Below are 56614 nucleotides of genomic sequence, written 5' to 3' on the forward strand. Positions count from 1 at the left end.
CACGATGATCTACGACAACATCACTGAAACCATTGGCAGCACGCCGATCATCAAGTTGCAAAAACTCGCACCATCACATGTGGAGCTTTACGTGAAGGCAGAGTTCTTTAATCCGGCGGCATCAGTGAAGGATCGTCTGGCCGTAAGCATCATTGACGAGGCGGAGAAGAGTGGTGCCTTGAAGCCTGGGCAAACGGTGATCGAAGCCACGAGCGGAAATACCGGCATCGGCCTCGCCATGGTTTGCGCCGCCCGGGGCTATCCGTTGGTTATCACAATGGCGGACAGTTTTTCAGTTGAGCGGCGGCGACTGATGCGCATGCTTGGAGCCAAGGTGGTTTTAACACCGCGTGCGCTCAAGGCGGTCGGAATGTACAACAAAGCCGTGGAACTGGCCGAGGCTAATGGTTGGTTTCTAGCCAGCCAGTTTGAGACGCAGGCCAATGCGCTAATCCACGAACGCACCACAGGGCCGGAGATCGTCGCTGACTTCAAGGGGCGCAAGCTGACCCATTTTGTGACCGGGTTCGGCACTGGAGGCACGCTGACCGGCGTGGCGAGGGTGCTCAGACGTGACCGCCCCGAAACCAAAATCGTGCTAACCGAGCCTGCCAATGCGGGGCTGGTCGCCAGTGGCATTGCTCAGGAACGCAACCCAAATGGCAGCCCGGCTTCAGGCCACAGCGCTTGGGAGCCGCACCCGTTCCAGGGGTGGTCGCCTGATTTCATCCCGGCGGTTCTTCAAGAATCTCTGGACAACAAGTACTTTGATGAACTGATGCCCGTTGCGGGTCCAGACGCGATCAAAACAGCGCAAGATCTGGCGCGTCAGGAAGGGATACTGACCGGCGTGTCTGGTGGCGGAACCGTTCTGGCTGCGCTGCAAGTCGCACAGGACGCGCCCGAAGGCTCTGTCCTACTGGCCATGATGCCAGACACAGCAGAGCGCTATATGACCACACCACTTTTCGAAAACATCGAGCCGGAGATGACCGAAGAAGAAATCGCGATCTCGCACTCGACACCCACAGCGCAGATGGGTGCGTAGTGTCAGGCGAAGAGACCCTTGATCCTGCTGACTGGGCGGCGCACCGCGCGGCGGCACATCGCGCGGTTGACGATGCGGTGGCCTATCTGAGCGAGGTGCGCGACGCGCCGGTCTGGCAACAGATGCCAGAGCAGGTGCAGTGTTTCTATGAATCTCCGTTACCCGAGAGTGGCACGCCGCTGGAAGAGGTGCTCGATCAGATCAAGGAGAATCTGATGCCTTATCCAATGGGCAACATCCATCCGCGGTTTTGGATGTGGTACATGGGATCGAGTAACTTCACCGGCGCTCTGGGTGATTTCCTGGCCGCTATTCTTGGCTCGAATCTGGGGGGGGGTAATCACGCCGCAGCCCAGATGGACCGGCAAGTGGTAGACTGGCTCAAGGAAATCGCAGGCTTCCCGAGCACCGCCAGCGGTACGCTGACCAGTGGCGGTTCAGTGGCCAACCTCATTGCGCTCACCGTTGCCCGCAATGAAGCCCTTGGGCAAGAAAGCATCCGGGAAGGAGGGTTGAGCGGCGCTCGTCTGGCCTTTTACGGCTCCGACCAGGTGCATGGCTGCCATCTGACGGCCATGGAACTTCTTGGTCTCGGACGCAGGGCGCTGCGGCGCATCCCGTCAACGCCTGACTATCGGTTGGATGTAGATCAGCTTCAGACGAAGATCGCAACTGATCGTTCCGAGGGCGTCCAGCCCGTGGCAATCATCGCCAATGCCGGAACGATAAATACCGGAGCCATAGATGATCTTCCTGCCTTGGCAGATCTAGCCGCACAAGAAAACCTGTGGTTCCACATTGACGGTTGCATCGGTGCCCTCGCTGCGATGGCGCCGAAACACGGACACCTACTGGCTGGAATGGAACGCGCGGATTCCGTTGCGCTTGATCCGCATAAATGGCTGCATGCTCCGTTTGAGGTCGGCTGCTGTTTAGTTAAAGAACGTGAACAACATCTGGACACGTTTGCCTTGTCTCAGGCCTATCTGGAAAGCGAAACCCGCGGCGTTGCGGCCGCCGATTGGCTGCACGACTTCGGCATCCAGACCTCGCGCGGCTTCCGGGCGCTGAAAGTCTGGATGAGCCTGAAGGAGCACGGTGCCGCGAAGTTTGCCCGCCTGATCGACCAGAACATCGACCAGGCGCATTATCTGGCAGATCTGATCCGCGCACGCACCGACATGGAACTTTTGGCTGAGCCGGTTCTGGACATCGTGTGCTTTCGTCTTTGTCCAAAGGGGCTTTCCGATACAGACTGCGAGTTTCTCAACCGGGAGGTTATGCTGAGATTGCAGGAAACCGGCATTGCGGCGCTCTCGGATACCCGCGTCTCTGGCACTTATGCCTTGCGATGCGCTATCGCCAATCACCGCAGCACGCAGAGCGACTTCGACATTTTGATCAAGGAGATGGTGTCCATAGCGCAAGAAAGTCTTAAGGATGGGTGAACCTCCGCCCTATTCCTTTGGGTCAGCGAGCCCACCTGAGATTCAGACATGCGAGCTTCAGAGCTGGGCTAGCCTATGACCTGCCACAAAAGTAGGCGACGCATGGTTTCGGACCTGTAGCGGCTTCCCCATCGTCCTAAGAATTTTGGTCTGCCGCCACCAAACTGTCGCTCGATCTGGTCGAGTAGATCGACCTGTTCTACAATCGAAGTCGTCGACATGGGTATCTTGGCAACGTAAGCCCGGCTGACTTCGCAGACCGGTCAGCTGGACCTTTTGAAACCGTCCACTGAAACGGGGCCAGCTTATATGGCCACAGTGCCATACCACCTCTGTTATTGTTCATGTTCCGCTGGGAAGCCAAGAACAATCAAGCAGAAGCGGTAGATACACTACCTCGAATATGCGTCGGTCTTGCGAGCTCACGCAGTCGCCGCTAGGAAAGCAGTATGAGTTCAACGAACGTTCAGCGCCGCTTAGCAGCCATCATGTCCACGGATGTATCCGGGTTCTCACGCATGATGAACGCCGACGAGACAGGGACCCTTGCCGCCGTCAACCAAATCCGCAAGAAAATCTTCGGCCCAACCGTAGCCGCTCACAAGGGACGCTTGGTTAAGCTGATGGGTGACGGTGCATTGGTAGAATTCGGCAGTGTGGTAGACGCCGTGGCTTGCGCCGTCGAGATACAGACCGCAATGTCTACCCGGAAGGAGGACCCGCAAGGCAAACCGCTCCTGCGACTTCGGATCGGCGTCAACCTTGGCGACATTATCATCGAGGGAAAAGATATCTTTGGCGATGGTGTGAACCTCGCTGCTCGCCTTCAGGAAATTGCTTCTCCAGGTGGGATAAGCCTTAGTGCAAGCACTCATGAACACGTTGCCAAGAGGATCGAAGCAAGTTTTGCCGATGATGGCGAACATCAATTAAAGAACATCCCCACGCCGGTGCGTGTGTTCCGTTGGTCTCCGGAGCTTGACAACAACACCCATAAAAGTTCTAGCAGCGTTCAGCTCCAGCGGCCGGAAAAGCCCTCAATCGCCGTCTTACCTTTCGACAATATGTCTGGTGACGCGGACCAAGACTACTTTGCGGATGGTGTCGTCGAGGCAATCACAGCCACCCTCTCGCGCATCCGGTCCTTCTTCGTGATCGCGCGGAATTCGTCCTTTGCCTACAAGGGTCGACACATGAATGTCCGGGATATCGGGCGCGAGTTGGGCGTGAAGTACGTACTTGAAGGATCGGTCCAACGTGCGGGGCAACGCGTTAGAATCACTGTGCAGCTGATCGAAACCGATGGAGGGGCACACCTGTGGGCAGACAAGTATGACGGGTCTCTCGACGACATCTTCGATCTCCAAGACAAGATAACGGAGAAAGTCGCTGGCGCCCTGCAGCCCTCAATTCAATTTGCGGAGATTGAACGTACACGGCGGAAGCCGCCTCATGATCTTGGCGCGTATGACTACACGATGCGCGCCATGCCCGATGCCTGGATGTTAGAGGAGCAATCAGCGGCAAGAGCGTTGGAGCTTCTAGACAAGGCTCTTGAGATCGATCCCGATTATCCAATGGCACTTGCTCTCGCCGCTTGGTGCTGGGCGCAACGCTCTGTGTACAATTGGGTCGCTGATATCAGCAAAGCGAAGGCCGAGGCGCTATCCCGCGCGGAACGGGCCGCCCAAATGTCTTCCGACGATCCATTGATACTGTCGGTACTAGGTACGGTTCACACATTTGCACGCAACTATGGTGCTGCGCGTGTCCTTCTCGAACGCGCGATCCAGCTCGATCCCAATTCCGCATGGGCATTGAGCCGTTTGGGCTGGCTCGAAACCTATGCAGACCGGCCAGAAATGGCCATGAAACACTTCGAACGGGCGATGCGCCTAAGCCCGTTAGACCCGATGAATTTCAACAATCTTGTAGGCATGGGCAGCGCTCATCAGGTTGCCGGTGACGACAATCAGGCGGCAGACCTATTTATTCGCGCTCTGCAAGAACGCCCGAATGCACATTGGGTTCACCGAAACCTCTGTGCCGCGCTGTTGGGAGCAGGACGCGAAGAAGAAGCGCGCACGTCTGCAGAGAAGTTATTGCGCGCCCATCCAGACATGACAGTGAAACGCTTCAAAGAAGCAATGGTCTTTTCTCCAGACGTACTTGAGCGGGTTGGCAAACAGATGGCGGTACTAGGGATTCCAGAATTCTGATACATGCAGATGCGTTTGATTGCATATTTCCGCCTTCCTCTCTTTCAATTTGCGCAGGAAAAAGGTCTGTGTACTACCGCAAGGTTCTCTGAGTAGGCACTCTCAGAGAAACTGGGATTGAGGCGGGAAGGGGCTGGTTTCCATACTACGGAAAACAGCTTTGTCGCGCACTCCCGACTTGGGCACGCGCCCGGCGCGCGATCAAATCGGTGGTAGAGCTCGCGCGATGTCTGACGCACCGTTAGCGATCAAGAACGACCGGTTTTGACACACTCACTCGAAGCAGTCTTTGGCGCAGCCGCAGCGAAAGCTCACTCCGTCCGCAGTTCGGAGATCTGAGCCCGGTTTTGCGGGAGGTGGCTATGCTCTCCTTGGCTGCAGAGGACATTTCCACCGTGCGCAAAGTTGTAGGCTGGCTGGAAGAGGCCGGTGATCCTGCGATGGGCTACTACGTTCATCGAGAAATGGCAGATCGAGGTGACTCTCATCAGGGCGACGAATTTTTGATTTCGGCGGCCCATCGCGGACATTTTCCCGCGCAACGCGTACTGTTGGATCGGAGGGCCAGAGAACGCGGGCTCTTTTCACCTTTTTTCTTTCTGGCGAGTAGGGTTGCTCACACCTGGCGGGTCTATCAGGTTGCCAGGCGAAACCCAAAGGACCTGCGTCTCAAATAGCGGCCATTGGGGTAGATGCAGCGGCCGCAAACCTTAGATCAAAACGCCATTTGGCCAAGAAATTGAAGGTCAGATTTTTCCGGTCACGTCGGCTTCTGCCCAGTTGTCAAAAGAAAACTCGGCTCTGGTGAGGAATGGCGCCAAGGCTGCAAGTTCTCTCAATTCCGCAAGAGATGAATATAATGGTGTTGACGGATCAATTCTCGCTTGAGCACGGCTTATGAAGAATTTCGCGTACTCTTCCACATAGACACGGTCCTTTGGCGGCATGTCCGCGAGATGGTTCGTCAGGAAATTGTCATAGTGATGAACCGCATCGGCAAACCTGTCCTGCCGATGCCGCGCCATTGCGCGAAACAGTTCTGCCTTGGCCGTGAAATACGGTTGTGCCTGGAAGCCATCGAGGCGGTCAAGAACGCCTTGGTAGTCACCTGCTTGCATTGACTTCGCTGCCTTATGAAAAATCCCAGCAGCTCTGATATCGCGGATGAGTTTCATAGGTCCGCCCCATCAATTGCGCCGCTGGCGTCTCCGAAAGGCATTATTCCCCAAGCTCCCTGATTTCCCGCTGAATCGACCATTCGATCAGCTCAGCCCAAAGCTTGTGCGCGAGGTCCGGGTCCAGCCCCTGTTCCGACGCGGTTGTGCTGACCTTGTCCAGCACCGCAGCAACCCGATCCGTTGTGCGTGCAGGCAATCCTTCAATCTTCTTTAGGTCCACTGCCCGGTCGATATAGTGGCTGCGCTTGACCAGCAGGCCTATCAGGTCCGTATCGATCGCGTCGATTTGGGCGCGGAGATCGGCCATGGTCTGGCAGGCATTGGGCGCGAGAAGGGTCGTCATGTTTTGATTTCCTTTGGTAGCTTTGAGTCTAGCCGAGAAGGTCGCGGAGGAGCCTGACAGCCCGCGCGGACCGCTCTTGGCAAAAGGTCTCCGATGGCTGAGGAAGGCGGCCTATGACGCGCCTGATCTGCTGATCGCCAATCAGCAGGTCCAGATAGAGCGCCACAGCCTCTCCGGTATGTTTGAAGTTGAGCACGCCCTCGTCCCGGGCGCGCAGCAACACCCGTTCGAGCAGTGGGAACACTGCCTCTCGCCCCGCCTTTGAAAGCGTCGCGCCGAGTTCGCCGCTGCTATCGGCTGCTGCGGCTCGATTGAGGGCAACAGCGCGATCACCTGTCAGCAAATCCAAAAGCTTCGGACCCAACGTTCCCAGAATTGAAAGCGCGTCATGGTCGGTTTGCAGTTCGGATTCCAGATGCGCTTTAACTTCTTCAGCGTTCCGTGTGACAAGGGCGCGGAACAACCCCTGTTTGTCTCCGTACCAGTTGTACAACGTCTCATTCGAGGCGCGTGCATGCTTGGCAATTCCCTGCATGGACGTACCTCCGTACCCTTTGGCCTCCAACACTTCGTATGCCGCCGTCTCGATCTGTTGCTGCCGCAGGGATCGTTTCTCTTCACGCAAAATTATTCTCCAGCCTGTTGACAGTAACCGTAACTGTAATTACGGATACATGCAACCGTAATCATAGTTACGCTTTGGAGAAGCAATGGAACAATCTAATCGTCATGTCATCGCCGCCCTGGCGACACTCATTCTTCTGCAGGGGATCATGCTTTCCGCCCTGTATGCCGGGATCAGACCTCACCCGCCCATCGCCACGCCCTTGTTCGGCATTGCTCCATTTCTAGGAGCTGCGATGTCTGTCGCTTTGGGGGCTATCATCGTGCAACCGCTGGACAGTCGGGCGGGACGCATTTTAAGCGCTCTCGCTGCAATCATGGCTTTGGTGTCCTTCGGGCCTCAAAAATATTTCGATGCGCAATTTAGTCTGATCTATCCGGCGGTTCTGCTTGGTCAATTCGCTGCGGTGGTCATCTTTGCCTCGGTCGTGTCAGCAGCGCGCCAACACCGGGAACTTGAGGCGGAGCAAGTCTAATGGCTCGGTTGCTTCTGCCAATGTCGATGCTTTCACTCCTAAGCATCGGGGCCATCTTTGGCTTTTTCTACGCTTGGGTATGTTCGACGATGTGGGGTTTGGACGCGACGGACCCGCGAACGGCAATCGCCGCGATGCAAGCGATGAACACCTCCGTCCGAAACGCGGTGTTTTTCCCGGCCTTCTTTCTGACTCCAATCATTTTGGCGGCAACGGCATTCATCGCGGCCCGGCAGAGCAGGAACAAATCAGCCGTGCACTTTGGACTCGCCGCCATTCTTTACATCGTCGGTGCCTTGCTCGTCACAGCAACGGTGAATGTCCCCATGAATGAAGCCCTGGCGGAGGTTGCCGTACCAACTGACATCGGATCAGCCCGTGAAATTTGGCAAGACTACTCAGCCTCCTGGCAGGTTTGGAACTTGCTTAGGACCATTTTGAGCGGGGTTTGCCTGATCCTGACCGGCCTAGCCATCTACTTTCTGAATTCGGAGTCCGCATGATGGAATTGTCTCTTTTGACATTCGCCCTTTTGGCGCTGGTTGTTGTTATGACGCCCGGCCCAACCGTTCTCCTCGCCCTGTCCAATGGATCACGATTCGGCATCGCTACGGCAGGGTACGGCATCGCAGGGGCCGCATTCTCTGATGCTGTTCTGATCACGGCTGCCGGTCTGGGGCTCGGAGCACTTCTGGCCGCATCAGTTTTTTGGTTCAGCGTCGTCAAATGGATCGGTGTCGGCTACCTCGTCTGGTTGGGCGTACAGATGATGCGATCTTCCGGCCAGTTGGAACCGGTCGCGAACCCATCCGAAGACAACAGATCGGGAACGCTTCACAACAGCGTTGCAGTCTTTAGGAAGAGCTTTCTCGTCGCTGTCACAAACCCCAAAGGCTACCTGTTCTTCACAGCTTTCCTTCCGCAGTTCCTCACACCGACTGAAGCGATGTTTCAGCAGTATGTAACGTTGGCTCTGATCTTTATCGCCGTCGATGTGATCGTCATGGCCGCCTATGCGGGCCTGGGCGCAAAAGCAGTTCAGTTTCTCAGCAATCGTGGGGCGCTCTGGATCGACAGAATTTGTGGTGGTCTTCTTGTCGCCTTGGGTCTCGCGTTGACCTTCTTGAAGCGCGCCGATGTGTAGTTCTCAACCGCACCAAACCAGAAGGCTGATAGCCGAGAAGACGATCGTTTTTGTCCAGCCCTGATCAACGAAGCGGACCTTGAGAGAAAGAAGTTCAAAGTTCGCTACGTCCCGCGGAGCAGAAGTTCGACGTGAGCCAAGTGAATGTCCGCATTGCAGAATCAAATAAGATCAAAACTCACAATTCAGAAATTCCTTTCGGTGCCTAAGGAAAGCCTCACAGAGAGATTTGGCTGGACTTTTTGGGCTCTTAGGCGCGGCATGACTGCCTTCAACCGTCTTGCCTTATGCCAGCATTGCGGATCTGAATGACTAAGCTTGTTGACTGCGATAAGGCGCGGACACCGGTATAGTTGGCATATATTCTGGTCCGAAAGATGTTAGTGAGGAACTGTCACACAAAGGAATGACATATGAGAGTATGCGGTTGCGAGTTATCGGCACAGGAGGTTCGGCTTGCCGTCGTCGACCTGGATGACGAGGGCAAGGTGGAGATGCTCCGACCTAAGACCACAAGGATTGAACTCGAGGATGATACATCCGAGGCAGATTTGCGTTCATTCATGGCCGCGCTTGATGAGTTTGCTCGCGAAAACGAGGTTGGAACATTTGCGATCAAAACGCGCGCAAAGAAAGGCCGTATGGCAGGCGGTGCGGTCTCTTTCAAAATCGAGACTCTGATCCAGCTTACAGAAGGATGTCACACTAGGTTCGTCAATCCGGTGGCTTTGTCCAATTTCGCCAAGAAGGAAGTGAAAGAATATCCCGAGAAGCTGCCTGTCTATTTAAAGAACGCCTTTCTTTCTGGTGCTTATACATTGGCCAAGGGCTGATGTCAGATCTGGGCTAGGCGTTCGGGGGTATTGCGGATTGTAATGCTGGCAATCGAAATCTGGAGATTATCACCCATGTGTCACCCAGACTTGATGAGAAACCTTACGCGATATCGCTTAGTGGATTGATTGGGAATGGATTTTATCGGCGACGCGTAACACGACAGATGTATATGAGATTTTCGTGTCGGCGTAATCACGACGCTTCAGGCATCGCAATTGGTACGTGAAGCACTTTCACAACAACCTGTTCGCCCAGCGCGACACGTTTGAGGGTGTATCTATCCGGCAAATTTTCCGGATGTACTCCGACCAATCGAATTCACACTGAAAAACGGCGGCAGCGACGGACAGAAACTTGCCTGCGCTGCGCTCAAACTTTCCCTTAAGCCGAAAGGAAAAACAATGAACAGACACCAAGAAAACCTGCTGGATGCGGGTGATGATTTAGAAACAGGATGGGCCTTATTGAAGGATACATTGTACAAGCAGTCACCGGCAGGTATCGACATCGAACGCCGGTTGCAGCGCTTGCGAGATGCACGAGATGATCGCCAACTTAAGCGTATGGCAGAAATGGATGCTGTACGGCTTTCGGCTGCACCTGACGAACAGCAAGAACAGCGCATTCGTGAAATTCGCCGAGACGCAGCGGAGGACAAGGACCTCTTCCGCGAACTAAGTGAGCCTCTAGAACGTGAAAAAGAACGCCTTTGTGCAAGTTTGAAAGCGAACTACTTCAACAGCCGCAGCAAGGGTTCAGAAAATGGTCCTGACTGAGTTTCTCTTCGCTGCGGCCTATTGTGCAATCGGTAGTATCCTCTGGCGAATGATCGTATTGCCCCGGCCATCTGTTCCGCACATCACTCGACTGGATGCGGTCACTCAAGTCGAATTGGAGGTGATGCGCTGGGAAGAACGAGAAACGACTGGGGAAATGCTGCTGGTAAAGGGCACATTCATTTTGTTTTGGCCGGTCGCGTTGGCTCTCGGAGCCGCTAATGCTCTCTGGGCAAGCTACGGTGCAACTGGTTGCAACTAACCTTGAACATCGCGCTGGGCGTTGCAACTGGTTGCAGCGCCCACGTTTTAACCAATCTTAACTTCCCGGAAATCGTTTCAGCTAAAAACCTATCAAAATATGAGTTCTCGCTTATCCCTGTAAGGGTTGTCCGCGTCTATGTCGGCGCATCGATCAGTCAGAAAATAGGGCCTTTCAAAAGCTCGTCGCACTTCAATTTCTAGTTGAAAGTCAAATTTGAGCCGTATTCTTTTTGTAGTGAAAACCGATCGTTAGGTAGGATTACAGTCTATGGGATTTACAGTTTTAGCCGGTGAAGGCCTGCATATTGGAAAGCATGAAGATCACGTTGTTATGATGGGGGCACTGACGCTTCGGAAAGAAAAGGGGAGCAGTACGTTCTTTAACAAACGGCACACCTATCAGATCAAAAATGATGTAGTTAAAGTCGAAACAGTAGATGAAGAGGCTTATCGCTCCGGCCTTGCAACAGCGGGGTGGGGCCTTGTCGGCTTGGCTCTCGCCGGTCCATTGGGAGTAGCCTTTGGGTCCTATTTTGGCGGCAAAACGGACAATGTGATTGCCGCTGTCGAGCTGAGTGATGGCCGCAAGTTCCTAGCGCAACTCACGCGAAAGCAGTATCGCAAGTTGACCGAGCATCTTGCCGCCACTCAAAGATTGGAGAGTTTCGAGAAGTTTTGAGCTGGTATTTTACCAACTCGCGTTTGTGCAAGCTTTTTAGCAGGCAGGTATCACGGGTTAGCATTTGCTAGAAATTTGGCGCGCGTACTCGTTCAGTTTAGTCAGAAGAAAATATGAGAAGGATGGATGGCAGTTAACAAGCAGGGCCTTTCCAAAAATGTGCCAAGTCGAATTATTAGAGAACTTATAAGGCAAGCTGATACCCATCCGCCGCTTAAACTCACGCCACTTCGGACGTTACGGGAAGCTAAGCGGCAAGCAAAGCAGACGATCAAGCATCCGCTCGTAGCATGGGTCAACGCGAAAAGTGCCAGAAAAGTTCAAGTTTTTTCTCTCTTGAGGCTCAAACCAGAGCCCAACAGTAGAGTTTTCACCATAAGTGGCGAAGAATACAAAGACTCCGGCATCTATATAAAGAAAGAGGGCTATTCGACTGACAAAAGAGGTGAAGTTCACGAGGAGCCGTGTACTACTTTTTTCTTGTCTTCTCATGGGATAGCGCGCTGGTATGAACGCCGGAGCGAAGTATTGGCTGACGACAGTAACGCAACGCTTACCAAAAAGCTGAACAAGGATATCAACTCACTCGTACAGGCTTGTGTCGATCTAAGCGGCAGCGATGGCGAAGTCCATTTGATCAAAACAGAGGCGGGTCAATGGATACTCGGCTCTATGCATGTGGACTACGGGACTAATGTCGTGAAGGGATACAGGATCGCAACTTATATGCCTCATGACATGGATATTGCTACCGTGCATCAGAGTGAGGCGTTCACCGAGGAGCAACTTGCAGAACTCAAGCGAATTGCGAGGTCAGGGAAGTAAATGTTGGTCAGGACAACGCATCTGTTTCCGATACTCCGATTTGGTTGCGATGTTGTTAGGGACTTTTCAAGCCGTGTTAAAAATTTTGTTCGGCGATGCTGAAGCTTGCGACGCAACAGTCGGCGGTGTCTTAAGGTGTAGAAACGGTGTATTTAAGGCAACTTGACCGATTGAAGATTTCAGCCAGTGCGGTAACTGTCAGCGTACAACCTTGAAATACATCACAGGTATCTGCCCCTTTAAAACTTGTTGTCGGAAAATTGACAAATCACTGAGGTATTATCGTTTGAAAAATATAGATGGCAGCTTGGGTGAAAACACAGACAATACTCATCGAAGCCTGCAGCAGTTGGTCAGTGTGAACGCATGGTTTGTACAGGACAAGGAAGCTCCTAACAGATTTACACTACATGCGGATGTATCATTCAGCGAGGAACGACTTGGCGGTGGTGCAGCTACTCAGGTTGTCTTTAAGCTCTCCGTAAAACGTTGCGATATTATTTTTGTTTTGCCGGCCTCCGCTCCATTTCGTGTGGACGCGGCTACCGTTCGATCTCCACGCCCGCTAAACCCAAAGTCGGTGACTTTTACGGAAAGCAAGCAGACAGGTGTGAAGACCAGAGGAAAGCTCAGTTTGAGGCCAAAGGGACCAGTGGCCGATGCCGAAATAGGCGGGGTGCACGAATGGCAACGAGAAAGCGTCACAAACTCGAAGCAGTCCGTTGGGTTTTACAATGAACTGTGGAAAATGGTTCGGGGTAACCATGCATGGTCGGTTGATGGGCGTGAGTTAGACAACCAGCGGCTCGCTGGGCCGGTCTTCGATGCGCACAATGCCCCAAGACTTACAATAGTCGATGGTCGTACCGACGAGGCACGGGAAAAGGATCATGCGAACAATTTGAACCCTGTCGCTGGCGTGCAGGTTCGTTGTTTGCGAGAGGACATCGATATCTACGACATTACTTACAAGGATTCTGAGAAACAAAAGCTGTTTGAAATGGGAGCTCACAAGAAAGCGAAACTCATGACTGCCCGTGAAGTGTTGAAGCAAGCACTTCTCAATGAAGGATTGGTGGCTGGTGATTTAGCTAGTGACCCTTACGCGGAGATGACGATCTGTGATGTCGCAATCACTATCACTGACAGCGGCTCTTGAGGCAGTTGAGCGCGTACTAGACGCTGAAACCGGTGATCTCAGAGAGCTTGCCAAAATCGCAGGTATCGAGCCCGAGATTTTGTTTCGGCGTGCCGACTTGACCGGTGTTGATCTTAGGGGGCAGGATATTCAGTTCTTGCTACCTTTGGAAGTGGACTACCTAGGGGCTAACCTTACCGACCAGCAGATGCGGGCCTTTAGAAGTGCAGAGCGACGCTCGATACGTAGTCGTGTAAGCCCGGCAGAACGGGACATGTGGATTGAGCGCGTTGAGGAGTTTATTGCGGCAGTTACCACTAACGAGGAACTATACTTACGATCAAGTGCTGTACCAAACGGTCTGGGGTTAAGACCAAGTGAGGTGCCAATCAGTTTGGGAGAGGGTGATCTAATTGAATTGCTGCTGCTGCCAATATTTGAATTCGACCGCCTTCAAATACCGTTGCCCGCCTCATTTACAAATAATGTCTTAGTCAAGTCTGTAGAATGGCAGCCAATCCTTAAACACGAGTTCTTTGTCGAATTGTTCGTATTACTGGGTGATCTTGAATGCCCGGTGAACGAAGGAACTGTGGACGTGTTGGAGCGATTGTGGGAGCCAACTTTTCACGAAAGCTTGGGGGATTTTCTGGCTTACTTCAATACAACGTTTCAACTCGATGACTATTGGCTGAGACAAACCAGTTTTAAAGCGACATACCAAGCTGCGATGCAGATTAAATTTGGTCGAAATGTTGATGTTCGGGCCGTTGAAAATGCAGTTTTGCGCTGGATGGGGTCTGAGGCCATTGATTGGCAAGACGTATTGAATTTTTTGTCGGACGTTCCATTCGAGTGCAACGCGGATCAAGCTGAGAGGCTCGCGTCGTACATAACACGCTTGGATTGGCACGCACGGCATACATTGGAAATCCTTGACGCTCATGTTCCGCCCAAAATGAAGACGGCGATCTTTCGACAAATCTTGGTACAAGGTAAGGGCGACCGTATTGTTGAAGTCGTCAAGTGGTTGGAAAATGATCGTGGTGCTGCTGGCGCACTAACGCTCGAAAACACATTGGGGCAACTAAAAGACTTTGATTTAGCTATACGGTTGGCGCTCGAAATCTCACCGAGGCTAGCAGACAATCAAATTGGTGTAGTCCACAGTGTCTTGAAGAGTTTAGTGATGGAAAAGCGCGACCGGGACCGCTTGGCCTCATTTGAGCGGCGATATGTCAGAAACTCATCTTGAGTTGGAGTTTCCCATTGAACAAATACCTGCCCCGATCATGCCGAAGAGACGTGTCCTCCGATTGAAGTATTCGATGCGGTCCGACCCAAAGTAAGTTTCATTTTTAGGTGATGCGATAGATATGAGAGTACCAGAGAATATCAGAAAATGTGTTGCTTACATTGGATACTGGAACCAACAGAGTGGCGAGTTCGACGCAGTCGGTTCGGTCTTTTTTGTGGGACGTGACAGTGGGGGCGGAAAAGCCAGCCACGTTTATGCGGTAACTGCTAAGCACGTAATTGATGGCCTCAAAAGCAAGGGCGTTCAGGAAGTAGCAATCAGGCTAAATATGAAGGCCGCAGACGCTTCTGAGGTCATCAAAAGTAGAATTACAGACTGGTTTGCTTGCCCGGATGACGGTTCCGATGTTGCCATCCTTAGCGTGAGAGTGCCTGAAACCGCAGACCACTTAGTTCTGCCTACCAACATGTTCTTGAATAATGATGTGATCAAAGAGCATGAAGTTTCTCTGGGAGATGAGATTTTCATGACTGGTTTATTCCGGCATCATATTGGGAAGGGTAAAAATATCCCTATCATTCGCGTTGGCAATCTAGCGGCTATGGATGACGAGAAAGTTAGAACCGAAGGATTTGGGGAAATTGATGCATATCTAATAGAGGCACGTTCCATCGGAGGGCTGAGTGGCTCGCCTGTATTCCTCAATCTCGGATTTACTCGGTCAATTGAAGGCAACGTGAAGTTCTTTAATTCAAGCGACCCGATGTTCTTCTTCTTAGGTCTGATCCATGGGCATTACGATGCGTCAGGAGATCAAGTAGATGCGGGAAACGCTCTTTCCTCGGGGCAAATAAACACGGGAATAGCGATTGTGACACCTTACTACAGCCTTCAAAGGGCTATGGCCGCGTTCGAAAAGGATCACTCTACATGATCTCAGCTTTCAGGTTACGAAGAACAAACTCGCCATTAAAACTTGAACGAATCGACGTAGAAGCAACAATTTCCACCCGTGTAGGGTAAGTCACGCTCTGTGGCCAACTATTGGCAAGAACCTTTCCGGCAAATCGCGCCACTTTGTCCGAAAGCTGCCGCTGCGCTTTGCGCTTCGCCCAACATCATTTGGGCAATATGAGGGCGGAAATGTGGGTAAAATGATGGGAAGTTGTTTTTGGCTCCCCATATTTCCCTTTGTTTTCAATGCTATAACTGGGAAATTTGGTAGCGGAGGAGGGACTTGAACCCCCGACACGCGGATTATGATTCCGCTGCTCTAACCAACTGAGCTACTCCGCCATGAGTGAGAGGCGATTTAAGCGAGGGGCTGTGGCGGGTCAAGAGGGAAAACACGGTCAAAGCCGGATTCTTTTCCACGCCGTTCAAACCGTCTCGGGCGCCGCCTTGGTTTCGAAATACTTGGTTTCTGCGATCTGGCGGATGAATGCGGCGCATGTGTCCGGTGCCGTGATCAGGATCATATGACCTGCCCCGTCAATCCACTCGTTTGACAGGCCGAACTGGATCATTGGATCGCCGTGCGCGTGGGCTGCAAGTATAGCGTCCTGTGTGCCGTATAGAATGCCGCCGGGTACGGCTAACTCCTCATAGCGGGCGACCTGCGCCGCCATGCTGTCATCAATCCCCACAACGTCCTGCGATCCGGTGATGAAGGCCGACGGGCGCAGTCCAAGCGCACCGCCAGCACGATCCAGAAAGTCCGCAGGCGCAGGGTCGGGGGCGAAAACGACATCCAGAGTGTGTGGTGCAGTTTTGGCGGCCACTGGTACAGCGATTGTGTTGCCGATCAGGCTGCGTAGCCATTCCGTGCGGATTTCCAGTGGTTTGAAAACCTGGGGTGTCGACGGCAAAACTTGCGTCAGAGGGGCTAGCAGAGCCAGGGCCTTGATCTTTTCTGGGTGGTCCAGTGCCATCGCCAACGACACCGCGCCGCCCAAGGAATGGCCTACAAGGACAGCGTCGGTGACGTCCTTGCTGTCCAGAAACTCTTGTATCATGCGCGCCTGTTCGGGCAGACGGCCCAGATCGGCACTGTCGCGGGTCGAATAGCCACAGCCGGGCCGGTCCACTGCGATGACGTGATAGTCATCGGCCAGCATGTCGACCAAGGCATAGGTGAAATGCTGCAACTGCCCAGCCAGCCCGTGGATCATGACAAGGGTCTGCTTCGACGGATCGCCCTTTTCCACATAATGGATGCTGCCGCCGTTCACGGGCGCGATGACCCCAAGCTGCGGAACTCGGATTTGGCCTTGGCGAGTCAGTTTGCGAGTCCACAGTTTCATGCCGACAAAAAATGCGACGATCAGCAGGGCGATGGTTAGAAGAGTGGTCATGTCAACGATCTCCGGCTGGGGGAGGGGCAGGGTGATATTGTTCCAGCCCGGATCGGGCCATGCGCTTTTCATACTCGGATACGGTGCCGGGCCAAAGCGTCGTGTTACGGCCTTGGGCATCCTGATACCACGAGGTGCAGCCGCCCGCTTGCCAGACGCTGTCTGAGTGGCGGTCCTGCATTTCCTGCGTAAAGGCTTCTTGTTTCGCGGCGTCAGGTGTGATGGCCTGTAAGCCGTTGCGCTGCATCTGATCCAGCACCCGGCCTATATGGCGGACCTGTGCTTCGATCATCAGCACGACCGAGTTATGGCCCAATCCGGTATGTGGCCCCAACAGAATAAAGAAGTTTGGAAAACCTGCGATGGCAGTGCCCAGATTGGCCTGCATCCCATCGGTCCACGCTTGGCGCAGGGTCAGGCCATCGGTTCCGGTGATGTCCAGACGCTCGACCACGTCCGTCACATGAAAGCCTGTGCCCCAGATCAATACATCGACCTGGGTCCGGCTGCCATCCGCGGCGATGATCTGATCTCCTTCGATTGTCGCCACCCCGTGCGGGATTACTGTCACGTTGTCTCGCGCAAGGGCCGTGTACCAGTCATTCGAACTGAGGATACGTTTGCATCCAATCCTGTAGCCAGGGGTCAGGCGTTCGCGTTGTTCGGGGTCAGTTATCGCTTTCTCCAGCCCGTTTCTCCATATCTTCATGGCAAAGTTGACCATCCGCTCTTCGCCCCGAAACACACGGTGGCGATACTCAAAAATCCAGTAGATCAGTTTGCGGCGTATCCGGGGCAGGATGGGGATGCGCCTATAGAGGCTGCGAACCCACGGTGCAATTGGCCCGTCGGGGCGGGGCAGGACGTAGGGCGCGGTCCGTTGGAAGATGGTGATTTGGGCTGCCGTTTTCGCAATTTCAGGCAAAAACTGAACGGCTGAGGCACCGGTGCCGACCACAGCGATGCGTTTACCCACAAGTTCAACGTCGTGATCCCATTCGGCAGAATGGAACTTGGGGCCGGGAAAGCCGTCGGCACCGGGTATGTCGGGCACATCCGGTAGATGCAGTGCCCCAATGGCCGAGACTAAAAAGCGCGCCGTCCAGTGCTGCCCGCCCTCGGTTTCCACCTGCCATTGGTCGCCGTCCCAGCGCGCGGATTTCAGTTGCTGGTGGAAATGGCACAGATCGTACAGGCCCTCATCCTGGCAGATCTTTTGCAGATACGCCTGAATCTCGGCCCCACCGGCATAGGCGCGGCTCCAGTCCGGGTTCAGGTGCGTGGCCATCGAATACAGATGCGAGGGAATATCGCATGCCACGCCGGGATAGGTGTTTTCGCGCCATGTACCGCCGATATCGCCCGCTTTTTCAAGGATGGCGATATCGCTGATTCCACGTTTGCGTGCCTCGATTGCCATGGTCAGCCCCGAGAACCCGGCACCAATGATCAGCATTTCCGCACTGTGCGCCATGCACCTGCCCCTCCCAAAGCAACCGTGACGGTTTCATTTGACTATAGGGGACCTAAGACGTCTGAACAGCTTCCCGTGGGGTCACATAGAGTTTGGATAGCCTGGTGCGCATTCGCCCTGACGTGACACCAATCTTAAAATTCGAGACGATGTGCACGACCATGCGCGACAAGGCGTGCATTAAGTGTCTCGGTCTCGGGCGCACCGGATTCTAGCGCGAAGACAAAGGCGTGGGTTAGGTAAAAACAAGCGGCATCAATGTCCTGTGCCGCCTCGCGCTCATCCGCAGCCATTGTGTAATAGTGGATCAGGGCAGCATGATCGTCCTGCTCATGGGCCTTTAACAGCAGGCGATCCAATTCGTCTTTTTCCATTGGACCTCCTGCCAAAAGGGGCCGGCCGAGAGGTTACTCCGCCCGTCCGTTTTCGATCTGCGTTGCGACCCAGTGATGGAAGTTATGGGTCGGCCCGTCCATTGCGGGTGAAAACCGTCCGCCATCGAACAGCACCCCGTGGCGACCCTTTTGCATACCTTCGACAACAAAGACATCTTCTTCGAAAATGGCCTGCCACTGTTGTGCGTTTGTGGTGCGAAGCCCGTCCAGATGCGGCGTGTCCTCAACGCTTTTGGCATAGTACAGCCGGATATGTTCGACGGTGTTTTCGTGGTCGACCGGCTCAAGCAAGATTGCAAAGGCATGGTCGCGCTGCACCCCCAACAGGACGTTCGGGTATAAGGCTACGTATTCCGCGCCTTCATCCCACTTGTCACTCAGGTCTTCAAAATCGGGAAAGGTGGTGCCGTCCTGATCCTTTAGCTGCCGGTAGACCAGCGTGCCCTGACCGGAGTAATGCCCGCGGACTTCGATGTTATAGTGATCTTCCAACCGGGAATAGCTGTTCAGGCCGGGATGCACCCAAGGCAGGTGATAGCTTTCGCAGTAGTTCTCGACCGCCAGTTTCCAATTGGTTTTGACCTCCAGCTTGAACGAGGCCATCTCGCCGCCGTCATGCAGGGGTTGTTCGAATTCCTTCCACCGATCCAGCAGGGCACCATGGGCTTCCTGAAACTCCGGTGCGTTGCCGTCTACGTTCACAAAGATCACATCGCGCCAGACATACGACCGGACACGCACCAGCCCTAGATCCTTGTGATCGACGTTTTCGTGCTTGTTCTGACCGGGGCCGCCCACATGCGGGGTAGCGCGCAGCTCACCTTTCAGGCTGTAGCACCAACTGTGATAGGGGCAGCGGATCGCGCCTTCGATCTTGCGGGGCGTATCCACAAGGATCATGCCGCGGTGGCGGCAGGTGTTCTGGAAAACCCCGATCTCTCCGTCGCGATCACGGACGATCAGTAGTGGCATGCCCAGAAAGTCGACCGGTTTTGCATCGCCTACCTCGGGGACATCCAGACCAAACCCGATCCCGGACCAATTGGCAAAGAGGACCGAGCGCTTTTCTTCGGCAAAAACAACCGGGTCGATATAGTGTTCATTCGGCAGGCCATTTGCGATGGTCACATCGTTCAGAACGGATGACAGCGCGCTGTGCTTGTTCATCGGGCTCTCCTGTGGGTTGCTAGATGCGTTCTTTTCCGTATTGGAGGATGGTGTGGCCCTTTCTCAATATCAGAAAACCTCACCACTGGGTGATCTGATCTAAACTGAACCGTCCTGAACCTCTTGAATGATCCATGATTTTAAGGCGCGGGCGCTGTCCGAGAGGTCTTCCTCCGGGCGGCCAACAATGTAGAATTGGTTGGGCGCAGTCAGATAGTGCGGGCCAATGGCGACCAGCTTTCCCGATTGCAGCATCGGCTGGATCAGCCGTTGCCAACCCAGCGTCAGCCCAGCCCCCTTGCGCGCCAGTTGCAGGGCAACCGAATAGCTGTTCACCCTGGAGTCAATCGGGATCGTGCCCACATATCCCAGTTGTTTGAACCATTCCGGCCAGGTGGTCCAAGTGCGGTCTTCCGAGGCCATGTGGATCAAGCGTTCGGCTGCCAGCGCGTCGAGGTCAGCACCAGCCAATCGTTCCGCGACCTCGGGGCTGGCGACGGGGATCAGGTGATCGCGGAACAGGGGCGTATGCGTCAAGTTCGGGTCGGGGTCGCGCCCGTAGCGAATAAAGAAGTCCACATCCGGTCGGTCCCGAAAAGGGCGATCCTGCGACAGCTGGTCCACGTTGACGTCCGGCATTTCGCGCCAAAATCGGATCACGGCGGGCGACAACCACAACGCCGCCACTGCCGTGGTCGATCCGACCGTGACCTTGCCGCCAGATTTGCGGTCACGGATCGTTGCCAGAACTTTCGAGATACGCCCGAATGACGACGACAGCGCCTCGTAAAGCGCGTTGCCGTCTTCGGTCAGATCGACGCCGCGATGCTTGCGCTGGAACAGCGTGGTTTCCAGATCGCCCTCCAACGCCTTGATCTGGTGGCTGACCGCGCCCGGCGTGACCGACAGTTCCTCGGCTGCGTTCTTAAAGCTCAGATGCCGCGCGGCGGCCTCGAAGGCGGACAAGGTGGTCAGGGGCGGCAGGTTATAGTGGCGTCTGGACATGATGATTTGGGAAGCATTGCCTGATTTCAGATGAGCTCTCTTCATCCGAGTATTGGGCTTTTTATCGATGAAGGCCAGAACCACGTACGTAGCAAAATTGTGTGTCGGTCAATTTGCTGGATAGGCGCGGTGAAATGTGGCCGTAAGCGGCGGGGGGAGCTGCTCTGCCCATAGGCGAGCCCGGTTGGTCAGGCGCTCACCCCCTGGTCCCGCTCGTACCCCCTCGTTAAATTCAAACTCGTAAACTGATCAGCAGGATTAGGTATTCATAGATGCGGAAATGGGCATAACTATTACAAGATCGTGTCAGTTCTATGTATCTTTCGGTCGAAACCGCGCAATTTGCCCCAATCTTAATGTGCATGTTTTCAACATACCTGCTGGAAATTACATCCTTTCCGCCAGTTATGTTTGTGTTAAATAGCTGGTCGTGACATTTTTATTTCGCCAACAAAGGGATGTTTTCTGCAAAAAATGGCGTTAAATCGCATTCGGATTTCCTTTAGAATTTCCATGTCCTCATTAGACTTTAATGCTGGAGGACATCTATGAATTTGGAATCCCACGAAGCCGCAACTGAGATTGCGCCGCGTGTCATCTCGATCGCAAAGCGCGAGCGCGAGATATTCCGGGCATCCAAAGCTGCCGAGGCCGCGTTTGAACAGGTCGCCTGCGCAGCCAAAGATGGCGCCGCAGTACATGGTGAGTTGCAGGACCGTGTCTTTTCCATTTTTCGCTGGTATTTCCTGTCAGCCTTTTGCACCCGTATGTTGACGGGCGCTGCGCATCGGCTTGAGCATCAGACCTTGCAGGTTTCGATGGATATTTTCAGTGCCGTCAAAATGGTGCTGACCGATAGTGAGATTGAACGGTCGATGGCTTTGGTCAGCGTCGAGCACACGTCGCCGACGATAGTTCGGGCGAATGACATTGGCAGTCGGGGGCATACTGTCGGATGGGTTGCCGCAGGGCTGCATGAAAAGGGGCGGGAATTCCCTGGTGAGATTCAGAATGCGCTGGCCGGTGCACTGGCAGCGTCGTCCCGGATCAACTGACCGCTGCGCAGTTATCCCAACGTCAGCGACTGACTACACAGTTTACACACATGCGAATCCTTGCGTACGATCCGATAGAATTTTTCCGATTGTTTTAACGCAAGGGTTTGATGCCATGTCAGAAACACTGGACCTGCATAAGTTCGAAAACCTAAGTCCTTTTCAAATCAAAGATGAACTGATCAAGCTGGCGCAGAAAGAGTCACGCCAGATGGCGCTGCCTTATCTGAACGCAGGGCGTGGCAATCCAAACTGGATCGCCTCCAAAGCGCGCGAGGCGTTTTTCCTGCTGGGTCAGTTCGCCATGACCGAAGCACAGCGCCATCGCAACGAAGCGCTGGTCGGTCTGGCAGGGATGCCGCAGGGGCCGGGTTGCTATGATCGGCTCAACGCCTATTGCGCGGACTCGATCGCGAAGAACGGCCCTCCGGGCGCAGATACTCTGGCCGCTGTGGTGGATTTCGCGATTGAGAGATTCGGTTTTACCCCAGACGATTTCGTGCTGGAACTGACCGATGGCATCGTCGGTGATCATTATCCAATGCCGGACCGGTGCATGGCGCATAACGAAGCCATCGTCCATGAATACGTGATGTGGGCGATGTGCGCAGGGCACCGGCCCGATGCCAAGTTTGACATTTACGCGGTCGAAGGCGGCACTGCCGCGATGTGCTATATTTTCAAGGCGCTCAAAAACCAACGGTTGCTGAATGCGGGCGATACCATTGCGCTGGGCACGCCAATTTTCACGCCCTATCTGGAAATGCCGGTGCTTGAAGATTACGGGCTGAATGTGGTGGACGTGTCCTCGGAAGAAGAGGACCATTTCCAGCTGACCGATGACGATCTTGAGCAATTGTCCGACCCAAAAGTAAAAGCGTTGTTCCTGGTCAACCCGGGCAACCCGTCCTCGGTCGCCATCAGTCCCGAGGTCATGACCCGACTGGTCCAGTTCGTCAAAACCCGGCGGCCTGACCTGATCATCCTGACTGATGACGTCTATGGCACCTTCGTTCCAAACTTTCAGTCCGTTATGGGTCATCTGCCCGAGAACACCATCGGGGTTTATTCTTACTCTAAATATTTTGGCTGCACGGGGTGGCGTCTGGGGGCCATTCTGGTGGCCGAAAACAACATCTTTGACAAGATGATTGCCGAGGCTCCGGAGGAAACCAAGACCGTCGTCAATGCGCGATACGAGACGCTGACCCCCGATCCGTCGTCGTTCAAGTTCATCGACCGGATCGTCGCCGACAGCCGCGATGTTGCACTGAACCACACGGCAGGCCTGTCCCTGCCGCAGCAGGTGATGATGACGCTGTTTTCGCTGGTCGAGTTGATGGACGAAGATAAGGGATATCAGAAGTTCTGCTGGGGTATCCTGAAACACCGTTTCGATGAACTGGTCGAGGGGATGGGTATCGACGTGCCCGACAACCCATTGTTTGACAAATATTACGGCATCATTGATTTCGAATTCTGGCTGCGAAAATATGTTGGCGAAGAGGTGGTGGTGTGGATCAAAGAAAACGTCCACCCGCTGGATATCTCGTTCAAGCTGGCGCAGGACCACGGGATCGTGCTGTTGAACGGATCGGGCTTTGACGCACCGAACTGGTCGGCACGTGTTTCTTTCGCCAATCTGGACGATAGCGCCTATCGCCAGATTGGGCGTGCCGTGCGGGCGGTGGCTGTGGGCTATGTACAGGCCTATCGGGCCTCGAAAGGATTGCCGCTACACGGCTGAGGCAGAGCCGCAGTGAAGGGGAGCTTATCATGGAATTGATCGGGTCGATCCTGGGCCCTCATCCTGCGCTGGCCTTGTTCTGCAGCCTTGCCCTTGGCTATGCGTTAGGCAAGATCACCATCGGCTCGTTTACCGTTGGATCGGTGGCGGGCTGTCTTCTGGCAGGTGTTCTGGTCGGCCAGACCGGAGTGATCGTTTCAGATGACCTGAAACAGGCGTTTTTTTTACTGTTTCTGTTCTCCATTGGGTACCGAACCGGGCCACAGTTTTTTCGGTCTTTGAACTTTGGTGCGTTGCCGCAGATTGCCATCACAGTGTTGCTTTGTGTTGTGGCGCTGTTGGTCGCGGTGCTGTTGGCTCCGCTTATGGGGCTGTCCGTTGGAATTGCTGCGGGGCTTTTAGCAGGCGGTGTCACGGAAAGCGCGACCTTGGGTGTTGCCATTGACGCCTTTGCCAAAGCTGGCGCCGACGAGGCCGCGCAAGCCATTTTCGACGGTGAGATTGCCACTGGTTTTGCCGTGGCTTACTTCGTCGGGGTCATTGCGACCATCTTTTTCCACACGCAGTTGGCGCCCAGACTCTATGGCAGGTCGCTGAAAGAGGCCTGTGCAGAATACGAGGCCGGGTTGAACAGCAACGACGCTCCGATGGTGTCCGAACACCGTGATTTCGAAGCACGCGCTTATCGTATCACCCCCGAATTCGTCGGCCACAGGATTTCCGAGCTTGAGGCCCGCGTGCCCGAACATGTTCGCGCGTTTTTCGATCGTGTCCGCAGGGGCAATAAGATCCTGCCCACCACTCGCGATATGGTGCTGCAAGAGGGTGACATAGCCGCCATCGCCGGCGTGCGATCCTATCTGATCGAACACACCGCCTTATTGGGGGAAGAGGTTGAAGACCCCGAACTTCTGGACTTGCCGGTTCAAACCAACGACATCGTCGTGACCAACAACGAGGTGGTCAACAAGACCCTGGCTGAACTGTCCGCCCGTCCCGAAGCGCGCACCATCTACCTGCGCGGCATCATGCGCAGCGGCGAGCGTTTGCCAATCTTTCGCGGCGTGACCCTGCACAAGGGTGACGTGCTGACCGTCTCGGGCACTCGCAGTCATATCGAGGATGCCGCTGCACGCCTTGGTTATCTGGACCGCGAAACCAGCAAGACCGATATGGTTTTTGTGGCCTTTTTCATCCTGATGGGCGGGTTGATCGGTATCCCCGCGTTGAAGTACGGCGCGATAGAACTGGGGCTTGGGACGTCGGTCGGAGTACTGCTTGGCGGTCTGGTGGCGGGGTGGTTGCGCTCGGTCCATCGCACATTCGGCTTTGTGCCCGAGGCAACGCTGTGGATTTTCGACTCCTTGGGTTTGTGCGTGTTTGTGGCCTGCGTGGGCATCACCTCGGGGCCGAGCTTTGTGACCGGGGTGATCGAAAGCGGGCCATCTTTGATCTTCGGGTCGGTGGCCATCGTATTGTTGGCCCATGGGTCGGCGGTCATTGTTGGGTGCAAGGTCTTTGGCATAAACGAGGGCGTTCTGGCGGGCACCTGCTGCGGGGCAGGGACCTCGGCCCCCGGTCTGGCTGCCGTGCAGGAAGCGGCACAGAGCCAGGTTCCAACCCTGGGCTATGGTCTTGGCTATGCCGTGGGCAACGTCTTGCTGGCCCTGTGGGGCTCGGTCATCGTGATCGTTTTGATGTAGCTTACGGCACGAATGCCACAACCAACGGACCCCAGAGTGTCAGGAATATGTTCGCCACCGCATAAGTCATCGTAAACGCGGGCGTCGGGGTTGCATTCCCGGCTTTTTCCAAAAGCGTTGCAAAACCGGGATTACCCGACCGCGACCCTGTCACCACTGCACAAGCCTCGACCGGGTTTTTGATACGCAAGACGAAATAATTGATCGGGAACTGCACGATCATCGGCATCAGTGTGACCACGACGCCCAACAACAGCAAGGTGATCCCGTATTGCTGAATGGCTTCAAGCGCAGGCTTACCCGCGTTCAGGCCAACAACCCCAACGAACACGGCCAGGCCAAAGCTTTGTAGGAAATTCGCAGCCCCACGATTGATCCCACCGATCTTGGGCCGCCGGATGCGCAGGTATCCGATGATTAGCCCGGTTACCAAGCAACCAAGACCGGACCCAAGCGCCACTTTCGTACCGGCAATGACAAAACTGATCTCACCGATCAGATAACCAACAGCCACGCCGATCCCCAGTGCAATGAAGTTGGTGACCGAGGCTGCGGGCGGCACATAGCCCGCCATTTTAGCAACCCGGTTCAGATCATCCTTGTGACCGACAATGCTGACTTCGTCACCCGCGTGGATTTCGGTGTTGTGCAGCACTGGCACTTCATGGCCCATGCGGATGATTTTTGAGATGTGGACGCCCCGCCGCTGATCCGCCGTCAACGCCTCGCGCAATTCCACTAGCGTCTTGCCGGTCAGTTTGCGGTTGGTGACCACGACATTGCGGCGCTCTTCCACAACGGTCAGTTCGGGCGGGTATTCTCCGATTTCACCGCTAGCTGTACCTTCGAATTGTGTCAGCGTTCCGACCAGGCCAGAAACCACGATCACGTCCCCTGCGCTGATCAAAGTACCCGGCGTCGGATCCACCGGGACGCCGTCCTGCAGCAGCTTTTCGACGACCAGATCACCGTCATAGCTGCCCTCGATGGATTTGACCGATTGGCCTGCAATCGCGGCGTCTGCATCCACCTGATAGGCGCGGGCATCAAATCGGTTCATTGGAAGGAATTCGCCTTCCTCCAGCTTGCGACCGCCACCGCTGAGTTTCTGGGCCAGCTTGATTGCCTCTTGTCGCAGGTCGACACGCATGATGATCGGGATAACGCTGACCGCTAGGATCGGACCGATTGAGCCAAAGATATAAGTGACCGAATACCCCACCGCGATATTGGTTTTCAGCTTTTCCGCCTCATCCGCTGCCAGCCCCAGCAAGTCGATGGCATTGCCGGCGGTGCCGATGATCGCTGACTGCGTCAACCCTCCGGCGGCCAACCCGGCGGCCAGCCCTTTGTCCAACCCCGCCAATCGAGCCACGACGATGACGAAGAACAACCCCCATAGCGTCATCATGAACGCGGCCAGCAGCTTGGTCATGGCGGTTCGGTTCAGAGCCGCAAAAAACTGCGGGCCGCCATTGTAGCCGACCATGAAAATGAACAGCGAGAAAAAGACGTTCTGAACATCCGTACTCAGGTTGATACCGCCGATCTGACCCACGAAAACGGCCACCAGCAAGGTTCCGGCGATGCCACCCAGTTCGAACTTGCCGACCCGGAACTTGCCGACGCCGTATCCCAGGCCAAGACAGAGAAAAAGCGCCATGATCGGAAAGGCGCGGAGCTGTTCAGTGATCAATTCCATCTTAAATTCTCCAGGTTCAAGTCTGGCTTTAACGGCGCCACGAATGGTGCTTCAGAACGCTGATAATGCTTGGAAATTTAGATTATCTGTGCTGCGTCGCGCTCAGGTAAGCATCGGTTTTGTGATCTGTCAAATTGCCCAGTGATATTCACCTCCTGCAATGGAATCGACCGAGACGCGGCAAATTGGGGTTCAAAGCGCTATAGCACCCAACAAAAGAAAGGAACCCCGAGCCTGTACTGCGCGAAATACGCATGCAGTTTCATTTTGTGCCACAACAATGTGTCACGCCGCTCTAACGCATAAAGTCTTGTTGTTTTGTTGTGATTTGGTGGAGCCTAGGGGAAACGCCGCCGAACGCCTAATGCACTGATAGTAAGCACTATTGTAGTGTGTTGGTTTGCAGTATGTCTCACCCTAGTGTCACACCTATGCTTAGGCAACTCCTATTAATCAGGTTCATTCAGGCAGCATAGCAAAGTGCGAAGTCGTTTCCTCTGTGAAGTCTCTAGTGATCAGGCCTGAGGGGTGTGTACCCCGGTGATGTATGCACTGTCGTTGTCCAAGCATGGGGGAACTCTACCTGCCTCGAGTGATAGATACGGGCTCGGAAAAATTCGCCAACAATTTGGCAAGTGGGGTGGGCCAGAACAGCGGATATTGATGCGATATGCACAAAATAGCTGTCACGAGCCCAGAGTGGACACACTTGATGGGGCCAACCTAGATAGCGTCTTCACGGTTCAATAAAATTGACCACTTACATTAAATTCGTATTGTCGAATATGGAGCAACAATAAGTTCACGCCGTGAAGTGCTTCGAAACAATTGTAGATCAAAATGAAAGAGGGACATTATGAAGAAACTTCTTTTAGCTTTGCCAGCAGCCGCAATTCTCGGTGCTTGCGACGAAGGCAGCACAACCAGTGGCACGTCGGCGACCCCAACCGCAGCAGAACAAGCGTGCTTGCGTGATGTCACTACGACCACCAACAATCCGGATGTAGCACTGCTCGGTTCGGAGTTTTCGGAAGCCGGTACGTTTGTGCGCGTCGGCGTCGGACCTGACCGCGCCCCTTGGCAGTGCATCGCTTACAGTGACGGTACAACAGATGGCATCATGTCGCTGACGAACGAAGGTACTCTCTAGTCTCATTATGTTCTCTGAACATGGTCTTTAGCCTTTGGACACTGTGCAGTCTCCGGCACAGTGTCGATTGCCAGTGATATTTGAGAACCCAATTTGAACTTTGGGGAGAGAAAGCATGGGTAAGCTGATTTTGGGGCTGGTCATTGGACTGATCGTAGGCGGCATAGGCGGTGGAATGCTAGGTATAGGTACTGGTGCAGGCGCAGGCATTGTAACGGGTCTGTCAGCCGGTGTGTGTGGTGTTGCCAACGCAGCTCAGCAGGAAGGGCTATTGACCAAAGAAGAAGTCGATCAAGTCTTCAACCGCGCGGTCAGTAATCTTAGTGATTTAACACCGGAAGCCGAAGGCAGTGGTGAAGCTATTGTTGGTGCGGCAAGCGAATGCGACGACGTACTGCAAAAGTTGCGGGACGCTGCCGCGTCCAATTGACTTAGGGAGTTTAGAAAGATGCGATCCAAGATTTTGGCTATGTGCCTTTGTGTTTCGCCTGCACTCGTTCACGCTGCAGAAGTTGGGCAGGAGGCTATTGACGGGTGTATTGATCAGTTACGCTCTGTAGGCGGGCCGGACGGGCAAGGCGGCACGGTGCTCTCCACCGAGTTTTCCGAAGCTAATTCGCTCGTCATGCTTAAAGATCGCGGCGAAACGGTTTGGAGATGTCTTGTCTCCAACGATGGTCAAGTCGCTGAACTCAGCGTCGCACAGGCCGCTGATGACGGCCAAGGCGCAATTGCGGGCTCAGGTGGTGTACCGGTCGTTTCGGGGACACAACGTGTCCAGTTTGCCACCGGCACCAGCGGAGCGGCATTGTCGGGCACGCTGAACCCAAATGCTTCGGTAAGTTATGTGCTTGGCGCTGCAAATGGTCAGTTTTTGAGGGTGGACGTTGGGTCTCACGGAGGTGCGTTGGACTACAAGATATTTAATCCCGACGGTTCGCTTCTGCTGGATCTAATCTCTTCAGACACGCCCTATTATGGTCAACTCTGGCAGTCCGGCGATCATATCGTTGAGGTCGGCAACGCCGGGGCACAACCAGTTACCTTCGATATTGGTATCGGCATCGAATAAACCCTCGATTAATATATCCGATGGCTTCGCTGCATGCTTATTGAGCCAAACTAATTACAAGGTCCGATGCTTTGGAAGTCGTGATACTGCTAATTCTTGTTGTGGTTGTCCTGCTGGTATTGGTGCATAGAAATCGCCAACCACACAGAGTGACAAGGCAACCATACCAAGCAACTTCAGATAGGATACCGAGGTTGGATGCCTCCCCGTCTCAAGGGGTTCAGCAGCCCCAGCGTTTCGACGCTGACAGTGCCATACCAGAACCTACAAAAAAGATATTGGAAGGCTCAGCCTATGTTGTGGACGGCGACACCATAAAAATACAGAAAACCCAAGTGCGCTTGTTTGGCGTAGATGCGCCCTAGATTAACCACCCTTACGGCAAAAAGGCCAAGTGGGCTTTGGTATCCCTATGCAAAGGGCAAAAGGTGAGGGCAGTGGTTACTGCTGAGGATACCCACGGTCGAACGGTGGCAAAGTGCTACCTTGAGGATGGGCGTGATCTGTCTGCTGAAATGGTCAAGTTGGGGATGGCGATAGATTGGCCTAAGTTCTCAGATGGCAAGTACAGGAGCCTAGAGGTGCCGGATGTGCGTAAGAAGCTGTGGCTGGCTGATGCGCGGCAAAAGGGTCGTACTAAGGTCTGGGAACAATTCGAAGCCAAACAAGCACAGCGCAATCAGAACAAATAGGACTTCGCACTCTCTTGCGGCAATGGTGTGGGTGCATTGTATGGTGCTTGGCTCGGTATTCAGAAGATGTCGCCGAGGGGTGTTTGGAGCGGTCTTACTGATGCGGTAACGTCTAAACTACCCAGTAGGTCTAACAATTCGCGGGTGAACCTGTTTGTATCGCCCTTTGCTATCGTCAGCAGTTCACTGAAAGCCAGCGAAAGTGTACGGTGCCCCAGAGGCGTTAGAACCCACCCTTGGCCGGTGTTGCGCTCCGCTATCCCCATACTATCATAGCCCAGTAGATGCGCTCGTAGGGCTGCTCTTGTATAGCCTGTGTGGTATTCCAGTTTCTGGATCGGTCACGGTCGATCATCGGTCAGGAAGGCGTTCGCTAGCATCCGGTCTAGCTCGTTTATGTTTATTGCCCGAGGGGCATTTTGCAGTCGGTAAATTCGATCAACGCCGCACAGATAAAAGGTCTCTCACTTGTAGCCCCCAGTGTATAAAACAAGATGGTGTCAGCAGTGCTGTTCTGTACCCGGTGCAGTCTCCCTAATTTGGTTGTGAAACTGCTCATGCTGGTGTGCTTTTAGCTGCATGGTTTAACCGGATGCAATGATAAAAAGTAACATAAAACAAATAGATAAGATGTTTTCGTCAGGTGTATATACCTAGTATATTAATATTAAAGCTGATACTGGCTAACCATCCCGATTACTAAGCATACTGGAGTCTAGACTTACTATTGATGTGATGTGTTGTGTATATACACATACTATACATTACTAGGTATCTACTACTAATGAATATCTAGTTCACATAAATCCAGTATGTATTCTATGTAGAGATGTAGGTATATTATATGTATATACAGTATAGCTCGACTATGTAGGCATAATACAGTGTATATCCTATGTATATGATACTATGGATATTATCTATTTCTGTATATGTAGTAGATATACTATGCAGGCATTCTTACTATCATCGGATCAATACTGAACATTAACCTTGCAGAGGCAGACAGATCAAACATTCGAAAAGTTTAATCTGTCCGGTTCTTACTCACCTAGTAGTAATCTAGTAGTAATACTGAACATTAACCCAGCAGGGGCAGACAGATGAGACATTCGAAAAGTCTAATCTGTCCGCAGTCTTGTCGTGATCCAACGGGGCAAACGGATCGAACATTCGAAAAATGTTATGTATCCGTTTCTTCCCTCATTAGAGGAAGGGTTAAGCAAAGCGTGGTCCCATCCGGTTCTTCCCTCATTAGAAGGAGGGCTAAACAATGGCCGGTCCGAACCCGATCAAATTGCCAAGTTGCAAAGAAGATAGATGACCCGGCACAAGCGTAAATCTGTTCCGGTTCAGATTGGCATCCGTTCAGCCCGCCAACAACTGGGGTAGCAGCGGTCAGCTTTGGCCTGCACTGAGTATCCGGTACACCGACGCGCGGCTGATACCGAGGTCTTGAGCGATCTTGGTAGCGCCGATGCCTTCACCCGCCAGTGCAAGCACCTCGTCCGATTTTGCCAATGCAGTTGGCTTGCGCCCTTTGTACTTTCCGGCAGCTTTGGCCTTGGCAATCCCTTCACGCTGACGTTCCAGCATAATCTCTCGCTCAAACTCGGCCACGCTTCCCAGCAGGTTCAACATCAGCTTCCCTTGGGCCGTCGAAGTGTCCAGACTGAGGCCCAAGATAGTCAGGTGTGCCCCAACGGCGTCAAGCTGGCTGCGGATTTCCATCAGGTGGGCCATAGAGCGCGCCAGACGGTCCAGTTTGGTGACTACTAGGTGATCACCCTCCCGGATGAAGTTTAGTGCTTCTGCGAGCTTCTCACGCGCTCTCACGTCCACTGAGGATACCTGTTCGGTGAATACCTTTTCACACTCAGCACGTTCCAGTTCCCGTAGTTGAGCATCAAGCCCAGCCGTTTGATCCAAAGTGGAAGTCCTAGCATAGCCAACAAGCATGATCTGTTCCGTCTCTCAAAGTTTTAAACATTGAGATACATGCTGTCTCAAAAGGTGAAGTCAATATCTGTGAGACACAATTTGCGTGTGTGCCAGTTGTGTCGCTGCGGCAGGGCCTTGTGAAACAGCAATACAAAACGAAAGGGCCAAGACGTATGCTGACTACCCCATGGGGGAGAAGTCAGACTGTCCAGAACTATAGATACGGGCTCGAAAAAATTCGCCAAAAAATTACAGTAAATTCTGCCTAAGCAGCGGACATTGACGCTGCATGTAGCGAATGACCGCCCTGAGCCCAATCTACCTAATGCTGCGCTTCGCATGAACAGGTGCGAAGCGCGAATTGCTGCCATAGGCAATGGCAATGACAGGTCCTTATCGGTCATTCATTGGGCCCGGCCTCGCCGCGAAACAGTGTCACCGAACCGGCCATTCCTCACAACAGCACAATTTGATCGCTGTGAGCGAGGTCGAAGTGGGACACCTTACAGCTGATCGCTCCCCCGGTATTTTGTCGCGATCTGCAAATGCCTATTTACTGCAATCGTGGCCGCCAGTCTTCGTCATGTCGAATGCTCTCGTCTAGCCCAGCGACAAAGGCAGGACCGGCGGCAGGACTAAAATCTCAGTTGGCACCACTCCCGCAAATTTCCCACAATCCATTCAAGTCTATCGGCGCGCCGATATTCCAAATGAACGTCTACTTAGGGCTCAACGCGGTCATCTGAGCACATTTGTCGGATGTCCACAAAGCGGACGAAGCCGCCAGTCGGCTTCGGGTGGCCAATTGGTGCAAACGGCCCAAAGCCGTCGTTGGCACAACCCAATGACAATGTCGGCTTTTGCGTCGCTCGCGGGAAGGAGATTGGAAAGCCACTGAAACGTGGCTTCCCAAATGGATAGAGAGGTTTTGGCCCCATCACGACCCGTCGAAAATCAGGAACACGTAGGCCATAAAGGCGGCCAGATGCACGACGCCCTGAAGCGCATTTGTGCGGGTTCCTACGAAGGTCAGAATGCTGATCCCAAGGGTCAGAGCCAGTAGCACGATCTCAGCGCCTCCCAAGCCGAGCTCAATCGGAAGGCCGACAAAATGCGCAGCGATCAGAACTGCGGGCACTGTCAGGCCGATTGTGGCCAGTGCTGAGCCAAGGCAGATGTTGACGGCCCGTTGCAGCTTGTTGGCGCGCGCTGCGTCCAGAGCAGCCAGCGCTTCGGGGGTCAGGATCATGGCAGCCACGAGGAAACCGCCAAGCGCAACGGGCGCGCCAAATTCCAGAAGTTTGAAGTCGACAAACAGCGCGAGCTTTTTGGACATCAGAACCAGTGGCAGCATTGCGAGAACCAGCCAGACCACGTGAAAGCCAACACTTTTGGTTTCGAGATGGTGCGCGTCCGATCCCGCTGTGGTTGGCAGTTCATCTGCGGGCTGGCGGAAGATTTCTGGTTTGCCGGCGGTCTGATAGACGAGGAAAATGCCATAGAGCACAACCGACATCCCGATCATAAACACTGTTTGCAGGGCAGAGAGGCCACCGCCGGGTGCAGATGTGGTGAAGCTTGGCAGCACAAGGCTTACGATGGCGACGGGAAGCAGGACCACGAGATAGGCATTGGCTCCCGAGAGGTTGAACACTTGCAGCCCATGGCGCAGGCCGCCAATCAGGAGGCTCAATCCAACCAGTCCATTCATCACGATCATCAGCACCGAGAACATAGTGTCCCGCGCCAGTGTCGGGTTGTTGTCCCCGGTCAACATAACCGCTGTGATAAGCGCCACCTCGATGCCGATCACCGAGAGCGTCAGGATCAGTGTGCCATAAGGCTCACCGAAGATGACGGCCAGACATTCCGCGTGATGCACCACACGAAACACCGCAGCCAACATCACGCCAAAGATACCGCCCAGCAGCAGCCAGGACATGCCAGAGCCCATGGCGGCGGGCTTGATCAGATCACCGGCGAAGGTCAATGCGACAAACACCAACCAGATCAGTACCGTCGCTTTCTCCGCGCGCAGGATGTTTGAAGTAGAAAAAGTCATTTTGGGTCTCCTGCCTTAGCGTTTCTGGGTTGGTGCAGATTTGAGACTGGTGGTCTCTGCCGCCTTAAAGTTGGTTTGTTCAGCTTTTGCTGCAGGTGCGACCGTTTTGATCCGCACAACAACCAAGGCTGTGAAAGCGGCCATCACGATGGCGAGCATCCAGTTCATGGCCAGGTCGCCAAACACAGCCGAGACAACGCTTGTCAGGAGTGGGCCGATAATGCCGCCAATGGTGAACACAAAAAGCATGGTTACAGCACTCGATGCTACATAAACGGGCACGGTCCGGTCCATCGCATGCGCCAGCAAAAGCGCATAAAGCGTGAGCATCGATCCACCGAGCAGAACCAGACCGACAAATAGGAGACGGTAGAGGGGTGTTCCCACCAAGCTCGCATGGCGAACACCATCCCCGGTGGAAAAGAACGCGAAAATAAAAAGCGCGAAAGTTGCCACTGCGGAGGCGACCAGAATGACCTTCCGGCGGTCCATCCGGTCAGAGGCAAGCCCCAGCGGGTAGAGAAACAGGATACGCCCGACGTAGACCGCGCCCATTGCGATCGCTACGTCCACGGCGTCGACGCCCATGGTCGCCGCCCGATATGGCACAACATTCATGAAAACCGTGGAGACTATGCCAACAGCGAGCGCGCCAAAGGCAGCTGTGGGGGCATCTATGAAAAGGGCTTTTACACGCACATTGGCCCGCTCTTTGCCTTCCGGTGGCGTGCTTGGCGCGGCTGCAATCACGACGATGGCGAGACAGTACAGCAAAGACACCAACACAAAAGACTGGTTCAAATCGTCTGGAGTCACGATCACGATAACCTGGCTCAACACTGACATCAGGCCCAGGATGATGGCAAACACCGCAAGCAGGCGCCCGCGCGACGTCCCATCCACAGTTTCGCTGATCCAAGCGTCGCCGATGGCAAACAGCCCGGCTGTGGCGATGCCTGTCATAAGCCGCACAAACAAAAGGGTGGGCTCGTGATCTGTGACCGAAAAGAGCAAAGCCGCAGCCGTACAAATAGCGGCGGCCGCCGAAAAGGCGCGGATGTGGCCAATACTGGTGATCCAACCAGCAATGTAAAAGCAGCCAATCAGGAACCCCAGCGAGTAGGCCGCCGGTGCAAGCGCGGCGATTTCCTGCGAAGCACCGGTTTCCGCGAAATACAGGGCGACAATTGTGCCGGACGCCGCGGTCACCAGTTGGATCGCGGCAATAGCAATGAAGAGATATTTGAGAGTGTGAATTTGAGCGCTGAAACTGGGCATATGCGCACCTTTGAAAAAAATCCGGGATGGGTGCCCAAGGCAACTTTGTCGATTGCCTTGGGCCGAGGGCTTACTTCAGATGAAGATCAAAGAAAGTGTTGAGTTCACGCAGCGCATCCTGCGTTTCCGGGGCATCGACCATGTAGCCTGCGATGTAGTCGCCGTGCGACTGGCCGTCGTAGACGTGCAGGTCGGCAATCACATCCGCATCCCGCATGGCGCGATGCATCCGCACTGTGTCACTGAGCAACAGATCCCGCGTGCCGGTCAGAAAGATTGCAGGCGGCATGCCTTCAAGGTCGCCATTGACCGGAGACAGGCGCGGATCCGCAAGATCGGTTTCACCTGCATAAAGCGCAAATGTGCCTGCAATCGCCCCGTCGTGACCGGCCAGCGGATCGAGACCTTTCAGCGTGATCCAGCTGTCGGACACATTGGCAAGATCGGTGGCGGGAGTGCCCGCCATGATCGCTCCAGGCATCGGCATACTGGCATCGCGCAGTTGCAGGGCCGTAGAGAGCGTCAGGTTCCCGCCTGCCGATGTGCCAAACATGGCGATCTTGGCCGGGTCAAAGTCCTGAATGATTTCAGTCCAGACCGCGATCACATCATCGGTTGCAGCCGGAAACGGATGCAGGGGTGGGCGGCTGTAATCAACGGAGATTACCTCAACACCCAGCCCGTGTGCCAGCCATGCAGCCTCGGTGATGGCCGCCTTGCCACCGTTAAAAACAAAAGCGCCGCCGTGGACATGCAAAAAAACCGTGTCGGCCCAACGCGCATCGATCTCCGCAGGAGTGACACGGTAGGTTGTGACGCCCGCCACATCTTCAACGACGTATGTCGCGCCGGTCTTGGCCAGCATCATCTCAGCTGATTGTGCATTGACCGCATCCAATTGTGCCTGCGCGGCCAACCACTCTTGCAAAGTGGCCGGTTCTGGAAGCGTGTCAGGCACGACGCGGGACCCGATCAGGTCCGCCAGCTGCGGAGAAACTCCAACCGGCACGGGGACCTCGCGGGCGGCCATTGGCAAAACATCGCCAGAGGCTACGGGCTTTGTTTCTACCGCAAAGGCGGGCACCGAAAGTGCTGCAACAAGAGCGGTGGTCAGGGCAATTTTCAGAACGGAACGACGTTTCATTTCAATCTCCTACGTTTGATATTTCCGTGATTGTCTTTGATGAACTTGAGGTAATTTCGCGCCTTGCACCTTGCGACCGCCGAAAGTGATCATTTGACGACAAAAGGGCGTCTGCTTGGGGCTTTTGTCTTGAAGCAGACCTGTGATGTGCAAACCAAGGGAGGCAGGTGGCAAAACAAAGCCCCGGTCGGACAATCGCCGACCGAGGCAATAGCGCGAAGCGTTGATCAGGATGTCTGATCAATCGGCAGGGCAATCGGGAAGGCCCAGCCATCTTCAAGGATCTCTGGACCCGGCTGATATAGGCGCACGACGTAGTTCCACCCGTCCATGATCGGCAAACAGTTCACCCGACCATCCTCACAATCTCCGAAATGTATGGTCACGGTGCCGTCCTCATTGGGAACGGAAGTCACGTTGTTGACCGAATAGGCCCCTGCGTCGTTGGGTACCATGTAGCCGCTCGCATCATAGACTGTGACCGACCAGAAACCGTCTACAGGGACGTCGCCGACAGTCAGGGTGTGGGGAATGCTGCCATCGTTCCGATCCGGGAACTTGATGTCATAAACCGCCGCCGCAGGTGGGTTGCCGCCCCATCCGGCCGCCGCGCCGACCAAATGCGAGATTGGATTTACGGCGTCGGCCGTCCCAAACACCTCAAACGTGTTACCACTGAGCCCTTGCGCCAACGGAAGCAGCAGTTCGCGTGTCAAATCACGGGAGGCGGCGTCCCAGTTTGGTACCTCAAAGTGTCCGGCGTTAGACTGATATACTTCAATGGCGTCCTGAAGCGCGTTGGCCTCGGCAATGTCTGATGGGTCATTCTCGTCCGCGAACGTCCTGAACAGGACAGACATATAACGCGTGCCAACCTCCTTTTCAGTGAAATGATAGGTGCCCGCGTCATGAACAACGCCTACCACATAGTGATCCTGGTTGAGAATTAGCATGGACATAAAGCGTCCTTCGGAGTCTGGCAGCACAATCGAGGCGGGCTCGGTCAGATCGATCACGACGCCGGAGTAAAGTGTATCGCGGTTCATCCGGATCACATCCTGCGCATCCAGTGGTACCGGTTCGCGGATATGCATCAACCCACCAAAGCCACCCAGATCAACAATGCGCTGATGATACATGTCGGTCTCAGCTCGCACAAAATTGGTCACATTCACCGTCACCGGGGCCTCCGCAAAAGCAGGCACGGCAAGGCCTGCGGCGGCAACGATGGCAAGGAAAGAGGATACCGTTTTCATTTCAATCTCCTTTGAGGGTAAGAGCGCGACCGTTCCAATTTCGGTCGCTTTGTTTGGCTCATTCCTCAGGTAGGCGGCCAAGAATGGCGTTGGGATGGGCCAAACACTTCTCAAAGTGATCAATCGACGACATAGTGAGCGCGTGCGCGACCCGATGCAGAACTCAAGGGGTTTACTCCCGACACTCGACGCCCTGGACCAGATGGCGTCCCCAAGGCTCGTTGAACGTGCGCTCAAAGATGTTGGGTTAACCCGCACGGTGCTTGAAGGCCCTCCGGTTCCGCTGCCGATACGGTATCATGCACAGCTTCTGGAAACGGTTTCCGGCAAAATTGGAGAGCGCCATCTCGGGGCGATCATGGCGAAAGACTTTGCCTACTCTTCTCTCAACCGGCCTGATCCGTTTTCGAGCTATGCACTTGGGGCTTCTCGGTTGGACATCGCCCTTCAACGGGCCGCCCGGGCACTGCCCTTTCTCCAACGAGGGACCCAAATTCGCACACGAACCGACGGAAATTGTCTGGTATTCAGTTTCGGGGTGCAATTTGAAAAGAGCATCGGGGCTCAATTGCTTGAGCAGGAAATTCCTTCGATCCTAATCGCTCTTGTGCGTCCCTACCTTGGGACAAGCTGGGTGCCAGATTGGGTCGAACTTCCGGCTGAGCACAGGCTTCAGAAAGTTGCATTTGCACGATTGCTTGGCACAGAAGTCCGGGCCAATGCAGATTTTCCGGGGATCGCAATTCCGATGTCGCAACTTCAGACGCCGACCCGCCTTGACGAAGGCGGACGCGTGCAAATGACGGCTGCAGGCATAGAGAGGTTGCGGTTGAACCGCCCGCCCCGCACACATGCCGAAACGGTACGCCAAGCGCTTCGCATGCAACTCAACAACGGTAGCGCCGCGGTCGACGATGTCGCCGCGGCACTTGGGGTCGGGGTTCGGACATTGCAGCGTCAGCTTCGGATCGAAGATGTGACGTTCAAGGAGATCGCGCTGTCCGAACAAGTTAGTCGGGCAAAGATGCTCTTGAGTGAAAACGACCTGAACCTGTCTCAAATCGCCTTTTATCTTGGTTTCTCCGAGGTCAACAGCTTCCGGCGCGCGTTCCGCACCTGGTTTGGACAATCGCCGACACAGTACCGTTCTCGCGCATTCAGCTAAGCTGCGGCATAGCGATTAATTCATCGAAGTCTGTGTCTGCAGTTGCTGCGGCTCCTCTTTGATCTTTGGAATGCGTAGTGAAAGCACACAGACATGCAATTGCAGGTCACTTTAGGTAGCCGCAAGCGGACATTAGTCCGTCCTGCAGCGAAGGTCCGTTTTTCGCCCGTTCACGGCGAATGCTGTGCTGGTCCCTAAGGTCTACTTAGGGCTCGCTTTGGACCTTAGCCGCAAGGTGCTCCGACGGTCCGATGGGCGGGCCAAACAATCTGGCAGGGATCGTTTTTTAGTGCAAATGACTAAAATGACGGCAACGCAATTGAGCCTAGGATATGATAGTAGGTTCCGAAGTGGAGGTTCCAATGGCGAATTTGAACGTCAAAAACTTATCGGTCGAAGTTTATGGACGTCTGCGAATTATCGCAGCGGAACGAGGTGTAAGCATCGAGGAAGCCGCGCGACAACTTCTCGACGAAGTGTCACGACCGTCAGAAAAAGTTGGTGATGTAATTGTGGAATACGTACAGAGCCTGAACGCGTTTCTTCCTGAAATCAAGCGGAGCGACGAAGCCCCAGAACCGACAGACTTCAGCTGACTTTTTAAGGTGCGATCATCTTTGTTTCAGTAAATGGTCGCAGATCACAGCCTGGTTTCCATCCACCCAGTGGTAAAGCGAATAGAAATCCCCACAACCTAAGTCCTCTATTTCAGCTTCTTTTCGGCGTTAGGACTTCAGTTTCGATGTGGGTCATAGAAGGTGCCGTGCACTGCAGCTACTCAACCAGGGATCGTTTCACATAACACCCCTTCAGCGATGTTCCCGGTTCGTTACAGCCCGAGAAATCAGCGCGGGGTTGTGTGCGCAGCCCAGCCTTGGAAAGACTGTAACCCGCGTCGAACGCTATTAATCAATCTGGGGAAAACGTATCGTTCGGTGACCGCTCACTTAGAAAAGAGCCGATGTACGACAGCACCTTAGATCAGTTCAATCGGCAATACTCAGCATATCGAATGCGGCAACTAATCAGACCTGACAAGGCTCAAGCCGGCCACCAAGCCGCCGTTCGCTGCCTTTGCAGCACTTGACCTCAGCGTCGGCGGCAATGTTGCGCCCACCTGCCATCCGACACTGGAATTTGAACGTCCGGAATGTGCGGTTTTCGACCTGCCGCACATGCGAAAGACCGAATCTCGCTAAACGGCAAGAATGGGCTCTTACCTCCTATCGATGCCCGCCGCAGAGAATGTCTGCTCTGAGCCCAAAGCGGACGACGAAAAGATGGCCAATCGGTAGCGGGTTGCAATTGCGTCTTCCAAACAGCGGCTACTCAATTGCCGTGCGAAATGTTGAGGTAAGTCGTTTGTTCAAACCGTGATGAGGCTCTGCAGAGGAACCGTAGTGCAACTCCGCCAAGGCAGCGATGTCATTGAAAATGACTACGGAGCCGCCCTCTTCATTCGCATAAACCAGTAGTTTTTGGCAAAAGGCATCCAAACCAATTGCCGGAAAGCCCGCCATTGCCACGCCACCGGGTGCTGGTCCGCCGAACAGCAAGAGAACCGTATCCGGCAGCGCCACCCCCTGTTGGGAAGCTTCGGTCGCAAAATCGATTTCCCCAAACCAGACAGTATCGTCCTGCCCCATCACAGCTGTCCTCAGACGTTCCACTGCCTCTGACACGCTGAGCTGAGATCGCAGTTCGATGACCCCATAGTCGGCAAACAATTCGCTGGTTGGCGCTGGTGTTGCATCCAAGTCGTTTAGAACTTCGAGCATCTTGCTCTCAAATGCATTTAACGCTTGGGTGTCATTCAGACTATGCCGCACTTTGAGAAACTGAGAGTCTGTATAGGCGACCTGCGGGCGATCATCCTGATCGAAGGAAAGAACGCGAAATGGAAGGTCCAGACCTGCTCGCACGTTCTCTTTCAGAATGGGCGTGTTTATCTCCGGATCAGAGAAAATGAGTACACGTGATGCTGGCATTTCTACGCCTTCAGCTTTGGCCAAGCGCGCGTGATCTATCGATGCGATTGGAGTAGGCCCCGCCTCGTCAACGGCAGTCTCAAGCTCTAAAAAATTTTTGTCCACCGCAGTCTGGACAGATGACGATTGTGCCAGACCGGATGTCGAAACCGACGCAGTTGTAATCATCGAGAGAACAAAGAAAAACCTCAGCACTTTGACACTTCCTGTTTCATTGTACTTTTCTCAGGGAAACCGCCGCCAGAGCTGCAAAAGCTATCTCGGCCGCAAGATAAAATAGAAGTAACCCGTTTGGAACTCCATCGATAAGAATGCTTAGCATGCGTCCAACGGCCAGTCCCGACATAAACAAAAAAAGAACCCACAGCGCGGGGCGTTGTAATTCTGGTTTCAAAGCGGCCGCCAACCAAAACAACGCGTTTGCCAGGTAAAGACCCATAATCGCGCGGAACACGTGGGTTTGGTTGGTCCCTTCCACCGGAAATCCCAGCAAAGCTGGGATCGAACTGCCGGGTATCAGACCGTATGATAACGCGATTGGCACGAGGCCAACCGCAGCAAGCAGAAGGACTAATCTAGCACTCATGGAGGACTCCTTCTCGTAGAGGTTTCGCTTGTTTGCAAAATTCCTAATCGGTTTTCTGGGGCATCCGATGATCCGAGCCGGATGCCCACGCCGCAGTGAGAAAGGCGTATTGGTTGCCTCGCTTCCTCTACTGAGAGATGCCGCCTTCGGTTGATGTCTGTTCTTCAACATGGTCTTGATTGGCGACCGGCTTCCCGCGCGGAGGGAACTCCTCAAAGGTAGCGAGATGTGCCTGCACTAGTCGGGCGGCTGGGCCGAATGCCCACATTTTCTCACCCATCCAGCGGACGTACATTCCGCTTTCCTCCGCTGCTTTCTCGTAAGGATCGCGGCGAAGGTTGAAGAGTAACGGGGCGACCAACTCTTCCTTCGGGCCTGACCAGCCGTGGTTTTGAACGACAAAGTGCGCTTTCCAATCGTTGTAGCGTACTGCTTGGAGGTCCGTACCCTGATAGTAAATCAGCTCGCGGCGATTGCTCTCTTCATCCTCACCTGTCAGGTAAGATAGTTGGTTGTAGCCATCGAGATGCACTTTATAGCCTTCATATCCCTCTAGGAGCTTTTCTCTTAGATCTGTCGGACCTCCAGCCGCAGCTACAAATGTTGGCATCCAGTCCATTCCGCTGAAGATGCCGTTCAAGACTTGACCTTCAGGAATTTTGCCCGGCCAGCGAATAATCGCAGGAACTCTAAAGCCACCTTCCCAGGTAGTACCCTTTTCCCCATGAAACGGTGTCGTACCACCATCAGGCCACGTCAGTGTTTCCGGGCCATTGTCGGCAGTGAACATCACTATGGTATTATCGGCGACTCCCAGATCTTCAAGGTGGCTGAGAACGTTACCAACGTTGTTATCCAACTCCTTCATGACAACATCCTGAAGTCCGCGCCCATTGCCCAACATAGCTTCGTATTCGGGGCTGAGGTGGGTCCAGACGTGTGCACGGGCTGGAGCCATCCAGACAAAAAACGGAGTGTCCGACTCAACTGCACGAGAAATGAAGTCCTTCGTGTAAGATGTCACTTCGTCATCCAAAGTCTTTTGGCGTTCCGGCGGCGCAGGTCCGTCATCAATGATGCGCTGCTTGCCGACTTTTCCAAAACGCGGATCGACTGTTTCGTCCTCCTCGTCTGTAGCAAAAGAATGAATGATGTTGCGCGGCGCGAATTGCGCGTTGAATTCTGGGTCGTCTGGCCAATCCGGATCAGACGTATATTCCATGGCATTCAAGTGATAGAGCCAGCCCCAATACTCGTCGAAACCTTTTGTAGTCGGTAGGAACTCGTTGAGATCGCCCAAGTGGTTCTTACCAAACTGCCCCGTCGTGTATCCCAACTTTTTCAAGAACATCGGAAGCGTCGGATCATCTGGGTTTAACCCTATCGGATCCCCCGGCAACCCTACCGTGTGCATGCCAGTCCGAATAGGTAACTGTCCGGTCATGAAAGCTGATCGACCGGCAGTACAACTTGGCTCGGCATAATAATCTGTGAGACGAGCGCCCTCAGACGAGAGGCGATCCAAGTTCGGCGTCTCGATGCTTTTGACACCTCCGTGGTAAACGCCGACGCTCGCCCAACCCACGTCATCTGCCATGATGACAAGAATGTTGGGCGGGGTATGCTCGTCGGCCCAAGCTCCAGTGAAAGCAAAGCAAACCGCGCCCACTGCTGAGACAAGCTTGTTCATTAAGACCTCCCGATACGCTGTTTCTCACCAACGATAGGAAAAACATCGGCTTGGAGGAACAGTTTAATTCGTTAACTTTTCAGGCCAAACATATCTTGTGTTAAAACATCTTCGGCCGCAAAGTCTGCAAACATACACTCGTCGCGATTTAGCGAACAACGGGTTCGAGCCCAATACAGACCTTCCTTTTGTGTCAAGTTTGGCGCCTACCAAAAGAGCCAGAATTGTGAGTTAGGCCAAGCCATCAGTAGTAAACTCTCGGAAAACCCGTAAAAAAATGGGTATCCAGCTGCTTTGGGCGCTTCCAGTTTTCATAAAATACGTCAGATATCCTATCTATGCCGCCGTCTCCGGCGGGCATCTCCTTCCGAAAGTTCTGGTGTATAGCTTTTTTGCACCGTGCGGAGAGGGTGTTTCGAAGCTGGCACCGCAGATTAAGCTTGGTCGAGTGTAACTATACTTTCGGATACCCAACCTATACCGATGAACGCCTAGCGCATCCTGTCATTTTGTAGTTATTTCGCCTTGCACAGTCCCATAATTGTGCTGCCACCTCCTACTAACCATCCCCCTGTAGGAGAGTTGTTTGCCAGCTTCGCAATGCAAGTGTGTGAGTGGATCCGCATTGTGAAGCTGGCCTTTTTTACCTTCAACAAAAAAGGCCCCGCACAATGGCGAGGCCGTAACTCGTTACCCCCTCACAAATCACTATTGGATTGGGTTAAGCTCAATACGGCAAGGACCGCCGCTTGGATTTAAAGTTCCCCGCGTCACCCTAATCTGGGATGATTGGCAACGCGGGGATAGTCTGGTCATGGGACAGACCAGTCTATTTGTCTGTTCGGGACTTTACGCCCGCGCAGGAACACAGCCGATATAAAGATATTCCGCAAAACGGCTTGTGATTTTACGCCAAAATTCACAACACCGTTCAGAAAGTTAGTAAAAACAAAAAAGCTCCGATCATGAGACGAGGTTTTGCGGCTTGAATTGACGATCGTGTCAGAGGCGGCTTAGTCCCGCTGCCCTGCCATCTGAGAAGCGCGTGGGAATGTCCGGTTTGCGCGGTTGGCGGCGTGCCGCGCTTGCATATGCGCGCGGCTTGATCGATTGCGGCTTCGGGCTCTGAGTTCCGCTTCGGCCCCAAAGGAAAATCCTGCTGCCAAAAAGGAAGAACTATGCGTGGCGGATCAATTGGGTTATATGGTGGAGCCTAGGGGAGTCGAACCCCTGACCTCTTGCATGCCATGCAAGCGCTCTCCCAACTGAGCTAAGGCCCCATCAAGGTACTGCCGAAGCAGTGGACGGACGTTTATGAGACGGCGACGGCGAGCGCAAGACCAAAAATGGAATTTGCCAAAAAGTTTCCGACCCGCGTCCGGGGTGGGCATGAGGCGACGCGGGGCCGCCTCTGACCGGTTTTAGTTTTCGTCTTCCGACGACATGTCGGTGATATCGTCCAACGAGACGTTATCGTTGTCGTCGTCATCATCGTCCAGCAGATCGTCGTCCAGTTCGACGTCGACATTGTCGTCATCATCCAGAACGATATCTTCATCCGACGCGTTCTCACGCGCTTTGGCCGAGGCCGCATCCTCCGCATCTGCGGCGATCATCCGGCTTTTGCCGGTCTCAAGCTCCACGATCTCGCCGGTATAGGGGCTGACGATCGGGTCCTTGTTCAGGTCATAAAACCGCTTACCGGTTGTCGGGCAAACGCGCTTTACGCCCCATTCTTCCTTGGGCATGTGAAATCCCCTTGATATCAGGTGAGTCGTATCAACGATTCAGGTCACGTGCCACATGCAGCGGGCACTGTCAAAGCCTTTGCGCAGGAGAAACAGGTATATGGGAGATCACGCACTGCCCGGGACGCCACCGGTGCCACTGACGTTGCGTAAATCGGCGCGAGCGCGGCGGATCAGTTTGCGGATTTCCCAATTGGATGGCCGGGTTACGCTGACCTATCCACAAGGCGTGCCAGAAGCCGAAGCCTTGAGTTTTGCGCGCACCAAAGAAGAGTGGATACGTCAGCACCTGCTGGACCGTCCTGACCCTGCGGTGGTTCAGTTCGGGCAAACCATCCCGATCGAAGGCACAGAACGGCGAATCGTGCCTGCCAGCGGGCGGCACGTTCTGTTACAGGGCGATGAGGTTGCAGTACCCGAGGGTGCCGAGGCACGGCGTCTGGCGCGATTTCTCAAGGAATTGGCGCGTGATCGCCTGACCGGCGCCTGCGATGATTACGCGGCGATGCTGGGACGGTCCTATTCCAGCCTGACCATGCGCGATACACGGTCGCGTTGGGGGTCGTGCAGTTCCGCTGGCGGTCTGATGTTTTCCTGGCGGTTGATCCTAGCGCCGCCTGAGATCCTGCATTATGTCGCCGCGCATGAGGTGGCGCATCTGGTAGAGATGAACCATTCGGCCGATTTTTGGGCGCAGGTCGAGCGGATTTTCGGCGATTACCGCGATCAACGGCGTTGGCTGCGCGACAACGGGGCGCAACTGCATCAATACAGATTTGATACCAAGGCGAGTTGACCCCGGGTTCATTTGTGATCACATGGGGGTATGTTGTCCGCACGCCCCACTGAATCCCATACTGCCACCCATGATCGGGTCTATCGTGTTCTTCGCGCACGCATTATGCACGGTGAAATGGCGCCGGGGCAGGCACTGACCCTGCGCGGGATCGGTAAGGAGTTTGGCGTCTCGATGACTCCCGCGCGCGAGGCCGTGCGACGCCTGGCGGCGGAGGGGGCGCTGTTTTTGTCCACGTCGGGCCGGGTTTCGACGCCTGAGCTGACCAATGACCGGATCGAGGAACTGGCCGCCCTGCGCGCGCTACTTGAAGTCGAGTTGGCCAGCCGCGCCCTGCCGCGTGCACATATGGCGCTGATTGACCGGCTGCAAAGCATCAACATGAACGTGGCCGAGATGGTCACCAAACGTGATGCCGTTGGCTATATTCGCTCAAACCTAGAATTTCACCGCACTCTGTATCTGCGGGCGCAGGCTCCGGCAATGCTCGCGATTGCAGAAACAGTCTGGCTGCAACTTGGTCCCACCATGCGTGCGCTGTACGGCCGACTGCGGCGGACCGACCCGCCGCATAACCACAAACTGATCATCGCCGCTTTGCAGGCCGGTGACGAGCCTGGATTGCGCTTGGCTGTCCGCTCGGACGTGACCCAGGGCCTGAGGTTGCTGGTCAGCTGAGCGGCTTGTTGCCGAAGCCCAGAATTTGCATCTGATTGGCATCGTCGTTCTGGTTTGGGGATTGGGTCTGGGCTAGTCTGGACCAAATCACAACAAGAGCAGTTTTCAGTTATGATCAATCGACGGATATTTTCTTTGGGGCTCGGGTCAGCCCTGTTGTCGGCCTGTTCCACAGGCACCCCCACCAGCACCCCGGCGTCACGGATGCGGCCTGTGCCCAACGCCGGGTGGGATGCGTGGGTTGCCGGTTTCAAGGGCCGCGCGGCGTCGCAGGGGATATCGCAGACAACCCTAAACCTGGCTTTTCAGGGGGCGGGGTACCTGCCCGATGTGATCGAGCGGGACCGCAATCAGGTCGAATTCAAGCGCTCGCTCGAGGATTATCTGGCCATTGCAGCCTCGGATGAGCGGATCGCGACTGGCAAACAGATGCTGGTGCGCCACGCCGGAACCTTGTCGCAGATTGAGGCCAAATACGGCGTCGATAAAGAAGTGATCGTTGCCGTCTGGGGCTTGGAAAGCCGCTATGGCGCGCGGCGCGGGGATGTGCCTGTGGTGTCTGCTGTGTCAACGCTGGCCTATGACGGGCGGCGCGGCGCGTTTTTTGAGAAGCAACTGATCGCGGCTTTGAAGATCATTCAAGAGGGCGACACAAGCCCGGCCAACATGACCGGCAGCTGGGCCGGGGCAATGGGGCACACGCAGTTCATTCCCACATCCTATCTGGCCTATGCGGTGGATTTCACCGGCGATGGGCGGCGCGATATCTGGTCCGAGGACCCGACGGATTCGCTGGCTTCGACCGCAGCCTATCTGGCACGCGCGGGTTGGGTGCGTGGACAGCCCTGGGGTGGTGAGGCCGGGACGGTGTCTGGTTCGCCCGTTGCAGTTCTGCAGCCGCAAAAGCCGGGGCCACGTATCGCGGTATTCCGCAATTTTCAGGTCATCAAGCGCTATAACAATTCGGACAGCTACGCGATTGGCGTCGGACATTTGTCTGACCGGATTGCAGGCGGTGCGCCGTTTCAGGCCTCATTCGGGCCAGACGCAACGGGTTTGACGCTGGAAGATCGCAAGGAGCTCCAGCGCCGACTGACATCGGCCGGCTATGATACTCAGGGCGCGGACGGGGTGATCGGCAACAACACCAAATCCGCCATCAGCGCCTATCAACGCGCCAGTGGCATGCCGGTCACCGGGGAACCCTCGGTTGCGTTGCTGCGCAGCTTGGGGGGCTGACGGTTTACGCCGCCAGCCCTTTCGATCCGATATCAAGGAATTTCTGACGGCGGTCCTGAATCAGGGCCGCCGCATCTTTGCCGTCCAACTCTTTCAGCATCAGTGTGATAGCATCCCTAACGGATTCGACGGTGGCAGGACGGTCGCGATGGGCACCGCCTTTGGGTTCCTGAATGATAAGATCGCAGACGCCCAGTTTGTGCAGGTCCTGCGCGGTCAGGCGCAGCGCCTCGGCGGCCTCCCGCATCTTTTCGGCGTCTTTCCACAGGATCGAGGCGCAGCCTTCCGGCGAGATCACCGAATAGACCGAATGTTCCAGCATCGCGACGCGGTTCGCCGTCGCAAAGGCCACAGCCCCGCCGGACCCGCCTTCGCCGATGATCACCGACACCAGCGGCACGCCGATCTTCAGGCACATCTCGGTCGACCGGGCAATGGCCTCGGACTGACCGCGTTCCTCGGCCCCCTTGCCGGGATAGGCGCCTGCCGTGTCGATCAGAGTGATAACGGGCAGGCCAAAGCGACCGGCCATTTCCATCAGGCGCACGGCCTTGCGATACCCTTCGGGGCGGGCCATGCCGAAATTCCGTTCGATCCGCGATTTGGTGTCCGAACCCTTTTCATGACCAATCACCATAACAGGCTGATCGTTGAACCGTGCCAGACCACCAATGACTGCCAGATCGTCGGCAAAGTTTCGGTCGCCCGCCAGCGGCGTGAATTCGGTAAACAGCGCCTCGACATAATCCTTGCAATGGGGGCGGTCTGGGTGGCGCGCCACCTGGCATTTTCGCCAGGGGGTCAGATCGCCATAAAGCTCTTCCAGAAGCTTTGCGGCCTTGGCGTCCAGCGCAGCGGCTTCTTCGGCCACGTCCATCTCTTCGTTGGCACGGGCCAGCGCACGCAATTCCTCGGCCTTGCCTTCAATCTCGGCCAGCGGTTTTTCGAAATCCAGATACTGGGTCATGACGCCTCTCAACGCGGAAGTTCTTTGCTATATGACCTGAGGTTGCGCGGGATGCAACTCAGCAAGATTTGTGGATGCGGAATATGCGACCACGGATAAGCAAAGAGAAGGAAGGTTGCCGATGGCAAACAGCTACGAAGATCGCATTCTGCGCGTCTTGACTTACATCCACGATCACCCCGCCGGGGATCTGTCGTTGGATGCCTTGTCTGATGTGGCTGCGATGTCCCGGTTTCACTGGCATCGTGTGTTTCGCGCGATTACCGGCGAAACCTGCGCGCAAGCTGTCCGCCGGATCCGGTTGCACCGTGCCGCGTGTTGGCTGGTGCAAACCGACCGGTCCGTGGCAGAGATCGCGTCGGCGGTGGGTTATCCTAATCTGAATTCCTTTGTGCGGGCCTTTTCGCAGGCCTACAACGCCAGCCCGGCGACCTTTAGAAAATCCGGGCGTTGGCTGGTGCTTAATCGCAAATTGAGAATCGGAGAATATCCAATGCATCCCGTTACAACCCGTACAGAACCCGCCCGCCGCGTAATCGCCTTGGCTCATAAAGGGGATTACGCAGAGATCGGCAATAAGTTTGAGGCATTTGGTGCCTTGTGTGAATCCCGCAACCTGTGGTCTCAACTTGGTCCAGTCATCGGAGTCTATCTGGACAGCCCCGATGATGTGTCACAAGACCAACTGCGCAGCTATGCAGGCGCCGAATTCAAAGGTGATGACACGCCGGAGGGTATGGAAGACGTGCAGATTCCAGGCGGCAAAACAGCTATTCTGACCTACAAGGGCCCATACTCCGGTTTGCACGCGGCGTATCACACGCTGTTCGGAAACTGGCTGCCCGAGTCAGGCGAGGAACCCGCGGATCAGCCGTGCTACGAGATCTACCTGAACGATCCGCGCAACACCGCACCCGAAGAGCTGCTGACCGAAATTTGCCTACCGCTGAAATAGGTCAGTTTGGCCACAGGACCGGGTAGAGCGAAGCGACCAGCAGCACCGCCATGGTCCAGTTGAACACCACCAACCGGCGCGGGTTCGTCAGAATCCGCGCCATCTGCTGCCCCAGCACCGTCCAGGTGCTGACCGACGGCAGGTTCACCGCTCCGAATATCAGCGCCACGATGATGATGGCTTGCATCGTGTGATCTGGCGTGTAGGCCGTAGTAGCCGTCAGGGCCATGGCCCAGGCCTTTGGATTGACCCATTGAAAGGCGGCAGCTTGCAGAAAGGTCATTGGATCACCCTCGGCCATCTTGCCATTGGCCGGGGCCGAGTGCGCGATCTTCCACGCCAGATACAGTAGATAGACGACCGAGACGAGTTTCAGCACCGTGTAGCTGACCGGGTATCGGTCAAATACCTGCACCAAACCGGCACCGACCAGCAGGACCATGACAGTAAACCCCAACCCGATCCCCAACATATGCGGGATGGTTCGGCGAAACCCGAAATTGGCCCCCGAGGCCATCAGCATCAGGTTGTTCGGCCCAGGCGTGATGGACGAGACAAAAGCAAAGGCGATCAGGGCCAGAAGGACGTCATAGGTCATGGCGGGGATAATCACTGACAAAACAGCAAATGAAATTGCGTTTTTGTGCGTGTTTGGGGTAATTACACAATTAATGGCGAAGATTGATCACATAAATCAACAAATATTGCGCGCGCTGACAGGTGACGGCCGTATCAGCAACCTGGAACTGGCGGACCGCGTTGGCCTGTCGCCCTCGGCCTGCTTGCGTCGCGTGCAAGAACTTGAGCGCGCTGGCGTGATCACCGGCTACCGCGCGGTATTAAGCCCGAAAGAACTGGGCGTAGGGTTCGTGGGGTACATCGGCGTTGGATTGGGAGAGCATACCAAAGCCGCGCAGGAAGGTTTCGAACGGGCCGTGCAGCATGCGCCCGAAGTGATCGAATGCCACAATATCACCGGCACCATCGAATACTTGCTGCGTGTGGAATGCGCTGATCTTGCCGAGTACAAAACCTTTCACACAGAGGTGCTGGGAACCCTGCCGCATGTGACGTCGATCACCTCCTACGTGGTGATGGATTCACCCAAGGATTTGCGCGCCTGACAGGGAAATTGTGAATTTTAACTGTCTTGCGGGGAAAATCCTCACATCCTAGTGTCACAGCAATGGGAAAACCAAAATGGGGACCAACCCCACCAATGCCGTCACAGGGAGACTATCATGAAACTTATCAAAGCAGCGACTATTGCCGTTTCGATGGCAGTTGCCGCCGGGGCAGCCTATTGCGAGCCGCTAAAGCTGAAACCTGCAAGTCCGCAGCCTTCGGGGCTGAAAGCGGGGCTTGCTGTTGACTATGCCTGGCTAGGAAGGCCACCGCGCAAGATAAACTCCGTAACCGAGGCAAAGCAGCTTTTGCAGGCCAGCGCTGCGCCGGGGCGGCCACTGCGCGGGCTGGATTACCGGGATACGAATAAAGGCGATCCGGTGATGACCCACCCCGAACATTACAATGTCGCCGCAGATATCCGCGGGTACATCAAATTCGACGCTCCGGGTATTTACCAGATCGAGACTTGGTCGAATGACGGGCTGGATGCCAGGATCGGAGGGCAGAAGGTCGGATCGGCAGGCGACAACCATCCGTGCGGCTCAAACCAATTGGTCGATGTCGAGGTTCCAAGTGCTGGTTGGTATGATCTGAGTATGACTTATTTCCAAAAGTACGGCACGTCCTGCCTGATGATGAAATGGGGCAAGGATGGCGAGAAACTCTCGTGGGTTCCAAATAACGTTTTTGGCTATAAATAAGTTTGACACGGGGCGCAGTTTTTGCGCCCCGAGTTATTTCCTGCATTAGCTAGCGGCAATCAGTTCCGCCTGCGCCACGATCACCTCGGCCTGTTTAATCGAGGCGATATCGACTAGACGCCCTTTGTAGACGGTCGCGCCTTCGCCATTGGCCTTGGCCAGTTCCATTGCCGCCAGGATTTCGCGCGCTTCCGAAACAGCCTCGTCCGAGGGGGTAAAGACCTGATTGGCCAGTGCGATCTGCTTGGGATGGATCGCCCATTTGCCGACCATACCCAGCGTGGCTGAGCGTTTGGCCTGTGCGATGTATCCCTCATCATCCGAGAAGTCACCAAACGGCCCGTCCACCGGCAGCACGCCATGGGTTCGGCATGCGGCGACGATGGCCGCTTGTGCCCAATGCCAAGGGTCGGACCAGTGCTTTTCGCCTTCGCGCAGCATGTAATAGTTTTCCTGCGTTCCGCCGATGCCGGTGGTCTGCATGCCCATCGAGGCCGCGAAATCCGCCGCACCCAGACTCATCGCCTGCATTCGTGGTGACGAGGCCGCGATTTCCTCGACATGGGCAATGCCTGCGGCAGATTCGATGATCACTTCGAAGGATACCGGCTTGGTGCGGCCCTTGGCGCGTTCGATGGCGGTAACCAGCGCGTCCACGGCATAGACATCTTCGGCGCAGCCGACCTTGGGGATCATGATCTGGTCCAGACGGTCACCAGCCTGTTCCAGCAGATCCACTACGTCGCGATACCAATAGGATGTGTCCAGTCCGTTAATGCGCACGGACATGTACTTGTTGCCCCAATCCACGGTGTTCAGCGCCTCGATCACATTGGCGCGGGCCGCGTCCTTGTCCGACGGCGCCACCGAGTCCTCAAGATCAAGGTTGATCACGTCTGCCGCTGACGCGGCCATTTTCGGAAACAGCTTGGTGTTCGATCCAGGCCCGAACAGCTGGCAACGGTTGGGGCGGGCGGGGGCGGCGGGTTGAAGGCGAAAGCTCATCTGGACCTCGTGCGAGAAATGAAATTACAATTTTTCTGCTCATTGAGGTATTAAATTGCGTGCTTATGCGCAAGCGTCTTTATGCAAGTGCGGCATTGCGTTCGCAGCATTTGCCGCGGAAAGCGATCAAACTGGTGATTAAAGTTTAATCACTGTGAAAACTTGAAAGAATATTTCAGTATATGAAGAACTCGCGCGAAAATTTCCCACCAATGGCAATTATGTCAGGCGAAAACGCAAAGCACTCGTCAGGCGCGTCCCATAGGCTGCGCCGGAATCAAAGGAGTGAACCGCAATGATCGAGACACCGTACCTGCTGTTTTTGGGCGATGCGCCCGACCAATTGGCGGCCAAAGTGGCAGTTGGCATCAAAGACTGGCGCCCGGAAAACGCTGTGGGCCAATATCGGATGGACGGCTGCAAGGCCGATCTGGGCCTGACGGACATGACCCTGACAGAAGCAAAAGAGGCGGGCGCTAAGACTCTGGTCATCGGTGTGGCCAACCGTGGCGGCGTGATCAGCCAGGAATGGAAAAAGGTTCTGGTGATGGCGCTGGAGGAAGGCTTTGATCTGGCGTCTGGCCTGCACAACCTGCTGCGCGACGAGCCCGATCTGGTTGCCGTTGCCGAGGCCACGGGCCGCAAGCTGCATGATGTGCGCGTTCCCGAGGTCGAGTACCCGATCGCAAACGGCATCAAACGCAAGGGCAAGCGGTGTCTGGCAGTTGGCACGGATTGCTCGGTAGGCAAGATGTACACGGCGATGGCGATGGATGCCGAAATGCGCAAGCGTGGCATGAAATCCACCTTCCGTGCCACCGGCCAGACCGGTATTCTGATCACCGGTGACGGTGTGCCGCTGGACGCCGTGATCGCTGACTTCATGGCCGGATCGGTCGAATGGCTGACACCCGACAATGACGACGACCACTGGGACTTGATCGAAGGGCAGGGATCGCTGTTCCACGTGTCCTACTCCGGTGTGACCATGGCGCTAATCCACGGCGGCCAGCCGGACGCACTGATCCTGAGCCACGAACCCACCCGTGAGCATATGCGCGGTCTGCCGACCTATACTTTGCCGACGCTTGAAAACCTGCGCGACACCGCGCTGGCACTTGCCAAGGTTGCAAACCCTGATTGTCAGGTCGTGGGTGTCTCGGTCAACACACAGCACATGAGCGAAGAGGACGCCATCGCCTATCTGGCGACGGTCGAGGCCGATATGGGGCTGCCCGCCACTGATCCGTTCCGCTTTGGTCCGGGCAAACTGGTCGACGCGCTGGCTGCGTTGTGATCAATAGACCCCGCCAGAAGACTCTCTGGCGGGGAAATCTTGAATGAATAAAGGAGTGGGCGCGTGCAGATTGACGTCTCTCGTGATGTATTCCGGTTGGCTCAGGTCTTTACAATCTCGCGCGGGTCTAGGACCGAAGCGAATGTGCTGACTGTACGTGTATCGGACGGCGCGCATCAGGGGTGGGGCGAATGTGTGCCCTACGCTCGGTATAATGAGACGCTGGAGTCGGTCGAGGCCGAAATTGCCGGTTTGCCCCGGACGTTTGATCGAGCGCAGTTGATGGATCTGTTGCCCGCTGGTGCCGCCCGCAATGCGGTAGACTGTGCGCTGTGGGATCTTGAGGCGAAGCGCGCCGGAAAACGTGCATGGGAACTGGCCGGACTGCCCGCGCCCGGCCCAGAGATCACCGCCTACACCTTGTCGCTGGACACGCCGGAAAAGATGCAGGCACAGGCGGCTGAGAACGCGTATCGTCCGCTGTTGAAGATCAAGTTGGGCACGCCAGACGACATGCCTCGTCTGGAAGCCGTGCGCGCAGGTGCCCCTGACGCCAAGATCATCGTCGACGCCAATGAGGGCTGGTCGGCCGAAGTCTATGCCGATCTGGCACCGCATCTGGTGCGGCTGGGAGTTGCGCTGGTCGAACAGCCTCTGCAAGCCGGGGAAGATGACGCCCTGATCGGGATGGATCGCCCGGTGCCGGTGTGTGCCGATGAATCGTGCCATGACCGCAGTAGCCTGCCCGCGATGAAGGGCAAGTATGACGTGGTCAACATCAAGCTCGACAAGACCGGCGGTTTGACCGAGGCGCTGGCCCTGCGTGAACAGGCGCTGGCCGAGGGTTACAAAGTTATGGTCGGATGCATGGTCGGCAGTTCGCTGGCTATGGCGCCCGCGACACTGCTGGCGCAGGGTGCGATGGTAACAGACCTTGACGGCCCGCTTCTGTTGGCCGAAGACCGCGACAACCCGCTGAATTTTGATGATGCCGGAGTGCATCCGCCTTTGGCGGCGCTCTGGGGGTGACGAACGCCCGGAAAATGATCCGGTGGATCATTTTCAGTAAGGAACGGGCGAAGCCCTGAGACGAAAAGGATATGACATGACCCGCACCGTTTACGTGAATGGCGAATACCTGCCTGAAACCGAAGCCAAGGTTTCCATTTTTGACCGTGGTTTCCTGTTCTCGGATGCCGTTTACGAAGTCACCAGCGTTCTGGATGGAAAGCTGATCGATTTTGAAGGCCATGCCGTGCGCCTCAAGCGGTCTCTGGACGAGTTGGAGATGGCCGAACCTTGCACCAAGGATGAGCTGCTCGAGATTCACCGCAAGCTGGTTGAGCTGAACGGCATCGAAGAAGGGCTTGTGTACCTGCAGGTCAGCCGTGGATCGGATGGCGACCGGGATTTCGTGTTCCCGTCGGCGGACACCAAGCCCAGTCTGGTTCTGTTCACGCAGAACAAGCCGGGTCTGGCCGACAGCCCAGCGGCGAAAAAGGGCGCCAAGATCATCTCGATCGAGGATATCCGCTGGGGTCGCCGCGATATCAAGACTGTTCAGCTGCTGTACCCGTCGATGGGTAAGATGATGGCCAAGAAAGCGGGCTGCGACGATGCATGGCTGATCGAAGACGGCTATGTCACCGAGGGTACCAGCAACAATGCCTACTACGTGAAAGACGGCAAGATCGTCACCCGCCCGCTGTCGACCGACATTCTGCACGGCATCACGCGTAAAGCCGTGCTGCGCATGGCGGCTGAGGCGCAGATGGAAGTCGAAGAACGTCTGTTCACCATCGACGAAGCGAAAGAGGCGGACGAAGCCTTTACCACCTCGGCAAGTGCGTTCGTCATGCCGGTAGTTGAAATTGACGGTGTAACGCTGGGGGATGGCACGCCGGGCCCGATCGCCAAACGGCTGCGTGAGATTTACCTGGACGAAAGCCGCAAGGCAGCGATCTAAAGCAAAGGCCCGCCGGATTGGCGGGCCTTTTTCGTTTTAGGGGATTAGTCTTTTTTCCCAACATTCTCTTCAAACGCGACCTTGAAGGCGGCCTGTTTTTCAGGGCTGGCGTCGGTCTGATAGTTCGCCTTCCACTCATCCATGGTCATGCCGTAGAAAATCTGACGGGCTTCGTCCTTGCCCATCTTGATGCCCTTTTCATTGGCCGCTTCCTGATACCAGCGCGACAGGCAGTTGCGGCAGAACCCGGCCAGATTCATCATGTCGATGTTCTGAACGTCCGTGCGGTCTTCCATCAGGTGCTTTTGCAACCGGCGGAACGCGGCGGCCTGAAGTTCGATTTCGGTTTGCTTGTCCATTGTCGGGCTCCCAATGCGTGTCGTTTGCCTGACCTAACAATCCGAAGGCGTCGTTACAATAAACAGGAAGGGCCAGCAGGCCCTTCCCGGCGATCGATTTCGGTTTTAAGCCAGCTTCAGGGCCAGCCACGGCATTAGGCAGAATACGATGGTCAGTATCTTGTAGTTGGCCAGATACCGGAAATAGGCCCTTTTCGCATCGCTAGGCTCCATCTGGAACATCCGGCCGTGTATCTTGGCAGCCCAGTCCTGTGAAACAACAATCATCAGAGTAGTGAACACCAGAAGGGCGAGGTTAAGGACCGTCATCCAGCCGAAGACGGTCGTCAGGAATTCCTGAGTCATGGTCGTCTCCTTTCCCTTAATATATGGGGGCTCGGGATACCCTCACAATAACGTGAGACCCGGAATCGACCTTATTTGACCTGACGTCAAAGACCGCTTTCGCTCAAAGCGTCCTGCAGGATTATGGCCAAGCGCTCCGCCCATTCACGCTGTCCGGCATTGTCCGCGATCAGATCATTACGCAGCTCGATCAAGGCGTTAGGGCGGCCATGCGTTGTGCAGTGCCGATCAATTGCGTCCCCGGGCAGCACGCCAGTATAGGGCTCGTTGACGCCAACACACAGGTCTGCTTCGGCCTCAAGACGGTCGATCAACGGGCGCGAGAACCGTTCATCCGGAGTGTGCAGCACTCCGATATGCCATGGGCGTGGGTCGCGGCCACGCAGTTGGCGGGTGAAGGAATGCATTGACACGATCACCGCATGCGGCAGGCCCGCCATACGTTCCAGCGCCTCGTGATAGGGGCGGTAGCACATGTTCAGACGCCGTTCACGCTCAGACGCGTCTGCGTGGCGGTTGCCGGGGATGATCGAACCGTCATACAGCT

56 protein-coding genes and 2 tRNA genes (1 of these 58 only partly in view) are annotated in these 56614 nt (G+C 55.1%); 32 read left to right on the plus strand and 26 right to left on the minus strand.

The genetic code is table 11. The features are described from left to right. Positions 1–4 precede the first annotated feature (4 nt). The 4 genes from ACR0JB_RS13380 (at position 5) to ACR0JB_RS13395 (ending at position 5392) form a co-directional block, all read left to right on the plus strand. Positions 5–1048 (plus strand): PLP-dependent cysteine synthase family protein, encoded by a 1044-nt coding sequence (locus tag ACR0JB_RS13380; RefSeq protein ID WP_253762222.1) that lies wholly within the window; start codon positions 5–7, stop codon positions 1046–1048. Beyond that, positions 1048–2496, plus strand: a complete 1449-nt coding sequence (locus tag ACR0JB_RS13385; RefSeq protein WP_171676754.1) for a pyridoxal phosphate-dependent decarboxylase family protein — start codon at positions 1048–1050, stop codon at positions 2494–2496. Before ACR0JB_RS13380 ends, ACR0JB_RS13385 begins: the two co-directional genes overlap by 1 nt. Positions 2497–2945: 449 nt before the next feature. Further along, positions 2946–4715, plus strand: a complete 1770-nt coding sequence (locus ACR0JB_RS13390) for an adenylate/guanylate cyclase domain-containing protein (protein ID WP_171676752.1) — start codon at positions 2946–2948, stop codon at positions 4713–4715. 362 nt (positions 4716–5077) lie between these two features. Further along, on the plus strand, positions 5078–5392 hold the full coding sequence (locus ACR0JB_RS13395) for a hypothetical protein (RefSeq protein ID WP_421597051.1): 315 nt from the start codon (positions 5078–5080) through the stop codon (positions 5390–5392). Between the two features lie 69 nt (positions 5393–5461). Here ACR0JB_RS13395 and ACR0JB_RS13400 read toward each other — a convergent pair whose 3' ends face one another. From ACR0JB_RS13400 to ACR0JB_RS13410, 3 genes are read right to left on the minus strand one after another with little or no spacing between them, the layout of a single operon-like run. Continuing rightward, a complete protein-coding gene (locus ACR0JB_RS13400; protein ID WP_421597050.1) occupies positions 5462–5890 on the minus strand; it encodes an outer membrane protein assembly factor BamD in 429 nt (142 codons plus the stop codon). A gap of 43 nt (positions 5891–5933) precedes the next feature. Beyond that, positions 5934–6236, minus strand: a complete 303-nt coding sequence (locus tag ACR0JB_RS13405; protein ID WP_421597049.1) for a chorismate mutase — start codon at positions 6234–6236, stop codon at positions 5934–5936. Between the two features lie 28 nt (positions 6237–6264). After that, positions 6265–6861, minus strand: coding sequence for a TetR/AcrR family transcriptional regulator (locus ACR0JB_RS13410; RefSeq protein WP_421597048.1), 597 nt, complete (start codon positions 6859–6861; stop codon positions 6265–6267). Positions 6862–6946: 85 nt separating this feature from the next. Here ACR0JB_RS13410 and ACR0JB_RS13415 point away from each other — a divergent pair, with 85 nt between their 5' ends. The 10 genes from ACR0JB_RS13415 to ACR0JB_RS13460 all read left to right on the plus strand — a co-directional run bounded on the left by ACR0JB_RS13415 (position 6947) and on the right by ACR0JB_RS13460 (position 15191). Further along, positions 6947–7336: a hypothetical protein gene (locus tag ACR0JB_RS13415; protein WP_421597047.1), complete on the plus strand. Its 390-nt coding sequence runs from the start codon at positions 6947–6949 to the stop codon at positions 7334–7336. Continuing rightward, on the plus strand, positions 7336–7839 hold the full coding sequence (locus ACR0JB_RS13420) for an anthrone oxygenase family protein (RefSeq protein WP_421597046.1): 504 nt from the start codon (positions 7336–7338) through the stop codon (positions 7837–7839). The genes ACR0JB_RS13415 and ACR0JB_RS13420 overlap by 1 nt, the downstream gene beginning before the upstream one ends. Then, on the plus strand, positions 7785–8480 hold the full coding sequence (locus ACR0JB_RS13425; protein ID WP_480789987.1) for a LysE family translocator: 696 nt from the start codon (positions 7785–7787) through the stop codon (positions 8478–8480). The genes ACR0JB_RS13420 and ACR0JB_RS13425 overlap by 55 nt, the downstream gene beginning before the upstream one ends. A 413-nt stretch (positions 8481–8893) precedes the next feature. After that, the gene (locus ACR0JB_RS13430) at positions 8894–9313 is read left to right on the plus strand and encodes a DUF3010 family protein (RefSeq protein ID WP_170507271.1); all 420 of its coding nucleotides are present in this window, start codon (positions 8894–8896) and stop codon (positions 9311–9313) included. A gap of 405 nt (positions 9314–9718) precedes the next feature. Next, a complete protein-coding gene (locus ACR0JB_RS13435) occupies positions 9719–10093 on the plus strand; it encodes a hypothetical protein (RefSeq protein ID WP_480789988.1) in 375 nt (124 codons plus the stop codon). A 532-nt stretch (positions 10094–10625) separates the two neighbouring features. Next, positions 10626–11036 carry a hypothetical protein gene (locus ACR0JB_RS13440; protein WP_480789989.1) on the plus strand — a complete coding sequence of 137 codons (411 nt, stop codon included), beginning with the start codon at positions 10626–10628 and terminating at the stop codon, positions 11034–11036. Between the two features lie 126 nt (positions 11037–11162). After that, the gene (locus ACR0JB_RS13445; RefSeq protein WP_480789990.1) at positions 11163–11861 is read left to right on the plus strand and encodes a hypothetical protein; all 699 of its coding nucleotides are present in this window, start codon (positions 11163–11165) and stop codon (positions 11859–11861) included. A 211-nt stretch (positions 11862–12072) separates the two neighbouring features. Beyond that, positions 12073–13020, plus strand: coding sequence for a hypothetical protein (locus ACR0JB_RS13450; RefSeq protein WP_480789991.1), 948 nt, complete (start codon positions 12073–12075; stop codon positions 13018–13020). Continuing rightward, positions 12986–14254, plus strand: a complete 1269-nt coding sequence (locus tag ACR0JB_RS13455) for a hypothetical protein (protein WP_480789992.1) — start codon at positions 12986–12988, stop codon at positions 14252–14254. The genes ACR0JB_RS13450 and ACR0JB_RS13455 overlap by 35 nt, the downstream gene beginning before the upstream one ends. Before the next feature lie 121 nt (positions 14255–14375). Continuing rightward, positions 14376–15191, plus strand: a complete 816-nt coding sequence (locus tag ACR0JB_RS13460; RefSeq protein WP_480789993.1) for a serine protease family protein — start codon at positions 14376–14378, stop codon at positions 15189–15191. 285 nt (positions 15192–15476) lie between these two features. Here the strand turns inward: ACR0JB_RS13460 and ACR0JB_RS13465 are convergent. The 6 genes from ACR0JB_RS13465 to ACR0JB_RS13490 form a co-directional block, all read right to left on the minus strand. Next, positions 15477–15553: transfer RNA gene (locus ACR0JB_RS13465), tRNA-Met, on the minus strand. A gap of 83 nt (positions 15554–15636) precedes the next feature. Beyond that, positions 15637–16611, minus strand: a complete 975-nt coding sequence (locus ACR0JB_RS13470) for an alpha/beta fold hydrolase (RefSeq protein WP_170377306.1) — start codon at positions 16609–16611, stop codon at positions 15637–15639. 1 nt (position 16612) lies between these two features. Then, on the minus strand, positions 16613–18085 hold the full coding sequence (locus ACR0JB_RS13475; protein WP_170507277.1) for a flavin-containing monooxygenase: 1473 nt from the start codon (positions 18083–18085) through the stop codon (positions 16613–16615). A 134-nt stretch (positions 18086–18219) separates the two neighbouring features. Then, positions 18220–18459: a hypothetical protein gene (locus ACR0JB_RS13480; RefSeq protein WP_480789994.1), complete on the minus strand. Its 240-nt coding sequence runs from the start codon at positions 18457–18459 to the stop codon at positions 18220–18222. 33 nt (positions 18460–18492) lie between these two features. Next, positions 18493–19647: an aromatic ring-hydroxylating oxygenase subunit alpha gene (locus ACR0JB_RS13485; RefSeq protein ID WP_480789995.1), complete on the minus strand. Its 1155-nt coding sequence runs from the start codon at positions 19645–19647 to the stop codon at positions 18493–18495. Positions 19648–19746: 99 nt separating this feature from the next. Beyond that, positions 19747–20652 carry a LysR substrate-binding domain-containing protein gene (locus ACR0JB_RS13490; protein ID WP_226688880.1) on the minus strand — a complete coding sequence of 302 codons (906 nt, stop codon included), beginning with the start codon at positions 20650–20652 and terminating at the stop codon, positions 19747–19749. Positions 20653–21200: 548 nt separating this feature from the next. Between ACR0JB_RS13490 and ACR0JB_RS13495 the strand changes: the two genes are divergently transcribed. The 3 genes from ACR0JB_RS13495 to ACR0JB_RS13505 all read left to right on the plus strand — a co-directional run bounded on the left by ACR0JB_RS13495 (position 21201) and on the right by ACR0JB_RS13505 (position 25157). Beyond that, positions 21201–21707 (plus strand): hypothetical protein, encoded by a 507-nt coding sequence (locus ACR0JB_RS13495; RefSeq protein WP_226688881.1) that lies wholly within the window; start codon positions 21201–21203, stop codon positions 21705–21707. 115 nt (positions 21708–21822) lie between these two features. Further along, a complete protein-coding gene (locus ACR0JB_RS13500; RefSeq protein ID WP_170398453.1) occupies positions 21823–23454 on the plus strand; it encodes a bifunctional aspartate transaminase/aspartate 4-decarboxylase in 1632 nt (543 codons plus the stop codon). 29 nt (positions 23455–23483) lie between these two features. After that, complete coding sequence (locus ACR0JB_RS13505) at positions 23484–25157, plus strand: aspartate:alanine exchanger family transporter (protein ID WP_170507283.1); 1674 nt, start codon at positions 23484–23486, stop codon at positions 25155–25157. Between the two features lies 1 nt (position 25158). Here ACR0JB_RS13505 and aspT read toward each other — a convergent pair whose 3' ends face one another. Further along, complete coding sequence (gene aspT / locus ACR0JB_RS13510; RefSeq protein ID WP_170398459.1) at positions 25159–26859, minus strand: aspartate-alanine antiporter; 1701 nt, start codon at positions 26857–26859, stop codon at positions 25159–25161. 856 nt (positions 26860–27715) lie between these two features. On the opposite strand from aspT, the gene ACR0JB_RS13515 reads away from it, so the two are divergent. The 4 genes from ACR0JB_RS13515 (at position 27716) to ACR0JB_RS13530 (ending at position 29773) form a co-directional block, all read left to right on the plus strand. Then, a complete protein-coding gene (locus tag ACR0JB_RS13515; RefSeq protein ID WP_170398463.1) occupies positions 27716–28009 on the plus strand; it encodes a hypothetical protein in 294 nt (97 codons plus the stop codon). A gap of 115 nt (positions 28010–28124) precedes the next feature. Further along, complete coding sequence (locus ACR0JB_RS13520; protein WP_170398466.1) at positions 28125–28439, plus strand: hypothetical protein; 315 nt, start codon at positions 28125–28127, stop codon at positions 28437–28439. A gap of 18 nt (positions 28440–28457) precedes the next feature. Continuing rightward, positions 28458–29081, plus strand: coding sequence for a hypothetical protein (locus ACR0JB_RS13525; protein WP_170398469.1), 624 nt, complete (start codon positions 28458–28460; stop codon positions 29079–29081). Positions 29082–29446: 365 nt separating this feature from the next. After that, positions 29447–29773, plus strand: coding sequence for a thermonuclease family protein (locus ACR0JB_RS13530; protein WP_170398736.1), 327 nt, complete (start codon positions 29447–29449; stop codon positions 29771–29773). Positions 29774–31171: 1398 nt separating this feature from the next. Here the strand turns inward: ACR0JB_RS13530 and ACR0JB_RS13535 are convergent. The 5 genes from ACR0JB_RS13535 to ACR0JB_RS13555 form a co-directional block, all read right to left on the minus strand. Beyond that, positions 31172–31732: a recombinase family protein gene (locus tag ACR0JB_RS13535; protein ID WP_170507286.1), complete on the minus strand. Its 561-nt coding sequence runs from the start codon at positions 31730–31732 to the stop codon at positions 31172–31174. 919 nt (positions 31733–32651) lie between these two features. Next, positions 32652–33776 (minus strand): calcium:cation antiporter, encoded by a 1125-nt coding sequence (locus ACR0JB_RS13540; protein WP_171724798.1) that lies wholly within the window; start codon positions 33774–33776, stop codon positions 32652–32654. Between the two features lie 15 nt (positions 33777–33791). Then, positions 33792–35054: an MFS transporter gene (locus ACR0JB_RS13545; protein WP_170507288.1), complete on the minus strand. Its 1263-nt coding sequence runs from the start codon at positions 35052–35054 to the stop codon at positions 33792–33794. Positions 35055–35124: 70 nt separating this feature from the next. Next, positions 35125–36198: an alpha/beta hydrolase gene (locus tag ACR0JB_RS13550; RefSeq protein WP_170782158.1), complete on the minus strand. Its 1074-nt coding sequence runs from the start codon at positions 36196–36198 to the stop codon at positions 35125–35127. A gap of 227 nt (positions 36199–36425) precedes the next feature. Continuing rightward, positions 36426–37454 (minus strand): DUF1214 domain-containing protein, encoded by a 1029-nt coding sequence (locus ACR0JB_RS13555; protein WP_170507292.1) that lies wholly within the window; start codon positions 37452–37454, stop codon positions 36426–36428. Between the two features lie 94 nt (positions 37455–37548). Here ACR0JB_RS13555 and ACR0JB_RS13560 point away from each other — a divergent pair, with 94 nt between their 5' ends. Both ACR0JB_RS13560 and ACR0JB_RS13565 read left to right on the plus strand, forming a co-directional pair. Beyond that, positions 37549–38619 carry an AraC family transcriptional regulator gene (locus ACR0JB_RS13560; RefSeq protein WP_170398483.1) on the plus strand — a complete coding sequence of 357 codons (1071 nt, stop codon included), beginning with the start codon at positions 37549–37551 and terminating at the stop codon, positions 38617–38619. A gap of 362 nt (positions 38620–38981) precedes the next feature. Beyond that, positions 38982–39215, plus strand: a complete 234-nt coding sequence (locus ACR0JB_RS13565; protein WP_170398485.1) for a FitA-like ribbon-helix-helix domain-containing protein — start codon at positions 38982–38984, stop codon at positions 39213–39215. Positions 39216–39944: 729 nt separating this feature from the next. Here ACR0JB_RS13565 and ACR0JB_RS13570 read toward each other — a convergent pair. The 5 genes from ACR0JB_RS13570 to ACR0JB_RS13590 form a co-directional block, all read right to left on the minus strand. Beyond that, positions 39945–40802: a DUF302 domain-containing protein gene (locus ACR0JB_RS13570; RefSeq protein WP_480644754.1), complete on the minus strand. Its 858-nt coding sequence runs from the start codon at positions 40800–40802 to the stop codon at positions 39945–39947. A gap of 16 nt (positions 40803–40818) precedes the next feature. After that, positions 40819–41193 carry a DUF4345 domain-containing protein gene (locus ACR0JB_RS13575; protein ID WP_170400190.1) on the minus strand — a complete coding sequence of 125 codons (375 nt, stop codon included), beginning with the start codon at positions 41191–41193 and terminating at the stop codon, positions 40819–40821. Between the two features lie 127 nt (positions 41194–41320). Then, positions 41321–42883 (minus strand): arylsulfatase, encoded by a 1563-nt coding sequence (locus ACR0JB_RS13580; protein ID WP_170379773.1) that lies wholly within the window; start codon positions 42881–42883, stop codon positions 41321–41323. Positions 42884–44087: 1204 nt separating this feature from the next. After that, positions 44088–44163: transfer RNA gene (locus tag ACR0JB_RS13585), tRNA-Ala, on the minus strand. 141 nt (positions 44164–44304) lie between these two features. Then, positions 44305–44631, minus strand: coding sequence for a TIGR02300 family protein (locus ACR0JB_RS13590; RefSeq protein ID WP_170350278.1), 327 nt, complete (start codon positions 44629–44631; stop codon positions 44305–44307). A gap of 100 nt (positions 44632–44731) precedes the next feature. Between ACR0JB_RS13590 and ACR0JB_RS13595 the strand changes: the two genes are divergently transcribed. The 3 genes from ACR0JB_RS13595 (at position 44732) to ACR0JB_RS13605 (ending at position 47344) form a co-directional block, all read left to right on the plus strand. Further along, positions 44732–45427, plus strand: a complete 696-nt coding sequence (locus ACR0JB_RS13595) for a M48 family metallopeptidase (RefSeq protein WP_254437457.1) — start codon at positions 44732–44734, stop codon at positions 45425–45427. 30 nt (positions 45428–45457) lie between these two features. Further along, positions 45458–46105, plus strand: coding sequence for a GntR family transcriptional regulator (locus tag ACR0JB_RS13600; protein WP_170350280.1), 648 nt, complete (start codon positions 45458–45460; stop codon positions 46103–46105). A gap of 111 nt (positions 46106–46216) precedes the next feature. Further along, positions 46217–47344 carry a lytic murein transglycosylase gene (locus ACR0JB_RS13605; protein WP_170398516.1) on the plus strand — a complete coding sequence of 376 codons (1128 nt, stop codon included), beginning with the start codon at positions 46217–46219 and terminating at the stop codon, positions 47342–47344. Between the two features lie 4 nt (positions 47345–47348). Here the strand turns inward: ACR0JB_RS13605 and ACR0JB_RS13610 are convergent, their stop codons facing one another. Further along, positions 47349–48311: an acetyl-CoA carboxylase carboxyltransferase subunit alpha gene (locus ACR0JB_RS13610; protein ID WP_170350282.1), complete on the minus strand. Its 963-nt coding sequence runs from the start codon at positions 48309–48311 to the stop codon at positions 47349–47351. A gap of 121 nt (positions 48312–48432) precedes the next feature. Here ACR0JB_RS13610 and ACR0JB_RS13615 point away from each other — a divergent pair, with 121 nt between their 5' ends. Continuing rightward, positions 48433–49266, plus strand: coding sequence for an AraC family transcriptional regulator (locus ACR0JB_RS13615; RefSeq protein WP_170398518.1), 834 nt, complete (start codon positions 48433–48435; stop codon positions 49264–49266). Position 49267: 1 nt separating this feature from the next. On the opposite strand, the gene ACR0JB_RS13620 is transcribed toward ACR0JB_RS13615, so the two are convergent. After that, on the minus strand, positions 49268–49864 hold the full coding sequence (locus ACR0JB_RS13620; protein WP_170398521.1) for a LysE family translocator: 597 nt from the start codon (positions 49862–49864) through the stop codon (positions 49268–49270). Between the two features lie 73 nt (positions 49865–49937). On the opposite strand from ACR0JB_RS13620, the gene ACR0JB_RS13625 reads away from it, so the two are divergent. Both ACR0JB_RS13625 and ACR0JB_RS13630 read left to right on the plus strand, forming a co-directional pair. Beyond that, complete coding sequence (locus tag ACR0JB_RS13625) at positions 49938–50390, plus strand: Lrp/AsnC family transcriptional regulator (protein WP_170350285.1); 453 nt, start codon at positions 49938–49940, stop codon at positions 50388–50390. 117 nt (positions 50391–50507) lie between these two features. Then, the gene (locus tag ACR0JB_RS13630) at positions 50508–51095 is read left to right on the plus strand and encodes a hypothetical protein (protein ID WP_170398524.1); all 588 of its coding nucleotides are present in this window, start codon (positions 50508–50510) and stop codon (positions 51093–51095) included. 45 nt (positions 51096–51140) lie between these two features. Here the strand turns inward: ACR0JB_RS13630 and ACR0JB_RS13635 are convergent, their stop codons facing one another. Continuing rightward, a complete protein-coding gene (locus ACR0JB_RS13635) occupies positions 51141–52100 on the minus strand; it encodes an L-malyl-CoA/beta-methylmalyl-CoA lyase (RefSeq protein ID WP_170507332.1) in 960 nt (319 codons plus the stop codon). Positions 52101–52395: 295 nt separating this feature from the next. Between ACR0JB_RS13635 and dgcN the strand changes: the two genes are divergently transcribed. From dgcN to ACR0JB_RS13650, 3 genes are all read left to right on the plus strand, one after another. After that, a complete protein-coding gene (gene dgcN / locus ACR0JB_RS13640; protein WP_170507334.1) occupies positions 52396–53397 on the plus strand; it encodes an N-acetyltransferase DgcN in 1002 nt (333 codons plus the stop codon). A 63-nt stretch (positions 53398–53460) separates the two neighbouring features. Beyond that, positions 53461–54426, plus strand: a complete 966-nt coding sequence (gene dgcA / locus ACR0JB_RS13645; RefSeq protein WP_170507335.1) for an N-acetyl-D-Glu racemase DgcA — start codon at positions 53461–53463, stop codon at positions 54424–54426. Between the two features lie 76 nt (positions 54427–54502). After that, a complete protein-coding gene (locus ACR0JB_RS13650; protein ID WP_170507337.1) occupies positions 54503–55363 on the plus strand; it encodes a D-amino-acid transaminase in 861 nt (286 codons plus the stop codon). A gap of 44 nt (positions 55364–55407) precedes the next feature. Here the strand turns inward: ACR0JB_RS13650 and ACR0JB_RS13655 are convergent, their stop codons facing one another. From ACR0JB_RS13655 to ACR0JB_RS13665, 3 genes are all read right to left on the minus strand, one after another. Then, positions 55408–55722: a DUF1244 domain-containing protein gene (locus ACR0JB_RS13655; RefSeq protein WP_170398539.1), complete on the minus strand. Its 315-nt coding sequence runs from the start codon at positions 55720–55722 to the stop codon at positions 55408–55410. A 105-nt stretch (positions 55723–55827) separates the two neighbouring features. Continuing rightward, positions 55828–56067 (minus strand): DUF6868 family protein, encoded by a 240-nt coding sequence (locus ACR0JB_RS13660; RefSeq protein ID WP_170398542.1) that lies wholly within the window; start codon positions 56065–56067, stop codon positions 55828–55830. A gap of 86 nt (positions 56068–56153) precedes the next feature. Continuing rightward, positions 56154–56614 carry the 3' portion of an N-formylglutamate amidohydrolase gene (locus ACR0JB_RS13665; protein WP_425081518.1) on the minus strand. The gene runs 277 nt beyond the window's last position, so only the last 461 of its 738 coding nucleotides appear in the window; its start codon lies beyond the right edge, outside the window; the stop codon is at positions 56154–56156.

This window comes from Ruegeria sp. BI7 (genome assembly GCF_056537925.1).

Bases quoted from the DNA above. Each gene is read 5' to 3' on its own strand.
- ACR0JB_RS13380 (WP_253762222.1), top strand. From the start codon at position 5: ATGATCTACGACAACATCACTGAAACCATTGGCAGCACGCCGATCATC.
- ACR0JB_RS13390 (WP_171676752.1), top strand. From the start codon at position 2,946: ATGAGTTCAACGAACGTTCAGCGCCGCTTAGCAGCCATCATGTCCACG.
- ACR0JB_RS13395 (WP_421597051.1), top strand. From the start codon at position 5,078: ATGCTCTCCTTGGCTGCAGAGGACATTTCCACCGTGCGCAAAGTTGTA.
- ACR0JB_RS13400 (WP_421597050.1), bottom strand. From the start codon at position 5,890: ATGAAACTCATCCGCGATATCAGAGCTGCTGGGATTTTTCATAAGGCA.
- ACR0JB_RS13405 (WP_421597049.1), bottom strand. From the start codon at position 6,236: ATGACGACCCTTCTCGCGCCCAATGCCTGCCAGACCATGGCCGATCTC.
- ACR0JB_RS13415 (WP_421597047.1), top strand. From the start codon at position 6,947: ATGGAACAATCTAATCGTCATGTCATCGCCGCCCTGGCGACACTCATT.
- ACR0JB_RS13420 (WP_421597046.1), top strand. From the start codon at position 7,336: ATGGCTCGGTTGCTTCTGCCAATGTCGATGCTTTCACTCCTAAGCATC.
- ACR0JB_RS13430 (WP_170507271.1), top strand. From the start codon at position 8,894: ATGAGAGTATGCGGTTGCGAGTTATCGGCACAGGAGGTTCGGCTTGCC.
- ACR0JB_RS13435 (WP_480789988.1), top strand. From the start codon at position 9,719: ATGAACAGACACCAAGAAAACCTGCTGGATGCGGGTGATGATTTAGAA.
- ACR0JB_RS13440 (WP_480789989.1), top strand. From the start codon at position 10,626: ATGGGATTTACAGTTTTAGCCGGTGAAGGCCTGCATATTGGAAAGCAT.
- ACR0JB_RS13445 (WP_480789990.1), top strand. From the start codon at position 11,163: ATGGCAGTTAACAAGCAGGGCCTTTCCAAAAATGTGCCAAGTCGAATT.
- ACR0JB_RS13455 (WP_480789992.1), top strand. From the start codon at position 12,986: ATGTCGCAATCACTATCACTGACAGCGGCTCTTGAGGCAGTTGAGCGC.
- ACR0JB_RS13460 (WP_480789993.1), top strand. From the start codon at position 14,376: ATGAGAGTACCAGAGAATATCAGAAAATGTGTTGCTTACATTGGATAC.
- ACR0JB_RS13470 (WP_170377306.1), bottom strand. From the start codon at position 16,611: ATGACCACTCTTCTAACCATCGCCCTGCTGATCGTCGCATTTTTTGTC.
- ACR0JB_RS13475 (WP_170507277.1), bottom strand. From the start codon at position 18,085: ATGGCGCACAGTGCGGAAATGCTGATCATTGGTGCCGGGTTCTCGGGG.
- ACR0JB_RS13480 (WP_480789994.1), bottom strand. From the start codon at position 18,459: ATGGAAAAAGACGAATTGGATCGCCTGCTGTTAAAGGCCCATGAGCAG.
- ACR0JB_RS13485 (WP_480789995.1), bottom strand. From the start codon at position 19,647: ATGAACAAGCACAGCGCGCTGTCATCCGTTCTGAACGATGTGACCATC.
- ACR0JB_RS13490 (WP_226688880.1), bottom strand. From the start codon at position 20,652: ATGTCCAGACGCCACTATAACCTGCCGCCCCTGACCACCTTGTCCGCC.
- ACR0JB_RS13495 (WP_226688881.1), top strand. From the start codon at position 21,201: ATGAATTTGGAATCCCACGAAGCCGCAACTGAGATTGCGCCGCGTGTC.
- ACR0JB_RS13500 (WP_170398453.1), top strand. From the start codon at position 21,823: ATGTCAGAAACACTGGACCTGCATAAGTTCGAAAACCTAAGTCCTTTT.
- ACR0JB_RS13505 (WP_170507283.1), top strand. From the start codon at position 23,484: ATGGAATTGATCGGGTCGATCCTGGGCCCTCATCCTGCGCTGGCCTTG.
- aspT (WP_170398459.1), bottom strand. From the start codon at position 26,859: ATGGAATTGATCACTGAACAGCTCCGCGCCTTTCCGATCATGGCGCTT.
- ACR0JB_RS13515 (WP_170398463.1), top strand. From the start codon at position 27,716: ATGAAGAAACTTCTTTTAGCTTTGCCAGCAGCCGCAATTCTCGGTGCT.
- ACR0JB_RS13520 (WP_170398466.1), top strand. From the start codon at position 28,125: ATGGGTAAGCTGATTTTGGGGCTGGTCATTGGACTGATCGTAGGCGGC.
- ACR0JB_RS13525 (WP_170398469.1), top strand. From the start codon at position 28,458: ATGCGATCCAAGATTTTGGCTATGTGCCTTTGTGTTTCGCCTGCACTC.
- ACR0JB_RS13535 (WP_170507286.1), bottom strand. From the start codon at position 31,732: ATGCTTGTTGGCTATGCTAGGACTTCCACTTTGGATCAAACGGCTGGG.
- ACR0JB_RS13540 (WP_171724798.1), bottom strand. From the start codon at position 33,776: ATGACTTTTTCTACTTCAAACATCCTGCGCGCGGAGAAAGCGACGGTA.
- ACR0JB_RS13545 (WP_170507288.1), bottom strand. From the start codon at position 35,054: ATGCCCAGTTTCAGCGCTCAAATTCACACTCTCAAATATCTCTTCATT.
- ACR0JB_RS13550 (WP_170782158.1), bottom strand. From the start codon at position 36,198: ATGAAACGTCGTTCCGTTCTGAAAATTGCCCTGACCACCGCTCTTGTT.
- ACR0JB_RS13555 (WP_170507292.1), bottom strand. From the start codon at position 37,454: ATGAAAACGGTATCCTCTTTCCTTGCCATCGTTGCCGCCGCAGGCCTT.
- ACR0JB_RS13560 (WP_170398483.1), top strand. From the start codon at position 37,549: ATGGGCCAAACACTTCTCAAAGTGATCAATCGACGACATAGTGAGCGC.
- ACR0JB_RS13565 (WP_170398485.1), top strand. From the start codon at position 38,982: ATGGCGAATTTGAACGTCAAAAACTTATCGGTCGAAGTTTATGGACGT.
- ACR0JB_RS13575 (WP_170400190.1), bottom strand. From the start codon at position 41,193: ATGAGTGCTAGATTAGTCCTTCTGCTTGCTGCGGTTGGCCTCGTGCCA.
- ACR0JB_RS13580 (WP_170379773.1), bottom strand. From the start codon at position 42,883: ATGAACAAGCTTGTCTCAGCAGTGGGCGCGGTTTGCTTTGCTTTCACT.
- ACR0JB_RS13590 (WP_170350278.1), bottom strand. From the start codon at position 44,631: ATGCCCAAGGAAGAATGGGGCGTAAAGCGCGTTTGCCCGACAACCGGT.
- ACR0JB_RS13595 (WP_254437457.1), top strand. From the start codon at position 44,732: ATGGGAGATCACGCACTGCCCGGGACGCCACCGGTGCCACTGACGTTG.
- ACR0JB_RS13600 (WP_170350280.1), top strand. From the start codon at position 45,458: ATGTTGTCCGCACGCCCCACTGAATCCCATACTGCCACCCATGATCGG.
- ACR0JB_RS13605 (WP_170398516.1), top strand. From the start codon at position 46,217: ATGATCAATCGACGGATATTTTCTTTGGGGCTCGGGTCAGCCCTGTTG.
- ACR0JB_RS13610 (WP_170350282.1), bottom strand. From the start codon at position 48,311: ATGACCCAGTATCTGGATTTCGAAAAACCGCTGGCCGAGATTGAAGGC.
- ACR0JB_RS13615 (WP_170398518.1), top strand. From the start codon at position 48,433: ATGGCAAACAGCTACGAAGATCGCATTCTGCGCGTCTTGACTTACATC.
- ACR0JB_RS13620 (WP_170398521.1), bottom strand. From the start codon at position 49,864: ATGACCTATGACGTCCTTCTGGCCCTGATCGCCTTTGCTTTTGTCTCG.
- ACR0JB_RS13625 (WP_170350285.1), top strand. From the start codon at position 49,938: ATGGCGAAGATTGATCACATAAATCAACAAATATTGCGCGCGCTGACA.
- ACR0JB_RS13630 (WP_170398524.1), top strand. From the start codon at position 50,508: ATGAAACTTATCAAAGCAGCGACTATTGCCGTTTCGATGGCAGTTGCC.
- ACR0JB_RS13635 (WP_170507332.1), bottom strand. From the start codon at position 52,100: ATGAGCTTTCGCCTTCAACCCGCCGCCCCCGCCCGCCCCAACCGTTGC.
- dgcN (WP_170507334.1), top strand. From the start codon at position 52,396: ATGATCGAGACACCGTACCTGCTGTTTTTGGGCGATGCGCCCGACCAA.
- ACR0JB_RS13650 (WP_170507337.1), top strand. From the start codon at position 54,503: ATGACCCGCACCGTTTACGTGAATGGCGAATACCTGCCTGAAACCGAA.
- ACR0JB_RS13655 (WP_170398539.1), bottom strand. From the start codon at position 55,722: ATGGACAAGCAAACCGAAATCGAACTTCAGGCCGCCGCGTTCCGCCGG.
- ACR0JB_RS13660 (WP_170398542.1), bottom strand. From the start codon at position 56,067: ATGACTCAGGAATTCCTGACGACCGTCTTCGGCTGGATGACGGTCCTT.